General features: G+C 43.5%; 57 protein-coding genes and 1 tRNA gene (1 of these 58 running past the window's edge). 29 read left to right on the top strand and 29 right to left on the bottom strand.

Annotation, left to right across the window (positions count from 1 at the left end; translation table 11 throughout):
- Positions 1-1,078, bottom strand: the 5' portion of a protein-coding gene (locus ACYTPF_RS13565; protein ID WP_461852583.1) for a DUF4124 domain-containing protein. It extends 56 nt beyond the left edge of the window; only the first 1,078 of its 1,134 coding nucleotides appear in the window; it begins with the start codon at positions 1,076-1,078; the stop codon falls past the left edge of the window.
- 238 nt (positions 1,079-1,316) lie between these two features.
- Here ACYTPF_RS13565 and ACYTPF_RS13560 point away from each other — a divergent pair, with 238 nt between their 5' ends.
- Complete coding sequence (locus tag ACYTPF_RS13560) at positions 1,317-1,553, top strand: hypothetical protein (RefSeq protein WP_423078589.1); 237 nt, start codon at positions 1,317-1,319, stop codon at positions 1,551-1,553.
- A 353-nt stretch (positions 1,554-1,906) separates the two neighbouring features.
- Entirely contained in the window at positions 1,907-2,155 is a 249-nt protein-coding gene (locus tag ACYTPF_RS13555; protein WP_024015448.1) for a DUF2960 family protein, read from the top strand.
- A gap of 49 nt (positions 2,156-2,204) precedes the next feature.
- On the opposite strand, the gene ACYTPF_RS13550 is transcribed toward ACYTPF_RS13555, so the two are convergent.
- Positions 2,205-2,846: a hypothetical protein gene (locus ACYTPF_RS13550; protein WP_461852582.1), complete on the bottom strand. Its 642-nt coding sequence runs from the start codon at positions 2,844-2,846 to the stop codon at positions 2,205-2,207.
- A gap of 477 nt (positions 2,847-3,323) precedes the next feature.
- Here ACYTPF_RS13550 and ACYTPF_RS13545 point away from each other — a divergent pair, with 477 nt between their 5' ends.
- Genes ACYTPF_RS13545 through ACYTPF_RS13525 form a run of 5 tightly spaced genes read left to right on the top strand, consistent with a single transcriptional unit; the run spans position 3,324 to position 7,937 of the window.
- Complete coding sequence (locus tag ACYTPF_RS13545) at positions 3,324-3,875, top strand: hypothetical protein (RefSeq protein ID WP_461852581.1); 552 nt, start codon at positions 3,324-3,326, stop codon at positions 3,873-3,875.
- 14 nt (positions 3,876-3,889) lie between these two features.
- Positions 3,890-4,663, top strand: coding sequence for an ETEC_3214 domain-containing protein (locus ACYTPF_RS13540; RefSeq protein WP_461852580.1), 774 nt, complete (start codon positions 3,890-3,892; stop codon positions 4,661-4,663).
- 13 nt (positions 4,664-4,676) lie between these two features.
- Positions 4,677-5,996 carry a transglycosylase SLT domain-containing protein gene (locus ACYTPF_RS13535; protein ID WP_461852579.1) on the top strand — a complete coding sequence of 440 codons (1,320 nt, stop codon included), beginning with the start codon at positions 4,677-4,679 and terminating at the stop codon, positions 5,994-5,996.
- Positions 5,997-6,011: 15 nt separating this feature from the next.
- A complete protein-coding gene (locus ACYTPF_RS13530) occupies positions 6,012-6,917 on the top strand; it encodes an LPP20 family lipoprotein (RefSeq protein ID WP_461852578.1) in 906 nt (301 codons plus the stop codon).
- A 21-nt stretch (positions 6,918-6,938) separates the two neighbouring features.
- The gene (locus ACYTPF_RS13525; RefSeq protein WP_461852577.1) at positions 6,939-7,937 is read left to right on the top strand and encodes a hypothetical protein; all 999 of its coding nucleotides are present in this window, start codon (positions 6,939-6,941) and stop codon (positions 7,935-7,937) included.
- A gap of 229 nt (positions 7,938-8,166) precedes the next feature.
- Here the strand turns inward: ACYTPF_RS13525 and ACYTPF_RS13520 are convergent, their stop codons facing one another.
- Entirely contained in the window at positions 8,167-9,927 is a 1,761-nt protein-coding gene (locus ACYTPF_RS13520) for a BCCT family transporter (RefSeq protein ID WP_461852576.1), read from the bottom strand.
- 307 nt (positions 9,928-10,234) lie between these two features.
- On the opposite strand from ACYTPF_RS13520, the gene ACYTPF_RS13515 reads away from it, so the two are divergent.
- The gene (locus tag ACYTPF_RS13515; RefSeq protein ID WP_461852575.1) at positions 10,235-10,660 is read left to right on the top strand and encodes a YeeE/YedE family protein; all 426 of its coding nucleotides are present in this window, start codon (positions 10,235-10,237) and stop codon (positions 10,658-10,660) included.
- 21 nt (positions 10,661-10,681) lie between these two features.
- Positions 10,682-11,101 carry a DUF6691 family protein gene (locus ACYTPF_RS13510; protein ID WP_461852574.1) on the top strand — a complete coding sequence of 140 codons (420 nt, stop codon included), beginning with the start codon at positions 10,682-10,684 and terminating at the stop codon, positions 11,099-11,101.
- Positions 11,102-11,203: 102 nt separating this feature from the next.
- On the opposite strand, the gene nhaC is transcribed toward ACYTPF_RS13510, so the two are convergent.
- Positions 11,204-12,601, bottom strand: a complete 1,398-nt coding sequence (gene nhaC / locus ACYTPF_RS13505) for a Na+/H+ antiporter NhaC (protein WP_461852573.1) — start codon at positions 12,599-12,601, stop codon at positions 11,204-11,206.
- Between the two features lie 302 nt (positions 12,602-12,903).
- Here nhaC and ACYTPF_RS13500 point away from each other — a divergent pair, with 302 nt between their 5' ends.
- Together ACYTPF_RS13500 and ACYTPF_RS13495 are read left to right on the top strand one after the other, a co-directional pair.
- Positions 12,904-13,194, top strand: coding sequence for a helix-turn-helix domain-containing protein (locus ACYTPF_RS13500; RefSeq protein WP_461852572.1), 291 nt, complete (start codon positions 12,904-12,906; stop codon positions 13,192-13,194).
- Positions 13,184-14,377 (top strand): type II toxin-antitoxin system HipA family toxin, encoded by a 1,194-nt coding sequence (locus tag ACYTPF_RS13495; RefSeq protein ID WP_461852571.1) that lies wholly within the window; start codon positions 13,184-13,186, stop codon positions 14,375-14,377. The genes ACYTPF_RS13500 and ACYTPF_RS13495 overlap by 11 nt, the downstream gene beginning before the upstream one ends.
- 17 nt (positions 14,378-14,394) lie before the next feature.
- Here the strand turns inward: ACYTPF_RS13495 and ACYTPF_RS13490 are convergent.
- Positions 14,395-14,471: transfer RNA gene (locus ACYTPF_RS13490), tRNA-Arg, on the bottom strand.
- A gap of 264 nt (positions 14,472-14,735) precedes the next feature.
- Here ACYTPF_RS13490 and ACYTPF_RS13485 point away from each other — a divergent pair.
- Entirely contained in the window at positions 14,736-15,143 is a 408-nt protein-coding gene (locus ACYTPF_RS13485; protein WP_179981921.1) for a c-type cytochrome, read from the top strand.
- 103 nt (positions 15,144-15,246) lie between these two features.
- Positions 15,247-17,847, top strand: a complete 2,601-nt coding sequence (locus ACYTPF_RS13480) for a sensor domain-containing phosphodiesterase (RefSeq protein WP_461852570.1) — start codon at positions 15,247-15,249, stop codon at positions 17,845-17,847.
- 31 nt (positions 17,848-17,878) lie between these two features.
- On the opposite strand, the gene rep is transcribed toward ACYTPF_RS13480, so the two are convergent.
- Positions 17,879-19,894: a DNA helicase Rep gene (gene rep / locus ACYTPF_RS13475; RefSeq protein WP_461852569.1), complete on the bottom strand. Its 2,016-nt coding sequence runs from the start codon at positions 19,892-19,894 to the stop codon at positions 17,879-17,881.
- A gap of 112 nt (positions 19,895-20,006) precedes the next feature.
- Between rep and ubiK the strand changes: the two genes are divergently transcribed.
- Positions 20,007-20,258 (top strand): ubiquinone biosynthesis accessory factor UbiK, encoded by a 252-nt coding sequence (gene ubiK / locus ACYTPF_RS13470; protein ID WP_014975278.1) that lies wholly within the window; start codon positions 20,007-20,009, stop codon positions 20,256-20,258.
- A gap of 111 nt (positions 20,259-20,369) precedes the next feature.
- Here ubiK and ACYTPF_RS13465 read toward each other — a convergent pair whose 3' ends face one another.
- From ACYTPF_RS13465 to ACYTPF_RS13450, 4 genes are all read right to left on the bottom strand, one after another.
- On the bottom strand, positions 20,370-20,675 hold the full coding sequence (locus tag ACYTPF_RS13465) for a helix-turn-helix domain-containing protein (RefSeq protein ID WP_461852568.1): 306 nt from the start codon (positions 20,673-20,675) through the stop codon (positions 20,370-20,372).
- A 1-nt stretch (position 20,676) separates the two neighbouring features.
- Positions 20,677-20,874 carry a type II toxin-antitoxin system RelE/ParE family toxin gene (locus ACYTPF_RS13460; RefSeq protein WP_461852567.1) on the bottom strand — a complete coding sequence of 66 codons (198 nt, stop codon included), beginning with the start codon at positions 20,872-20,874 and terminating at the stop codon, positions 20,677-20,679.
- Positions 20,875-21,037: 163 nt separating this feature from the next.
- Entirely contained in the window at positions 21,038-21,898 is an 861-nt protein-coding gene (gene ubiA, locus ACYTPF_RS13455; RefSeq protein ID WP_461852566.1) for a 4-hydroxybenzoate octaprenyltransferase, read from the bottom strand.
- Positions 21,895-22,464 carry a chorismate--pyruvate lyase family protein gene (locus ACYTPF_RS13450; RefSeq protein ID WP_461852565.1) on the bottom strand — a complete coding sequence of 190 codons (570 nt, stop codon included), beginning with the start codon at positions 22,462-22,464 and terminating at the stop codon, positions 21,895-21,897. Before ACYTPF_RS13450 ends, ubiA begins: the two co-directional genes overlap by 4 nt.
- Positions 22,465-22,612: 148 nt before the next feature.
- Between ACYTPF_RS13450 and ACYTPF_RS13445 the strand changes: the two genes are divergently transcribed.
- Entirely contained in the window at positions 22,613-23,026 is a 414-nt protein-coding gene (locus ACYTPF_RS13445; RefSeq protein WP_179981914.1) for a flagellar basal body-associated protein FliL, read from the top strand.
- Positions 23,027-23,227: 201 nt separating this feature from the next.
- Here ACYTPF_RS13445 and glpG read toward each other — a convergent pair whose 3' ends face one another.
- The 8 genes from glpG to ACYTPF_RS13405 form a co-directional block, all read right to left on the bottom strand.
- The gene (gene glpG, locus ACYTPF_RS13440) at positions 23,228-24,091 is read right to left on the bottom strand and encodes a rhomboid family intramembrane serine protease GlpG (protein WP_179981913.1); all 864 of its coding nucleotides are present in this window, start codon (positions 24,089-24,091) and stop codon (positions 23,228-23,230) included.
- Between the two features lie 156 nt (positions 24,092-24,247).
- Positions 24,248-24,559 (bottom strand): thiosulfate sulfurtransferase GlpE, encoded by a 312-nt coding sequence (gene glpE, locus ACYTPF_RS13435; protein WP_118490912.1) that lies wholly within the window; start codon positions 24,557-24,559, stop codon positions 24,248-24,250.
- A complete protein-coding gene (tdh, locus tag ACYTPF_RS13430; RefSeq protein ID WP_179981912.1) occupies positions 24,559-25,584 on the bottom strand; it encodes an L-threonine 3-dehydrogenase in 1,026 nt (341 codons plus the stop codon). The genes glpE and tdh overlap by 1 nt, the downstream gene beginning before the upstream one ends.
- Complete coding sequence (locus ACYTPF_RS13425; protein WP_136783231.1) at positions 25,581-26,777, bottom strand: glycine C-acetyltransferase; 1,197 nt, start codon at positions 26,775-26,777, stop codon at positions 25,581-25,583. Before ACYTPF_RS13425 ends, tdh begins: the two co-directional genes overlap by 4 nt.
- 160 nt (positions 26,778-26,937) lie before the next feature.
- Positions 26,938-29,382 carry a bifunctional diguanylate cyclase/phosphodiesterase gene (locus ACYTPF_RS13420; protein WP_179981911.1) on the bottom strand — a complete coding sequence of 815 codons (2,445 nt, stop codon included), beginning with the start codon at positions 29,380-29,382 and terminating at the stop codon, positions 26,938-26,940.
- 9 nt (positions 29,383-29,391) lie between these two features.
- A complete protein-coding gene (locus ACYTPF_RS13415; protein WP_461852564.1) occupies positions 29,392-30,567 on the bottom strand; it encodes a hypothetical protein in 1,176 nt (391 codons plus the stop codon).
- The gene (locus tag ACYTPF_RS13410; protein ID WP_179981909.1) at positions 30,564-31,037 is read right to left on the bottom strand and encodes a hypothetical protein; all 474 of its coding nucleotides are present in this window, start codon (positions 31,035-31,037) and stop codon (positions 30,564-30,566) included. The genes ACYTPF_RS13415 and ACYTPF_RS13410 overlap by 4 nt, the downstream gene beginning before the upstream one ends.
- Positions 31,038-31,124: 87 nt before the next feature.
- Positions 31,125-32,150 (bottom strand): glycosyltransferase family 9 protein, encoded by a 1,026-nt coding sequence (locus tag ACYTPF_RS13405; RefSeq protein WP_461852563.1) that lies wholly within the window; start codon positions 32,148-32,150, stop codon positions 31,125-31,127.
- Between the two features lie 72 nt (positions 32,151-32,222).
- On the opposite strand from ACYTPF_RS13405, the gene ACYTPF_RS13400 reads away from it, so the two are divergent.
- Together ACYTPF_RS13400 and coaD are read left to right on the top strand one after the other, a co-directional pair.
- Complete coding sequence (locus tag ACYTPF_RS13400) at positions 32,223-32,948, top strand: 3-deoxy-D-manno-octulosonic acid kinase (protein ID WP_232091077.1); 726 nt, start codon at positions 32,223-32,225, stop codon at positions 32,946-32,948.
- Between the two features lie 108 nt (positions 32,949-33,056).
- Positions 33,057-33,545, top strand: a complete 489-nt coding sequence (coaD, locus tag ACYTPF_RS13395) for a pantetheine-phosphate adenylyltransferase (RefSeq protein ID WP_179981907.1) — start codon at positions 33,057-33,059, stop codon at positions 33,543-33,545.
- 116 nt (positions 33,546-33,661) lie between these two features.
- Here coaD and mutM read toward each other — a convergent pair whose 3' ends face one another.
- From mutM to radC, 9 genes are all read right to left on the bottom strand, one after another.
- A complete protein-coding gene (mutM, locus tag ACYTPF_RS13390; RefSeq protein ID WP_461852562.1) occupies positions 33,662-34,471 on the bottom strand; it encodes a bifunctional DNA-formamidopyrimidine glycosylase/DNA-(apurinic or apyrimidinic site) lyase in 810 nt (269 codons plus the stop codon).
- Positions 34,472-34,936, bottom strand: coding sequence for a hypothetical protein (locus ACYTPF_RS13385; protein WP_461852561.1), 465 nt, complete (start codon positions 34,934-34,936; stop codon positions 34,472-34,474).
- Between the two features lie 370 nt (positions 34,937-35,306).
- Entirely contained in the window at positions 35,307-35,462 is a 156-nt protein-coding gene (gene rpmG, locus ACYTPF_RS13380; RefSeq protein WP_012516577.1) for a 50S ribosomal protein L33, read from the bottom strand.
- An 11-nt stretch (positions 35,463-35,473) separates the two neighbouring features.
- Complete coding sequence (gene rpmB, locus ACYTPF_RS13375; RefSeq protein ID WP_012516576.1) at positions 35,474-35,710, bottom strand: 50S ribosomal protein L28; 237 nt, start codon at positions 35,708-35,710, stop codon at positions 35,474-35,476.
- Positions 35,711-36,040: 330 nt separating this feature from the next.
- A complete protein-coding gene (locus ACYTPF_RS13370) occupies positions 36,041-38,188 on the bottom strand; it encodes a YjbH domain-containing protein (protein ID WP_461852560.1) in 2,148 nt (715 codons plus the stop codon).
- The gene (locus ACYTPF_RS13365; protein ID WP_179981903.1) at positions 38,185-38,934 is read right to left on the bottom strand and encodes a capsule biosynthesis GfcC family protein; all 750 of its coding nucleotides are present in this window, start codon (positions 38,932-38,934) and stop codon (positions 38,185-38,187) included. The genes ACYTPF_RS13370 and ACYTPF_RS13365 overlap by 4 nt, the downstream gene beginning before the upstream one ends.
- Positions 38,934-39,623 (bottom strand): YjbF family lipoprotein, encoded by a 690-nt coding sequence (locus ACYTPF_RS13360; protein WP_179981902.1) that lies wholly within the window; start codon positions 39,621-39,623, stop codon positions 38,934-38,936. The genes ACYTPF_RS13365 and ACYTPF_RS13360 overlap by 1 nt, the downstream gene beginning before the upstream one ends.
- Before the next feature lie 94 nt (positions 39,624-39,717).
- The gene (locus ACYTPF_RS13355; RefSeq protein ID WP_179981901.1) at positions 39,718-40,065 is read right to left on the bottom strand and encodes a hypothetical protein; all 348 of its coding nucleotides are present in this window, start codon (positions 40,063-40,065) and stop codon (positions 39,718-39,720) included.
- 92 nt (positions 40,066-40,157) lie between these two features.
- Entirely contained in the window at positions 40,158-40,835 is a 678-nt protein-coding gene (gene radC / locus ACYTPF_RS13350) for a RadC family protein (RefSeq protein ID WP_179981900.1), read from the bottom strand.
- 205 nt (positions 40,836-41,040) lie between these two features.
- Between radC and coaBC the strand changes: the two genes are divergently transcribed.
- The gene (gene coaBC / locus ACYTPF_RS13345) at positions 41,041-42,270 is read left to right on the top strand and encodes a bifunctional phosphopantothenoylcysteine decarboxylase/phosphopantothenate--cysteine ligase CoaBC (protein WP_461852559.1); all 1,230 of its coding nucleotides are present in this window, start codon (positions 41,041-41,043) and stop codon (positions 42,268-42,270) included.
- Positions 42,271-42,385: 115 nt separating this feature from the next.
- On the top strand, positions 42,386-42,973 hold the full coding sequence (gene slmA, locus ACYTPF_RS13340; RefSeq protein ID WP_012516568.1) for a nucleoid occlusion factor SlmA: 588 nt from the start codon (positions 42,386-42,388) through the stop codon (positions 42,971-42,973).
- A gap of 88 nt (positions 42,974-43,061) precedes the next feature.
- Here slmA and ACYTPF_RS13335 read toward each other — a convergent pair whose 3' ends face one another.
- Positions 43,062-44,126 carry a CDP-glycerol glycerophosphotransferase family protein gene (locus ACYTPF_RS13335; protein WP_461852558.1) on the bottom strand — a complete coding sequence of 355 codons (1,065 nt, stop codon included), beginning with the start codon at positions 44,124-44,126 and terminating at the stop codon, positions 43,062-43,064.
- 108 nt (positions 44,127-44,234) lie between these two features.
- Here ACYTPF_RS13335 and ACYTPF_RS13330 point away from each other — a divergent pair, with 108 nt between their 5' ends.
- Positions 44,235-45,077, top strand: a complete 843-nt coding sequence (locus tag ACYTPF_RS13330) for an adenylyltransferase/cytidyltransferase family protein (RefSeq protein WP_461852557.1) — start codon at positions 44,235-44,237, stop codon at positions 45,075-45,077.
- Positions 45,078-45,122: 45 nt separating this feature from the next.
- Here ACYTPF_RS13330 and ACYTPF_RS13325 read toward each other — a convergent pair whose 3' ends face one another.
- Positions 45,123-46,760: a M28 family metallopeptidase gene (locus tag ACYTPF_RS13325; protein WP_461852556.1), complete on the bottom strand. Its 1,638-nt coding sequence runs from the start codon at positions 46,758-46,760 to the stop codon at positions 45,123-45,125.
- A gap of 187 nt (positions 46,761-46,947) precedes the next feature.
- On the opposite strand from ACYTPF_RS13325, the gene ACYTPF_RS13320 reads away from it, so the two are divergent.
- The 9 genes from ACYTPF_RS13320 (at position 46,948) to ACYTPF_RS13280 (ending at position 57,611) form a co-directional block, all read left to right on the top strand.
- On the top strand, positions 46,948-47,283 hold the full coding sequence (locus ACYTPF_RS13320; RefSeq protein WP_179981896.1) for a DUF1820 family protein: 336 nt from the start codon (positions 46,948-46,950) through the stop codon (positions 47,281-47,283).
- A gap of 39 nt (positions 47,284-47,322) precedes the next feature.
- On the top strand, positions 47,323-49,074 hold the full coding sequence (locus ACYTPF_RS13315; protein WP_461852555.1) for a DUF885 domain-containing protein: 1,752 nt from the start codon (positions 47,323-47,325) through the stop codon (positions 49,072-49,074).
- A 2-nt stretch (positions 49,075-49,076) separates the two neighbouring features.
- Positions 49,077-49,589: a hypothetical protein gene (locus ACYTPF_RS13310; RefSeq protein ID WP_179981894.1), complete on the top strand. Its 513-nt coding sequence runs from the start codon at positions 49,077-49,079 to the stop codon at positions 49,587-49,589.
- Between the two features lie 249 nt (positions 49,590-49,838).
- On the top strand, positions 49,839-50,591 hold the full coding sequence (locus ACYTPF_RS13305) for a recombinase RecA (protein ID WP_179981893.1): 753 nt from the start codon (positions 49,839-49,841) through the stop codon (positions 50,589-50,591).
- Positions 50,592-50,593: 2 nt separating this feature from the next.
- The gene (locus ACYTPF_RS13300) at positions 50,594-52,078 is read left to right on the top strand and encodes a Y-family DNA polymerase (protein ID WP_461852554.1); all 1,485 of its coding nucleotides are present in this window, start codon (positions 50,594-50,596) and stop codon (positions 52,076-52,078) included.
- 35 nt (positions 52,079-52,113) lie between these two features.
- Entirely contained in the window at positions 52,114-55,203 is a 3,090-nt protein-coding gene (locus ACYTPF_RS13295; protein ID WP_461852553.1) for an error-prone DNA polymerase, read from the top strand.
- A gap of 137 nt (positions 55,204-55,340) precedes the next feature.
- Positions 55,341-56,132, top strand: coding sequence for a hypothetical protein (locus tag ACYTPF_RS13290; RefSeq protein ID WP_461852552.1), 792 nt, complete (start codon positions 55,341-55,343; stop codon positions 56,130-56,132).
- Positions 56,113-56,943, top strand: a complete 831-nt coding sequence (locus tag ACYTPF_RS13285) for a substrate-binding periplasmic protein (protein WP_461852551.1) — start codon at positions 56,113-56,115, stop codon at positions 56,941-56,943. Before ACYTPF_RS13290 ends, ACYTPF_RS13285 begins: the two co-directional genes overlap by 20 nt.
- A 137-nt stretch (positions 56,944-57,080) precedes the next feature.
- On the top strand, positions 57,081-57,611 hold the full coding sequence (locus ACYTPF_RS13280; protein WP_179981889.1) for an acyloxyacyl hydrolase: 531 nt from the start codon (positions 57,081-57,083) through the stop codon (positions 57,609-57,611).
- The last annotated feature ends 60 nt before the right edge of the window (positions 57,612-57,671 follow it).

The following is a 57,671-nucleotide window of genomic DNA, read 5'->3' as shown; positions in this document are numbered from 1 at the left end:
TTCTCCCGTACAATCGCTGAATATCGCTCATGGAAAGCTCTTCACAGCCATTTTCGCTTTCTAACAGCAAAAGTCGGCTCATAAAGTCTTGGTTGTCGCTCATTAGAAAAGCAACGAAAGCCCAACTAGAAGCATAGAATTGATGCGGATCTTGGCGCCAACTACTCTCCGTCCCTTCAAAGAGTGTGGTCAATGCTAGCGGCTGATTACTTTTAAAATGATTAACCCATGCGCTGTTAGTCAAACTTCCCGGGCTTTCTGAATATTCCGCCATTCCTTCATTCAACCATTTCGCCACTTGGCCATACCAATATCGATTAATGGTATGCATTACCTCATGCGTTATAGTTTGGAGTGTTTCCTTATTGCCCCGAATCAAAATGGCAGATTCATTTCTGCCCGAAGAGTAAAAGCCTGTGCTTGTGGGTGTAGAAAGATTAAAACGCTTGCTATATTTTTCATACGCACCTTTATCGCTGAAACTCCTTATATTAGCTACAACAGGAACCATTGATTCGATAGGTGTAACAGGAGCAAAAGCATCTAATGCTTCTTGTACTCTTCCTCGTACCGCGCGCTGAACGTCAAACGGTAAATTATGCGAGAGAAAATTAAGCGAAATAGCCTCTGGGTTAATAATTTTGGCTACTTGTACTGAAGTATTGCTGTTCAGCTTCCTAGGAGAGTCACTTATATGCTTAACGCCTTTCCCATCTGTCCATGTATAAATTGTCTTTCTCTCGGGTGGTTTTATCTTGTCTAAACATTTATATGTGTGAGGGGCTTCATGCTCACCTATTCGAGAAGTGCTTTGTGTATATCTGACTTCGGAATTTACCTTAGGCTTTAAACTATTTTGGCCAATAGAAATTTCTGACTCTGAACGTAAAGCATTAACTGCAGAGCTTTCTTGATTGCTCTTTCCCTGTAGCTTAACTTCTATAAACTCGAAAGCTATATTGAGGAATTGGGGTAGATTGACACTGTCCCGCGCGAAGTATAAAACTCCCACACTATTAACAACTATCACACTAGCGACTATAAAAAACTTTGCGCCAATTCCATTTCTGTTTACCATGCTAGTCCTTCAACACTGTCATATATCTAGACGTGTCATCAGACTACAACATCATTTAAGAAACAAAGTATTAGTTAGATGAATAGGTTTGAATTTCGATACATAGTTATAAGATAAAAACACTGACAACTATTCTCCAATCTGGAAATATCGAGCAATAGGATATCTATATAAACGTAGCTACGATACCGCAGTAGCTCAATAAAATTGCTCCCCATATAGCTTTTCAAGGATGATAATGAAAAAGGCGTATACTTTACTTCCATTACTACTAACAGCCACATATTCATTGGCTGATTCTGACTTTACCCCTTCTAAATATCAATGCGCAGGCATAGAGCAGCGTATCGACAACATTAACTCAAAAATGCGCGCTGGTTACAGTACAAGAGAAGGCGAGCAATTAAAAAGCCAACTTCGAAATCTAAAAAAACAACGTTATGAATGCAAAAAGAAAGGGTTCTCAGTTAACTAGATAATAAAGGGACTTTTACACCGAACCTCTGCCTTTTGCCTCCGGAGTGCATAGTCATCAATCAGCTTTTGATTGATGACCCTTAACCACCCCATAAAAAACCTCAACTAGCCTATCAATGCTTTCGCCATTATCGAAACAGAGCTGGCTCAGCCGCCTTTTATTAATTTTGTATGTAGCGCTAGCAAAGGCCAGCGTTTCTCTAAAGCTATTTAACTCTCCATCGAACATTCTGAACACCTCACGCTACGGTTTTGCCACCAGCTTTTTAAACAAGCTAATCATTAGCACTAATTGAGTTTATAATAGCGGTTAAACCGTTTTTGAATTACATCGACCAACCTGAGTAGAACATGGCCCATAAAGTACGTTATAAATTTAAAGGTGTGGCAAAAGAGATAAATTTTTCTTACAGCCTCCATCAAAATATGCATGAAGCTGTGGCCGATGCTGAGGGTATAGACCTTTCCCAGTTCCTGCAAACTGAACAGCAGCTTGCCGCTATCAGCAAAGACAAAAAAACCGTAAGAAACTTCAGAGATACCGAATTTGCAAAAATGGGCTTTTCTGAATTGTACTTTTTAAAAAACGGTCAGGAATGATGGTTGAGCCCGATAGGGTTCTTACCGCTGATTCCGAAGCGCAATGCTATCAATCAGCTTTTGATTGATGATCTTCAACCAACCCATGAAAAACCTCAATCGCCTTATCAAAGCTTTCATCGTTGTCGAAATAAAGCTGACTTAGCCGGCTTTTCTTTATTTTGTAGGTAGCGCTGGCAAAGGCTAGCGCTTCTCTAAAGCTGCTAAACTCTTCATCGAACACCTTGAACACCTCGCGTTGTGGCTTTGCTACCCGCGTTATGCTGCCGTTTACTTCATAGTCGAACCCAGCAAATTTTAGGCGTGAAAGGGTTTCTTTACCTAATCGCATGCCGCCTTTTAGGCTTATTTGAAATGCGGCGTCCATTTCTTCAATTTCTTCCATGCTCCAGTGGTTATATACCCTAATGGCCTTTTTGTACTTTTCTGCCAATAGCTTTTTTAACACGGTAATTCTAGGTTCTAACGTGGCGTTGTTTTCGTTTTTTAGCAGGTCGAAACATTCGTTGCATGAAGGTACGGAGATAAAGTCGGCCTGTAAGTGCCCGCTTTGCCAGTCGTGAATGAATTTTATAGGCGGAATAAAGTCTTGCCGGGCCGCTTCACAGCCGCAGTAAATACAGCGATTAAAGTCAGCCGAAAGTACTGCATTTAAAGGCTGATAGAATTTTTGATAATTCTTTTCTGACATACTGCTATTTGTTCAAGTGGTTAATGCTATTTGGATGCTTTTAATCTTGGTTACGTTAACACAGCGCACTTTATGTGAAAGTGAAAAGTAGTGTGTTAAAACAAAAAGCGCCGCCAATTGGCAGCGCTTTGTTTTACAATTTAATCAGTCTTTATAACTGAACCACTGAAAACTACAACCGCGACAGGCTGATAGCGCATGTCGTAATTAGCTGCCCGCATTGCAACGTAACAGTATCAAGGCGTTGCGACAGTTGGTGGATTAGCGCTAACTTCGAAAGTTACATTATTAAAAGTTTGTTACGGAGGGAGCAACACTTTTCGAAAAAGTATATTTTTCTATACCTAATTATAAAAAATAACCGTTATGCCCAAATTTTTCTCTGTAATTTAAATTAAATGGCGCTAATATAGCCAATATGCAATCAAATGGATTTGAACGCGGTGTTCCTGTCCGCAAATGTAAATGGAGTTAATAGTGCTTAAACGCAACCTTCAGTTAATCGCTTTATCTACTACGCTTGCTTTAGCAGCAGGTTGTAGCTCAACACCAAAAACAAATGCTACAGATATGGGGATGAACCTGCCCTCTTGGGTAACAAACCCAACAGTAGAGTCCGGTTTAGCAGCCTCATCTTGTGTAGCAGCATCAAACAGCTTTTCTATGGATAAAACTCAGGCTGCTACTATGGCACGTACTGAGTTGGCCGCCCAATTAGATGCTCGCGTATCTTCTCTACAAGAACAATATGCACAAACGTTATCTAGTGCTAGTGCCAGTACCACTAATACTAACTTTTCTACCACCACTACCCAGTTCGTGAATCAAGCGCTTCAGGGCTCGAAAGTAACCAAGGTCGATTACGCTCAAATGGGTCAACAGAAAAATGTGTGTGCATTGGTCACTGTGTCTGAAGACAACGCAAAGAGATTATTTGAACGCGTTATCAATAGTGCTCCTACTAAGTTAAGTCCAGAAGATGAAACATTACTTTATCTGAACTTTTTAAAGTCGGAAAATCAGCTGTAGAACGGGTTTAAGTAATGAGTGAAAATCAGAGAAGTTCGGATGAGACTGCCACAGCGCCTGGTCGCAAAAAATCAATCTATGAATACTTTGTAGCAGGTGCTCTTGGTCTTATGGCTTTAGGTCAGTGGGGAGACACTAAAGACGTTATTGTTGAAGCCTGGCGACTTACTCTTTCTAACTTCACGCATCAATACGAATATCAGGCGTTAGACCGTATAAATGTAGGCAGTAATTTACGCTACATAAAAAACCTTATTGGCGAGCCGCAGTTAATCAAAACCAGTAAATACAATGATGAAATCAGCTTTGCTTATTACCTAAAAGAAAAATACATACTAACGCTGATAGTAGAAGAAAACCGTGTAAGTGCATACACCATCACAAGCCTAATTGATGACTTTGTGCCGCATAGCCTACTCACAAAGACCGCTAGCGACGACAAAACTAGCATTGCCGATAACTACGGCACTATTGAAGATTTCACACTAGATTTCAACAACATTGAATACCTTTTAGTTAAAGAAGAGCTTGGTAAAGAAAAGTTATTCGTTAACAACTACTTTGGTGCTATCAGCTACGGTGTAGAGGTACAACTGCCCAGTGAAGAACTACGAGAGATCTACAACACCTTAAATATGGATGAGACATCACCAGAGGCGTTAACAAAAGTGAGGCAGTTAACTACGAGAGCCATAAATAACTTTTATGGCGCAGGTGAAAATGACCTATCAGTCATTGCCGACTCAGTTTTAACCAACTTTGAATACTCTTTGTATTACAAGAAATAAGGACATACTTGCCATGTTGCGAAACAGAGTGTTAAAGAAGGCAGTTATTGCATCGATGCTGTTAAGCGCACCTTCAGTGGCGCAGCAGTCAAAGTTTGATGCCTATAAGGAAAAGCATAAAGAGAGGTACGAACGCTTTGCTAACGATTACTCTCAGCGGTATGAAGCGTTTAAAGAAAAGTTAATCGAAAAATGGGGCGTAGCTGAGTTGAGTTCATCCACTGAGTACGTGGCATATTCAAACGATAACAATATAAAAGTCATTGCTGATTTCGAAAAAGACACTATTGAGGTGAGTATTCGTGACGACGAATTCGACACACTTGATGAACAGGAAAAGAACGATCAAGTCAAAGCTGCGATTGAAAGTACGCTAAAATTGTCAGCATCTGAAGCAAAAGAAGTAAACCCTGAGTTTGTCATTTTAGACGGTAACTCAGTAAAAAAAGCACACATTCCCACGCTAAAAAACAATAAAAGCGCAGCCCCTACCTTGCTTAACGCATTGGGAATAAAAAGTGATGCTGATTTAGCAAAATCGATAGTTGCTGCAAAAGCGATACCCGTAGAAAAACAGGCTGCATTAGTTACGCAACGAACTAAAGCTCGCTTAGAGAAGCAGATAAAAGAAGTCGAACAGTTTGCTTCAAGAGAAGATGTGCCGAAGCAAACAAAAGAACAAGCCACAAAAACAGTGGCGACGCTCACTACACAACTTAATGAAGTATCAGAAGCAAAAGTTGACGCAACAGCCAAAAACACGCGTTCTTATAAAATACAACTGCAGCGGGCGCGTTACGAAAAAGCAGCTGAATTTTTAAATGCCGTTTCACAACAGGCTTCACGTTGGCAAGTAGCCGAAGATACCCTGCTGGCAGTAATGGAAACCGAAAGCCACTTTAACCCCCTGGCCAAGTCACATATTCCCGCTTACGGGTTAATGCAAATTGTGCCCGCCACCGCAGGCGCAGATGTGAATAAACAAGTATTTTCCAGTGATAAAAAGCCAACGCCTGAAGAGTTGTATGACAGCGAACGCAATATTGAATATGGCAGCGCATATTTCAATATTTTAATGACGCGTTATCTTAAAGAAGTTGAAAACCCTACCAGTCGATTGTACTGCGCTATTGCCGCTTATAATACTGGCATAGGCAACCTCTCAAAAGCATTCAACAATGGTAAGCGCGGCAGAATGGCAGCAATTGAGAAAATTAATCAGATGACGCCAGAACAAGTGATGCAAGTAATAAAAAGTAAAACACACACTGAAACGCAACGCTATTTAGACAAAGTATTAGGCAGTAAAGCGTACTTTTCACAACACATTTAGCGCCGAGGTTAGATAATGCGACAACTACTTTACCTTTTGCTGTTTGCCGTATCTTCCGCAACGGCCGTTGAATTACCGCCAGATTCAGAAAAATACATTTATGGCATAGGTACCGACACCAGCTACGACCTCGCGCAAAAAGCGGCCATGGCAGATATCGTGATGAAACTGGCTACAAGGGTAAACGTAAGCACCAAAATCAACCAAACAAAACAGTCTAATAGGACCCAAGTTGATGCTCAGTCACAAGTAATAGCTGAGAGTCGAGGTATAGAGCTACCCAATGTAGAGGTCATTGATTCTAACCAAAAGAATAATTTTTGGCAGGTCCTTGTACGGGTTGAACGAGAGCAAGTTAAACGCGCTATAAAACATCAACTCGATACCATAAACAGTGACTTACAGTTTATTCTTGAAGAATTTGAGAATTATTACGCGCCTTCGTGTTTTTATACGTTAAGTAATGAAGAAAATAAAAGAACACTGCTTAACGAGTTAATACCAGCATACATAGGCATTGGCAGCGAAGATGGCGCTGAAACCCAGTTTAACAGCACTATTAACACTTTCGACCGCACTTACAAACGCTGCAAAAAGCGCAACCGTTACACCCTAACCTTCTCACAGCCTGTAACTAGCACACTAAAAAATTCAACGAAAGCGCTGTTGAAAAAGCAAGGATTTGACGTGGTTAGTAAAGGTGAGAACACGGGGAGCGTGCAGTTTAATATAAAAGCCAAATCTTCAATGTTTAAAGAGACGCACTTCACTATTTTAACCGTTGAAATCCTTGTTTTTGATGAAAGGGAATCATTGCAATTTAAAGATTCTTTCAAAGTAAAAGGCGCCTCTTTCAAATCTAGCAGTGAGTCTGTTGCTAGAGCAGAGCAAGCGTTACTGCAACGCGTGAAACTAAAATAAAAATCTAAAGGTACTGAGAGAATGAGAAAAGCACACTACTTAACTAGTTTAGCCGCTGCACTTACCATCACAGCGTGCAGCTCTACTACCCCAACGGCGTTGCCAACTTACCCTGATTTTAATATACCAGCATTGCCTGGCACACCAATTGATGCAGGCAACGTTCAAAGCAATAAGCTTTTAGTTGCACCAGGCGTAAAAAGCGATGTACCGTCATTCATTCAAAGTATGTTTGTAGACAATATGACTGCGTTTGTTAACGAAAGTGGTTCCGAAGTTATAGACCGTCAGCTAGCACAACGCTTCATTGATGAAATTCAGTTAAAAGAAAACTTATCAGAAACCTACGAAGCCTACCAAGGACCTGTAGAAGCAAAGTTTTTGATCATTCCGACAGTTACAGACTATTCTTGGAGTAGTGAATACGAAAAAGCAGACTCTCGCAAAAACAAAGACGGAGAAACCATCCGTTACCCAGCCGAGTGCGACTACACAGGCAAAGTGAAAGGAAATGTTCAAATTCGCGCGTTGCCTTCGATGAAACAGATTATTTCAGTAAACCTAACTGGCAGAGAAAGCGGCTCAAAAGAAAACCCGCCAAGCAAAAAATGTGACGAGACAAGCATGATAAATGGCGCAATTAAGGGCGCTATTGCTGACCTATTGGTAAAAGGGGACGATGACTATATCACGCTGAGCAAGTATGTAAGCTCGCAAGGTATGATCACCGGAGCTAAAAAGGCCGAAGGTGAAATATACTTCGAAACAAACTTAGGCCGTTTACATGGTGCGAAAGAAGAAGCTGCCGTTGCTATTTATCAAGAAATTGATGGTGAGTTAGTGAAGATTGCTTCGGGCGAAATGGTAGACAAAGACAATGTTTTTAACAGTAAGTCTTACATTAAAGTAGAAGGTGATAGCGTAGAACGCATTAAACGCGGCATGATTGTAATGCTTTCTGGTGAATGCACTGGCTTTGGCTGTAAATGGAATAGCTCTTTAAAGAATTTAACAAAGTAAATAGTCAAGCAATTCAAACTAAGCCTGCAACTCCTACTGCAGGCTTGGCTCTTTACAGTATTTCTTAAGCGGTCGAAGCGAGAACACAAAAGTCGCGCCGGTACTACCTAGGCTACTGGTCTCGGTTACGTTAACACGCCGCACTTTATGTAAAAGTGAAATGTGGTGCGTTCAAACAAAAAGCGCCGCCAATTGGCAGCGCTTTGTTTTTTAAACGAACCACTGAAAACTACAGCCGCGACGGCCTGCTGTGTGGGTCACCTTCTATGTGATCTTTTGGTTCACGAGGTTTAGGTTTAGCCGCAATAGGCACGTCTTCCTCGCTTTCTTCATCAATATCCCATGTGCCTTCTTCGCTCCAAGGGTCGTCGTCGGGGAACTCGCCAATGTTGATTTCTTTTACCGAATAGTCGGGCTGATAGCGCATGTCGTAATTAGCTGCCCGCACTATGGCGATACACAGCATTAAGGCTACAGCTAATAGCGGCACGCCCCCTATTATTGATGCGGTTTGTAGCGTTTCCAGCCCGCCCACAAACATAAGCACAATAGGCATAAAAGATAGCGCGAAGGCCCAGAATAAGCGGTTCCAGCGCAGTGGTTCTTCGTCTACTTCTTTTTGAACTACGGCTGCCAGAATGTAAGAAATAGAATCGAAAGTAGTGGCGGTGAATATTAGCGCCAATAGGGTAAATACAAAGATAACCACGTAGTCCATAGGCAGTGTGTGCAGCATGGCAAAAATGGCTGCGGTTGGGCTTTCTTGGTTAAGTATGGTGACTACGTCTAGTTCGCCTGAAAGCTGTAAATACAGACCGTAATTCCCCATTACCATGAAGAATAAAAAGCAGCCCATGGTGCCGAAGAACATAGAGCCCGCCACCATGGTTCGAATGGTGCGCCCTCTTGAAATACGCGCTATAAATAAGCCTACGCTTGGTGCAAATACTAGCCACCATGCCCAGTAGAATATGGTCCAGTCTTGCGGGAAGTGGGTGTTTTCAAAACCGTTAAATTCGGCGAAGGGTTCTAGCCATGTGGCCATTTTTATGATGTTGCTAAGTACTCGGCCTAGGGCATCTAAACCTGTGTTCGCCATAAACAACGTTGGGCCTACTATGAAGATAAACAGCAGTAGCCCGACAGCCAGCCAAAAGTTAATGTCTGATAGCAGCTTAATGCCTTTTTTAAGGCCAACATAGGCGCTGTAGCCAAATATTGCGGTGCAGGTGATTAATACAATCACTTGGGTAGTGAGTGATTTAGGCACACCAAAGAGTTCGTGAACCCCTTCGTTTATCATAGGTGCCGCCAAGCCAAGCGTTGTTGCCCCGCCGCCTAACATGCCGAAAATAAAGCTGATATCGATAATTTTACCTAGCCAGCCGTGGGCCATTTTCTCGCCTATTACCGGCATTAGGGCTTCGGATATTTTAAGTACGCTGTGATTACGCACGTAGTAGAAGTAAGCAATGGGTACTGCAGGAATAAGGTAAATAGCCCAAGCTAGCGGGCCCCAGTGAAATATACCGTAGGCCGCGGCCCATTTGGCAGCTTCTGGGGTTTCGCCTTCTATATGAAACGGTGGGGCTTGGTAGTAGTACACCCACTCAATCATAGACCAGTACAAGATAGACGCCCCAATACCCGCACAAAACAGCATGGCAGCCCAGGATACTGGCGAGAACTCAGGCTTTTCTTCAGGTTCGCCCAGTTTTATTTGGCCAATGTCGCTAAACATGATGTACACCATGAAGCCACCAGCCCCCACACCAAGTAGAAGGTACAGCACACCAAGTTTGCTGGTAACGAAGTCTTTGGCGGCTGCCACCCATTGTGCGCCCTGGTCAGGCCAAATGATAAGAGGAAGGGTGACGGCAAGAAGAAGAATAAGAGAGCCAAAAAAGGTTGGCTTATCAATAACGCTAAATGCGCTTTCCTGTTTAATGGTGGCCTTGGGTGAGGCCGCATCTCGGGTATTACTACTCATACACGATCCTTTGTTTTGTTTTTTATCGATGCCTTATGCGTTGAAGCTTTAAACGGGCAATCTTGTTAAACAGTTTATCAGAATTGAGGAATACATGTTTTGATGTGGCGTTGGAGCATGGTTTTACTTATAGCCTATTGCGTTATTGGTAGGTTAAGTTAAGCAAGTGGGTAGCGACGATTTAGCATATTTGTAAGACTGAACTAACAGACATTTGTGTGACTTTAACTTACCATTACAAACATTAGATTTAATTTATATTAACCCGAAGAATTTGCACCCTCGCAAGTTTCAGGAGAAAGAATTAGTGAACTGGACAACAACACCATTTGAGCCGCTAGCCGGTTTGGCAGGTGGGCTGCTTATAGGCTCGTCAGTGGTACTTTTATTGTATACGCTTGGCCGCATTGCAGGTATTTCAGGTATTGCCGCAGGGGCAATGACTCAGCATGGCATTGAACGCTACTGGCGGCTAGCGTTTTTGATAGGGGTTGTTTTGTCTGCCGTACTGTACATGGTGCTTGAAGGCCATTTACAGGTTCAAACTCAAATGAGCTCGGCGTGGTTGGTAGTTGCGGGCTTATTAGTGGGCTTTGGTACGCGCCTTGGTTCTGGGTGTACGTCGGGCCATGGCGTTGCTGGCCTATCTCGGTTATCGCCCCGCTCTATTGTGGCAACCGTTACCTTTATGGCAGCTGCCATTGTGACCACGAATATCATCAGACACCTGTAAATTACCGAGGAGCATATTCTTATGAGAGCAATTATAGCCTCGCTTATTTGTGGGCTTTTATTTGGCTTTGGCCTTATTGTATCGGGTATGAGCAACCCTGCCCGCGTGCTGAACTTTTTAGATTTCAGTGCAAATTGGGATGCTACGTTAGCCTTTGTAATGGGCGGCGCTATTTTAGTGGCTGCACCTGGCATGTATTGGGTGCGCAAGCGCAGCAAACCCTTGTTTGCGAATAAGTTTGATATTCCTACCAGCAAAACTATTGATGCAAAGCTAATTCTGGGCTCTGCAGCTTTTGGCATTGGCTGGGGTATTAGCGGTTTTTGCCCAGGGCCTGCCGTAGTAGCGATTGCTTCGCTTCAAACTGATGTGCTGTTGTTTGTAGGTGCCATGATTGTCGGCATGCTGGCCCAGCATTGGTTGAAGCCAAAAGCGGCTTAAAACATAACTACCCTTGCGGCTTTATCCCCTAGTGAGGATAAAGTCGTAATTATCCCTTTAAGGGGGTAAACGTGACAGCTTACATACGTGAAAATAGCTGACTTATCGTTTTGCGGTTTTCCCTTTCAATAAGCCTACCCCCAATGCGGCCATGATAACGGCAACCATACCATTCAAATAGTTGAAAAAGGCATAGGGCGCATAGTCGAGTACGTCAACGCCCAGGGTGGCAGAGTAGAACGCACCGGCGGTTGTCCATGGAATAAGGCCTGTGGTCATAGTTGCCCCCTCTTCTACCGACCGTGATAACACGGCACGGTCAAGATTCTGCTGTTCATATTTTGGTTTAAACAGTTGGCAGTTTAGAATAATAGAGATATAGGCCTCGCCCATAGCTAGGTTACCTAAAAAACCTGATGCTATAGTCACTGAAATTAAGGTTGCCGTGCGCTTTACCCGAGTGATGATGCCCGCCAGTAGCGCCGCTAAAAAGCGCGCGCCGTGTAATATGCCGCCTAATGCAATTGCCATTAGGGCAAGGAGTAGCGTCCAGCTCATACTGCTGATGCCGCCCCTACCTAAAAGCGCATCTAAGTTCTCGATGCCCGTATTTTGTGGGGTGTTTTCCCAAAGCGCGTTAAGCACGCTAATGGTATTGGTATCTTGGTAGAAAATGGCGATGATAACGGCAAGCAAAATACTGCACGACATGGTCACTTCAGCCGTAACTTTTTTAATACTTAATACCGTAAGCAATACTAGCGGTAACAGTGTTATATAAGGCGCAAGATTATAGTGGCTGGCAAGTGCTGCTTTAATTTCAACTATCTGTTCAACATTTAAATTCTGGTTTGCGTAGCTGAACCCTATCACTAAGAAAATAACGAAGGTGAGAAGAAAGCTAGGCAGCGTAGTAAGCAACATGGCGTACATATGCCGATAAAGGTTGGTGCCCGCACTCATGGCCGCAAGATTAGTGGTATCAGAAACCGGTGACATTTTATCGCCAAAGGTTGCACCGCATACCACCATGGCCGCCACTATAGGTAGTGGTATGTTCATGGCGGAACCAATACCCATTAGCACTACACCCATAGTACCCACGGTTCCCCACGATGTGCCCGTAGCTACCGACATGACCGCACACAAAATTAACCCCACCGCTAGAAATATACTAGGGTTTAACCAGCCTAAACCGTAATAAATTAACGTTGAGATAGTGCCGCTTTGCATAAAGCTGGCGATAACCATACCTATAAGGATAAAGATATAAATTGCCGGCATGGCCCGGGTTAATGCGCTTGTCATTAATTCGCGGATTTGCAGGTATGTGTACCCCAAACTAAACGCATTAACACCGGCCCAAAGTAAACATAAAAATATGAGCGCATGCAGGCTAATACCTAGGCCAAACAACCCACCCGCTATTAGCGCGACAATAACGCTAAAACAAACCAGTGACTGAGCAAAACTAGGGTGACGTAAAGACTGAGGCGACATGAGGGCTCGTTGATACGTTTGAAAAAATGGAAGTAGTGAAAAACAGTATAGCGACTTTGCTATGCGTTGGAATGACTTTAACGTTGGATAGGCTTAGGATGCGCTCAGTGCCTTTGAAAACAATAACTCTTTCAGCCAATAAGCGCTGCCTAAAAGAGCAAAATGAAAGTTCATTTTACCTATAAAACATCACAAATGGTAATTTAAAGCCCTATTAGCTATTTATGATTATTTAATTGACACCTCTTATTAAGTAGCCATACTTAAATAATTACGTCATTAATGGCTATTTTTGGTGTTTTATGGACAAGGTTGGATATACGAAAAAACTACTTGGTAACCTCGTAAAGCAAGCGAGAGCCGCTTCTATGGATCAAGAAGAGTTAGCGCTTAGAACCGGTACTAGTAAAAATACTGTTAGCAGGTTAGAGCGAGGAAAAGGCATAAATTCGGATACGTTGCTTACAATATTAAATCAACTCGAAGTGCTTGACCCACTTATTGAAACCATCGAAAAGGAGTACGAATTAGTAAGCAATAACCCCTTAAGAAAAAGCTCACTCGTAGAAAAGGAGTTACCTAATGACTTCTAGAGCTTATGTTTTTGTTGACGGACTCGAAAATAACCCGGTTATATGTGGCGTTGTTGAGTTAGACCCAAAGACCAATATCGGGAAGTTTCGATATGGACAAAGCTACCTACAAAGGGATGATGCATTCCCACTAGATCCAATTCACCTCCCCCTACTTAGCGATCAGTTTATTACCAGAGTCAATAAAGGGATGTTTGGCGCTATTTTAGATGCTGGAGCAGATAGCTGGGGTAAAAAGCTTATTTTGTCGCTGCACTCAACTAAGCCTAACAATGACCTAGAACTCGTTCTGGCTGGTTCTGGGATGGGTGTTGGCGCACTTACTTTTAGCTTATCTAGAAGTGCAAGTAAGCCAAAGAAGAGTAAGAATACGCTTGGCGATATTCCCATGCTTTTGCAGGGGAAAAGGGCAATTCTTAAAAATGAAGACATTCCTAAGGAAGTCAAAAAAGCATTTGAATACGGGTCCAGTATGGGTGGCGCCCGACCTAAAACACTGATTGAAGACAGTGGTATAAATTACTTAGCGAAATTCAACCGTCCAGATGATTTATACAACGTATGTTTAGTAGAACATGCAACAATGACAATGCTAAAAGAACTGGACGTTAGAGTTGCAGCCACGTCTATAGTGAACAGCCAACAAGAAGACATATTATTAGTAGAGCGCTTCGACTGTAACGCTGATAGACCAACACACCATTTCTTGAGTGCTAATTCTCTAATTAACCAAGAAAAGTTGACGAATCAGGCACTAACTGAGAATTATAGTTATGGTGCTTTGGCAGAGTTTATAATGAAGCATGGAGCAGAGCCGAGAGATGCGCATGAACTGTACACACGCATGGTTTTTAATATCTTAATGGGTAACACTGATGACCATTCCAGAAATCACGCTTTCTTGTATTCCTTCTCAGATAAAAATTGGCGCTTATCTCCAGCCTACGACGTATTGCCGATAAACAACTCCCGCCAACATGGAATTGGAATAGGGGTTCACGGCAGAGAAGGAACGCTCGAAAATGCGCTGTCTCAATCTAAAAGGTTTGGACTTTCTCAAGCAAAAGCCAAAACAATCATTTCTAGTGTGCAAGCGTTAACTAATGAATGGATACCTTATTTTACCAAGGCTGGTGTACCCGATACCGATATAGAAACGCTTAAGGGGATTATTCCTTCATAGGTAATAAGAAAAGGTAATGGCCCGCCCTAGAGGATTCGAACCTCTGACCTCGGCCTCCGGAGGGCCGCGCTCTATCCAGCTGAGCTAAGGGCGGTTTATAGAACCAGTGAGATGATCACCGAACGTTTCCAACAAGGAATACGCGACTACACGTATGCAGCAAACGGGGCGTAATAATACTTACGCCACGGGCTGGCTTCAACTCATTTATTAAAATCTCTTTAGATGGCTTGGCATAAGTGTTAAAAATCCTTACTTTTTATGGGTAATTGGCCTCAAATAGTTGTTCAGCCCCAATTAACCGTTATAATCTGGACAGTTATATTTTAAACAAATTCACCATTGCCTGGAGACAGATGTGAAATTAAAGACTTGGTTAACTGTTGCTGCTACTGCGCTAACTGTTTTTGCAGCACAAGCACAAGAAATGAGTAACGATGAAATTGCCGATCGCATTAAGCCGGTAGGTCAGGTACACGTTGCAGGTGCAGCGGCAGAAGGTAGCGCTGCAGCAGCAGGCGGTGCAAAGTCTGGTGAAGACGTATACAACTCTGCATGTGTAGCTTGTCACTCTGCAGGTGTTCTGGGCGCTCCTAAAGTTCACGTTGCAGCAGACTGGCAGCCTCGTTTGGACGAGCGCGGTCTTGACGGTGTATGGCAAAACGCTCTGAACGGTATCAACGCAATGCCTCCTCGCGGTACCTGTGGCAACTGTTCTGACGACGAAATTAAAGCCGCTATTGAGTACATGATTGAAGGTATCTAATACCTACACAATCACAACAACTTGATGGAAAAAGTAGCGTTTTACCCTCTAATCGGGTAATTTAACCTGTTGGGAAACGTTACTTTTTTTACTGGCGAGCGGAATGTCACAAGATTCGACGCAACACGAGTTGACTGAAGAAGAACTGCGCGAACTTATACCGCAGCTTCAACAACTCACCGACAAATATAAGCGCGCTGAACGTGTTCAGAAGGCGCTTTTTGATATTTCCGAACTTGCCAGCTCTGTAAGTCACCTAAACCGCCTTTACTCCGCTATTCACGAAATCATTGCCGATTTCATGAACGCCGACAATTTCTTTGTTGCCTTTTACGAACCTGAAAGTAACGTTGTCGACTTTGCCTATTTTATAGATGAATTCGACGAACAAACCGTTCCTCAACTTCCTGCTGAGTCTTTGATGGACGGTATGACCGGCTATATTCTTAAAACCGGCAACTATCTATTTTACAAACGCGACGAAGAAGAAACCTTTGCCTCTGAACACGATATTAAGCTGGTAGGCTCTCAACCTTTTGAACTACTAGGCGTTCCCCTAAAACGCGGTAGCCAAGTGATTGGTGCAATGGTTGTGCAAACTTATGATGAGGGTGTGCACTACAGCCAAGAAGATCTAGAGGTTTTGCTTTTTGTTTCCCAGCATATTGTTACCACGGTAGATAGGGTAAAGAACCGAGAGCTTACCGAACGCACCATTCGCGAACGTACCCGCCAACTTCGAAAGATTAACGACGACCTTCAAGAAGAAATTTTAGAACGCCAAAAAGTAGAGTCGTTACAGCAAGCGCTGTTTGAAATCTCTGAGTTGGCGGCAACTCTTGAAGGCGATATGAATGCCTTCTACTCAAGCCTTCACGATATTCTTGCACGGCTTATTAGCGCGCCGAACTGCTACATTGCTATTCTCGACAAAGAGAAAGAAATGCTGGAGTTTCCTTACTTCAGCGACTCCAAAGAAAAAGATATCAGTGCTAGACCGCTTGGCTTAGGGCTTACCGAATATGTATTACGTACAGGCCAAGCCGAGTTGATAAACCCACCCAAGGTGTTGGAACTTGCTGAGTCGGGTGACATAGATGTTTCTGTTGCTCAGACCATGCTGAATAGCGCTAACTCTTGGCTTGGCTCGCCACTTGTTGTTGAGGGCGAAATAGCTGGTGTTATAGCGGTTCAAACTTATGGCAAGCTGGCAAAATATAATGCCCGCGACCAAGAGCTTCTTCGCTTTGTATCGCACCATATTGCGGTAGCCATTGAGCGCAAGCGCAACACCGAGTCGATGCAGCGCTATAACATTGAGCTTGAAGAGCGCGTGAAAGAGCGCACCGCAGAGCTTAACCGCGCGAACAAGTTTTTAAAGCAGCAAATTGAAGAGCGTAAAGAGATTGAGCTTAAGCTAATTCACGACGCCCACCACGACTCGCTAACCGATTTACCCAACCGCGCTATGTTCACAAGCCGGTTAGAGCTAGCTGTAGCTAGCAAGCAACGTTACAGCGATAACTTATTCGCGGTGTTATTTATCGACTTAGACCGCTTTAAAGTGATTAACGACACGCTAGGTCACCACGCGGGCGACGAGTTTTTAATTGAGGTCGCAAGACGTATTGCGCTGTGTATTCGCGGGCACGACTTACTTGCTCGGTTAGGTGGTGATGAGTTTGTTGTTCTACTGGATAACTTTGAAGATGTGGCAGATGTTGAAGAAGTAGCCAGCCGTATTATTTCATCAATTTCAGAGCCGTTCTTACTAGATGGTCGCGAAATGTATTCCGGCGCCAGCGTGGGTATTGCCCATTTAGAAACCTATTATCGCAGCGCCGACGAAGTCTTACGCGATGCAGACGCCGCCATGTACCAGGCTAAAACACTTGGCCGAGGCCGTTACGTGATGTTTGATAAGAGCATGCGCGAAAGACTAATAGAAGAGCTGGAGCTTGAGAATGAATTCAGGCGGGCCCTGCGTGAAGAAGAGTTTGATTACTTTTTGCAGCCTGTGATTGACTTAAATGACAAGAGCACGCTGTATAAAGAAATGTACATTCGCTGGTCTCACCCAGCCTACGGCAAAATAGCCCGCGAGCAATTTAGGCAAGTGGCAGAGCACAGCGGCCTAACGCTAGACCTTGATTTATTTCAGCTAAACAAAGCGTGCGAGTTACTCAACCACTACAAGAATACCGATGAGCCTATTAACAAAATAGCGGTTAATGTGTCGATTAACCATTTATTACAGGCTTCTATGGTTAATCAAATGATAGATGTAATTGCAGCATCTGACATTACGCCAAGCCAGCTTGTGTTTGAATTTGATGAGAATGACTTAAATCGGCGTTCGCAGTTTATCTTACCGGCAATTAAAAAGCTTAAACGCGCTGGCATAACGCTTGTTCTTGATAACTTTGGTAGCGGATTAGCCTCGCTAAGCTATTTGTTTGCTTACCCTTTCGACTTCATAAAAATTGATCACCGATTTGTAAAATCACTGCCCCGTTCTCAACGTAACTTGAAGCTTATTCAATCGGTGATGCTAATTTCTGAACACTTGAAGTTTCAGGTTATAGCCGAGGGGGTGGATTCTCGGGCCCAGCTTGACGCCTTAAATGAAATTGAGTGTTCGTATGGTCAGGGCAAGATATTAAAGCACGCAAAAGTGCTCGATATGGCATTGCTTGCTGGCTAAAAGTAAGTACTTACTTGCACCTCTAACCATACTACTTTTTCCCTAAAATACCTCTTAGGTTAGCAATACCCACCTGAGCTTTTTGCTGGCGCTCTTCTTTCGTTGCCTTTGGCTTTTGGTTTTCCCATTGAACGTCATCGGGTGGCAGCTCGAATAAAAAGCGGCTTGGCTCTGGATTAATCACTTCACCAAACTGACGGCGTTCTTTGGCAAGGCTGAATATAAGCTCTCGCTGAGCTCGGGTAATACCTACGTAGGCTAGTCGGCGCTCTTCTTCTACATTGTCTTCATCGATACTGCTTTGGTGAGGGAGTAACCCCTCTTCCATACCCACTAAGAACACAATGGGAAATTCAAGACCTTTTGAGGCATGCAATGTCATCAACTGAACCTGGTCTCCTTCCCCGTCGTCTTCGCCCCGCTCCATCATATCGCGCAGTATTAGGCGGTTCACTACTTCGGTTAAGGTCATAGGTTGGTCTAGGTCATTGCCTTCTAGCATGTCGTTAACCCAGCCGAACAAGGTACTTACGTTGGCCATAGCCATTTCCGCAGCCTTGGGGCTGGCGCTGGTTTCATAAAGCCATTCTTCATAACCCATGGTGCGGATCATGGTGCGCACTGCATCTGCAGTGTTGCCACGTTCGGCGTTGTCCGACAGCTCAACTACCCAGCGAGCAAAGGTCGAAACCGAATGAAAAGCTTTGTCGGGCAGCACGCTGTTTAAGTTAGGGTGCGTTGCGGCTTCAAACATAGACACGCCCAAACTATTAGCAAAGTTGCCTAACTTTTCTAGCGTAGCGCGGCCTATACCGCGCCCTGGCGTGTTTATTATACGCAGCAAAGCGTTATCGTCGTCCTGATTCACCAATAGCCGTAAATAGGCCATGATGTCTTTCACTTCGGCGCGACCAAAGAACGACATGCCGCCGCTTATTTTGTACGGAATGCGGTTACTCATTAACAGCTTTTCAAAGATACGGCTTTGGTGATTCCCACGATACAAAATGGCGTAGTCTTTAAATTGGGTGCGGTTCATGAACTTATGCGCTAGCAGTTCAGCCACCACCCGCTCACCTTCATGTTCTTCGTTCTTTGCCTCTATCACTTTAAGCGGCTCGCCGTACTGCAACTCTGAGAAGAGGGTTTTATCGAACAAGTGTGGGTTGTTCTGAATAAGAATATTCGCACAATGCAGAATACGACCTGACGAGCGGTAGTTTTGCTGCAGCTTAATCACGTTTAATCGCGGAAAATCTTCTTGTAGCAAATGTAGGTTTTGCGGCTTCGCACCACGCCATGAATAGATAGACTGGTCGTCGTCGCCAACCACGGTAAAGCGTGCACGCTCGCCAACTAATAACTTTACTAACTCGTACTGACTAGTGTTGGTATCTTGGTATTCATCCACCAGCAGATAGCGAATTTTGCTTTGCCATTTTGCTCTTATCGTTTCGCTGCTTTTTAAAAGCAGCGTGGGCAGCAGAATAAGGTCGTCAAAATCTAGTGCGTTATAGGCTTTTAGGTTGTCTTGGTAGCGCTTATAGGCTTCTGCAAATTCTCTTTCACCTGTGCTGGTTGCCGAATTTAATAAGGCATCGGGCAAGATAAGATCGTTTTTCCAGTTCGAAATACAGCTTTGCAATAGCTGAAGCTGATCTTTATCGCCATCTAGGGTGTCGGACGTTAGGTCATTAAGCAGGGCAAAGGAGTCTTTATCGTCGAATAACGAGAAACCTGGCTTTAAGCCAAGATCTTTCACATGCGCCTTAATAATGGTTAAGCCCATGGTGTGGAAGGTCGATACTTTTAGCCCGCGCGCCTCTGGCTTGCCCAAGGTTTGCGCTACACGTTCTTTCATTTCACGTGCTGCTTTGTTGGTAAAAGTAACCGCTGCAATATAGCGTGCCGGCATATCACAGTTTCTAACTAAATGAGCAATCTTGTTGGTAATTACACGGGTTTTACCACTACCCGCCCCTGCCAGCACCAAACATGGGCCAGACACATAGGTTACGGCAGATTCTTGAGCTTCATTTAGTTTCATTTAATACCTAAAACAACGTACATTTTGGGCGCGACACAGTTTTCATTGCATGTCGTGTCGATACCGATAGAATAGCTTTCACATTTTGAGCTGCGCATTATAAGGGAATTCCATGTTGGATCCGAAGAAACTCGAAGATTTAGCGAAACAAATTGCTGATGCCGTACCACCCGGCGTTAAAAACATGGCTGAAGAAGCCGAAGGTCGAGTAAAGGCGGTATTGCAGTCGCAGCTGTCTAAACTAGATTTAGTCACTCGCGAAGAATTCGATATTCAAAGCCAAGTACTTATTCGTACTCGCGAAAAGCTAGACGCAATGGAAAGCCGCATTGCCGAGCTTGAAGCGAAACTAGCAGAAAAGTAGTTGTTCACAGCTTATAGAAAACTCAAAGCGCCTTCATGGCGCTTTTTTGTTGAAGCCGATAAAATAAAGAATGCTCTTCTGTCTTTGCAAAAGCGCAGAATAAAAGAAACGTTACATCAAGATCTCTAAACCTTTCTGCTCAACAAGACTCAGAAGCTTTAAAGAAGTACCTCGAGGTTTTTTGTTCCCCTGCTCCCACTGCTTGATTGTAGATGGCGTGATATTTAAATAGGCAGCAAAAACAGCTTGGCTTACTCTTGCTTTTTCACGGATTGCTTTTATCCGCTGTCCATCATATTGCTTGAGTTTGGGTAAACATAATGCATCAAACTTATGCATAGTCTGCTTATCCATTACTCCGGCTTCGCTCAAATCTTTTGCAGTACTATGTATTACATCTAAAATGCTTTCTTTCATGTTATCTCACCTCTTCAATACTACCTGAATCAATAGCATTCTTAAGCTTTTCCTCGCTGTAGTTCAGTAGCTCTCTAGCTAAGAGTTTTAAAGACTTCACCTCTTTAACACTAATGTTAGAGCGGGTGCTTTTGGAAAAACCTTCCTTACTCGCCCACCTCTTGAACCACTTCAATTTATATATGCGTATAGATTCCATTCAACACCTAAAGTATAACACTTAGTAGCATATTTTGTGCACCGCTTTAAAAACATCTAGTGAGTCAAGCGCGTGCCTATAAAAGCTAGTAAATACTTTAGACTGGCTATAAATAAGTTATAAGGGGACATTGGTACAGGTTGAAGTTTGCTGTTGGTAAGTTTTACCTTACCAAATAAAAATGCAGCGCCGTACCAAGCGTAATAGCTAAGCCAATGTAGTGGTTTTCAATAAACGCGGTGAAACAGCCTTCACGCTGACGGCGTTTAATAAGTTGATATTGGCGCACGCATAGCAAAGCAGAAAACAGCACGGCTGTGTAGTAAGGCCATGTCGCATTGATTGTTAAGCCTATACACCACAGAATAGTTAGCGCGCAGGCCTGCAACATCATCACAATTAATACGTCGTTTTTACCGAACAATATAGCGGTAGATTTAACGCCTATTTGCAAATCGTCGTCGCGGTCTACCATGGCGTACATGGTATCGTACGCTACTGTCCATAGTAAGTTAGCAATAAACAACCACCAAGCGTACGGTGGTACAGTTTCTAGCACGGCCATAAACGCCATAGGAATGGCCCAGCCAAATGCCGCACCTAATACCACCTGCGGCAAGTGGGTATAACGCTTCATGAAGGGATAGCTTGCAGCGAGCAAAAGCGCTACAACAGATAACGCGATAGTTTGCCAGTTAAGAAACAGTACTAATACAAAAGCTATGGCGATAAGCGCACCAAATAACTGCAGCGCTTGTTTTGGTTTAACTTCGCCTGTTGCCAAGGGGCGCTGTGTTGTGCGCTTAACGCGCCCATCTACCTTTCTGTCAGCATAGTCATTGATAACGCATCCTGCTGAACGCATTACGACTACGCCAGCCACAAAGATAAGCGTAATTCCTAAAGGCGGTAAACCTTGCGCCGCCATTAGCAGTGCCCACAATGTAGGCCATAGCAGTAAATAAATACCTACAGGTTTATCTAGGCGCATAAGTCGCGCGTATGCATTCCAATTGTGTTTCATAATTGTTGTTCGCTTTCCTTTTCGCTTGTCGCTGACTGACCGTAAGCCGGAGAATGAGGAAGAAAAACTTCTGCCACTATCATGCTGTAGTTATCTAACGTAAACAACGAGCGTCTTCCCCACAAGGTTTGGTTACTATTGATGCCAAACTGAGAGGCTTGGGCAGTACATAATTGGAACTGTGAACGGGTGAACCGCGTGTCGTTAAACAAACGTTTTCCAAGTGGCTCGCGGCCTAAGTCAGAAAGCTCACTGTCTACAAATGCTTGAGGAATAATAGATCGTGCAAATACCCAAGGTTGATGGTTACCGCACAGTAGGATTTCCCGAGCTTGATAGCTAGTGCTGCCGTTATTGTGTAGTAACGATAACTCATTGTCGTGAGGTATTTGCGTGCGCTGCCCAATAAGCTCCAGCGAAAAATGATCACTTAAGGATTGCACTCGCTCGGTTAATGACCCTGTGTCTAACAACCAGTTTTTCAGTTGTGCATTAGGAATTGTGATGCCAGAAGGTGCTTGCCAGTCAACCGCCAAACCCACTGGAAAAGTGGCATTAAAACTCACACGAAAAGCCCGAATAATGAATCTGTTAGTATGATAACACGTCATGTGAGAATATTTTCACTTGGTTAAACTTTTGCAGTAGTGTGTTTGATCAGAGATTTGCTACACTACCAAGTGAATTTATTACTTTGGTGTTTCGGACTCCACTATGTTTAAGTCACTAGTTTTACGTGTATTTGCGGTTAGTTTTTTTGTTTTAGGGTGCAATTCAGCGCTGGCACAAGATAAAGCCAACTATGCTTATTTGGGCTTAGAGCCAGAGATTGTTACCAACTATATTAGCGACAGCGCACAAAAGCTGGGGTATGTTCGCGTGTCGGTGGAGTTGATGATTCACGATGTGAACCAGCTTGAAATTGCTGAACACCACATGCCGCTACTACGCTCTACCGCCATTGAAATTTTCGGGCAGCAGCCTGCAGAGAAAGTAAAATCGCTCACTGGCCGTGAAGATATTCGTCGCGCTATTTTAAAAGCGCTTCAAGAGCACATGCAGCAAGAGACAGGTGGTGAAGTCATTAAGAACGTGATTTTTACTAAGTATTTGTACCAAGGTGCTTAGGCAGAATAAAAGCTGCCTAAGTCAACAGAAAAGCGAGCTTTTAACCAGCTCGCTTTTTTGTTTCTATAGCGGTTTTACCGTTTTTATTAGCGTGTAATACGCTAATCATCTAGGTAAGCGCGACGTGCTATCCCATACCTATATGCTGCAGTACTCAACACTTTAGTACCTTTTTAAGCTAAGGCCTACGCTGACTAACTGCTAACGCTTTGCAGAACCCAAGCTTAGTATGGCGGCAAGTAAGCAGCCTGAAATAAGCCCCGCGGTATGTGCAGCATTTGCCATGCTCACCCACAGTATGTCGGCATAGCCAATTACCAACCAAACCAGCATAAAGCCTACAATAGAGTTTGGTAACGACAGCCCCCAACTAGGGCGCAACCAGCCAAGCCACCACACGAAGCCCATCACGGCATATACCACGCCAGATAAGCCGCCAAACAAGAATAGATTACCTTGTACAGGGTCGCTAAATAGCGCCTGTGCGGCATTTGAAATTGTGGCTGATACTAAAAATACAATAAGCAGCATGCTGATACCTAAAGTACGTTCAATTTTGGCCCCCAGCATGCCCCACCACAATAAATTGAATATGATGTGAAGTGCAGAGAAATGGATGAACGCTGGGCCAAGCAGCCGCCACCACTCGTGATTTTCTGCCAAGACAGAAAACGGCTGCATCAATAAGTGCTGTGCAATGGGGGCAAATAACCCAAATAAAGACAATAGGTAAACAGCAGCACACAGCACAAACACCACAGAAGTAAACGGCGCTTTAACCGCATCGGACATTATTTTGCTAAACGAAAAGCCGCTACCTAATGGCGCTAGCTGTACGTTCTTACCACTGTCCCATGCCGCTTGCTGATATTTAGGGTTCGTTGGATTTGCTAAAAAGTCTTCTGCGATAACTTTTGCGCGGTCAACATGCTCATTGTTATCCAGCACAACCACAAACTCTTTTTCATGCTGTACTACGTTGGCGTTGATATGCTGACTGGTTAAATAGTTGGCGAGAAGGTGCGCTGGACTTTGCTGATTAAACGCAATTAAAGGATGACCCATAAGCTAGTTGTTACCCCAAAAGCAAAAAGAGTGTGAAGCGATAAAGATGTACAAGAGCGTGGAATTTAGCTCTCGTCATTGACTCTTTATACTGAAATAGTGGAAGACCTGCAAAACATAAAATAAAGGTGCACATTGTGCACCTTTATAAAATCGCTATTCGGTTACTACCGGGTTCGCCTGTCGCCACGCTTCAAAGCCCCCGTCCATACTATAAACGGTCTCAAAGCCTTGCTGCGCAATCACTTGCGCAGCCTGTTGGCTGCTTACGCCGTGGTAACACACTACAACAACTGGAATATCTTTGGGTGTTTGGTCAATAAACGCTCCAAAGTTATCGTTGTTAAGCGGTGCCGCATTAGGCATATGGCCATTAGCAAACGATTGAGGATCGCGAATATCCACAATCGTTACGTCGCCTTGAAAGTTAGCCACGTCGTTTACGCTAATGTGTGAGAATGTTGTCATTATTGCCAATCCAAAATAACTTTACCTGAGTGTCCTGACCCCATGGTATCAAACCCTTTCTGAAAGTCATCAATGGAAAAGGTATGGGTGATGATGGGTGAAAGGTCCAGACCGCTTTGTAGTAAGCTCGCCATTTTGTACCAGGTCTCGAACATTTCTCGGCCATAAATGCCTTTTATCACCAAACCTTTGAAAATAACTTGGTTCCAGTCGACAGCAACGTCTTGCGGAGGAATACCCAGCATAGCCACTTTGCCGCCGTGATTCATCTTGTCGAGCATGTCTCTGAAGGCTACCGGCACACCAGACATCTCAAGGCCCACATCAAAGCCCTCTGACATACCCAGTTCGTCCATAACGTCTTGTAAGTTTTCTTTACTTACATCAACAGCACGCGTAGCCCCCATCTTTTCAGCAAGCTCAAGGCGATACGGGTTGATATCAGTAATCACTACGTGACGGGCACCTACGTGTTTGGCGACCGCAGCCGCCATAATGCCGATAGGCCCTGCACCTGTGATAAGTACATCTTCGCCTACTAGGTCGAAACTTAGCGCGGTATGAACGGCATTACCAAACGGGTCGAAGATAGACGCTAGGTCGTCGCTGATATTGTCTGGAATTTTAAACGCGTTGAAGGCAGGAATAACTAAATATTCGGCAAATGCGCCAGGGCGATTTACACCCACACCTTCGGTGTTGCGACACAAATGTACGCGGCCAGCACGGCAGTTTCGGCAATGACCACAGGTAATATGACCTTCACCGGAGACACGGTCACCTACTTCGAAGCCTTTTACTTCTTGCCCCATACCCACTACTTCGCCCACGTATTCGTGACCGACGACCATAGGCACTGGAATAGTGTTTTGCGACCACTCATCCCAGTTGTAAATATGCATATCAGTACCGCAAATCGCGGTTTTGCGAATTTTAATTAGTAGGTCATTGTGCCCTACTTCAGGCTTTGGCGTGTCTTGTAGCCAAATACCTTTTTCCGCTTTCGCTTTTACTAGCGATTTCATGAAATCACTCCCATTTCACGGCCTACTTCGATAAATGCATCAATGGCTTTATCAACGTGTTCAAGGCTATGACCTGCCGACATTTGCGTACGAATTCGCGCTTGTCCTTTTGGTACAACAGGGTACGAGAAGCCGATAACGTAAATGCCTTTTTCTAACAGTTTGTCGGCCATTTCACTGGCTAAGCGGGCATCGCCCAGCATTACAGGAATAATAGCGTGATCTTTACCTGCAAGGGTAAAGCCCGCGTCTTCCATACGCTTGCGGAAATGGTTGGCATTTCGCCATAGATTAGCGCGTAACTCATCGCCTTCTTTCATCATTTCAAACACTTTTAACGATGCTGAAACGATAGGTGGCGCAACTGAGTTAGAGAATAGGTAAGGACGCGAGCGCTGACGTAGCCATTCAACAACTTCCTTTTTGCCTGACGTGTAACCGCCTGACGCACCACCAAGGGCTTTACCTAATGTACCGGTAATAATATCGACGCGACCCATTACACCGCAGTATTCATGGCTACCTTTACCGTTTTCGCCTAAGAAACCCGTAGCATGGCAGTCATCAACCATTACCATGGCATCGTATTTGTCGGCCAAGTCGCAGATTGAAGCAAGGTCGGCAATAACGCCGTCCATAGAGAATACGCCGTCGGTAGCAATGATTTTAAAGCGAGCGCCGTCAGCATCGGCTTGCTTTAATTGCTCTTCTAACGCTGCCATGTCGTTGTTGGCGTAACGGTAACGCTTGGCTTTACACAAACGTACGCCGTCAATGATACTCGCATGATTTAGCGCATCAGATATGATGGCATCTTCCGGTCCAAGAAGGGTTTCAAACAAACCTCCATTGGCGTCAAAGCAAGACGGATAAAGAATGGTGTCTTCGGTGCCTAGAAAGTCGCTGATAGAGGCTTCTAGTTGCTTGTGAATGTCTTGCGTTCCGCAAATGAATCGCACAGATGCTACGCCGAAGCCATGACTATCTAAGCCTTCTTTCGCCGCTTCGATTAAGCTTTCATTGTTTGCCAGGCCTAGGTAGTTATTGGCACAAAAGTTTATAACGTGCTCGCCACCAGCAACGCCAATATCCGCTTGTTGTTGCGACGTGATTACGCGCTCTTTTTTGTACAAACCATCTTCTTTCGTGGCTTCAATTTGCGATTGCAAATGAGAAATAAATGCCGCAGACATGCCATTCTCCAAGTGTGGGTATATGAAAACCGCTAGTGTAATGAAAGCGCATGGAAGGGTACACACCCTTGCGCTGTATTTAATGGGTTTGTCGACTAAGTTTGTAAATTATTCAGCACACTCACAAAAAAGGTTAAATCACGCTAATTTGTTTTAAGTGCTAGGCAAAGTCTTTCCAAAAGCCGTTTTCTACTTTGTCTTTTAATGTGTCCCAAAGGTTTACTTCAGGTATAGGTCGGCTAATAAGATAGCCTTGGCCCTGATGGCAGTCAAAATGACAAAGCAGCTCGTACTGCTCATTGGTCTCAATACCTTCAGCTACCACCTGCATGCCCATATTACGCACCATGGATATGGTGGAATGCACAATGTTTCTGTCATCTGCACTGCTGGCGATGTTGGCAACGAAAGAGCGATCTATTTTTATAAAGTCGGCGGGCAATGATTTTAGGTAACTTAGGGATGAATAGCCGGTTCCAAAATCATCAATCGCTAACATGCACCCCATATCACGTATGGTTTGCATTATACCCGTAGCCCGTTTGATATCTGAGACCAACACGGTTTCAGTTAGCTCTAGGCAAACTTGGTCTGGAGCGATATCGTTTTTAATAATTTGATGCTGTAAAAACTCGGGCAAGCTGGGGTCGAGGAACTGCCCCGCTGATAAGTTAATCGCCACCTTGATATCGGGGTAGCCGCTGTTTTTTAGCTCGTTAACTAGATGGGTGGAGCGCGTGATCACCCAATAATCTAACTCGAGCATAAATGACGTATTTTCAAGCAGAGGGATAAAGTCGCCTGGCGATATATGCCCTTTTTTAGGATGATACCAGCGTAGTAGTGCTTCAAAGCCCATGAGCTTGCCGCTGTGCATGTCTATTTGCGGTTGCAAGGCAAGGCTAAACTGATTGCCTCTTAGCGCTTCGCGAGCTTCAGATTCTAATTCAACCTTTTGCATTACCTTAAGGTTCATAGTGGCGTCGTATACTCTAAACTCAGCACCTTTCTTCGCTTTGGCTTCGTACATCGCAATATCGGCATGGCGCAGCAGCTCTACCGGTGTAGCGCGGGAGTGATTAGTAATGGCTATACCAATGCTGATTGAAACATAAAAAGTAACGCCGTCGACAATAATGGGCTCTTGAAACTCGTCGATAATTTTTTGCGCGACCGTATCGACATGTTTTTTGCTCTCTATATTCGACAGCAAAATAACAAATTCATCGCCCCCAAACCGCGATGCAATATCAGACTCCCGAATAGGACGGGAAATTCTCATTGCCGCAGCTTTAAGCAGCTTGTCGCCGACATCGTGCCCATGGCTATCGTTAACTTTTTTAAAGTCATCTAAATCCATAAACATGAGCGCTACTAGCCTGTCATCTCGAATTGAGCTGGCCAGTTGTTTTTCAATTTGAAAGGTCAACATGTTGCGGTTGGGTAGACCTGTCAGCACGTCGAACATGGCCATTTTCTCTAGCTTAGCGGTGTTTATTGCCATTTGACCGTCAAAGCTTTCTAGCTGGCGCGCTAAATCGTTCGCCGCTTCTTCAACCACGTCGAGTTCGTCGGTAAGCTTAAATACAGGCAGCTTTTGACGCTTTGCCGCAACCGTATAAAATTCGCTAAATTTATGCTCAGCCAACATAGGCAGGCGTTCGCTTATGTCTAGTAACCTTGTGCGATATTGATTTAAGAAAAGATAGAGCAACGACGAGAAAAGAAGAAATAATGCGATAGCGCTTGAAATAACCACGTACTGATATTGCTCGTTCTGACGTATCATTGCCGATACATTTTGAACGATAAGCAAATAAGGATGATCGCCTGCGGCATGGTCGAAAGGCAAAAGGCTAACCAGAAGCTGCTGGTTTTCTAACTCTACGTTTACTCCTTTTATCACTAGGTCGTCAACACGCCAGTTTTCAGGCAATGCCTTAATAAGCGAATTCAAAAATTGTTTGTTAGCAGCGGAAACCTGACTTGCTACCTTTAACGCAAGTTTTCCAACCTGAGGTTCATCTACCTGAACAACCGCCACTTTATATACATCGGTGGCACGGCTAAACAGATACAGTAATTCTCGCATGGAAGTAGAGACAATAATAACCGGCACTTTATCGCTTGATGCCATTATAGGTATGGAAATGTAGTGAGTGCATACGCTTTCGCAGACCAGTAACGAACGGCTTTCAAATGAGGCCCGAGTAGAATCTACAAGCTGCTTGATGGTGCCATTAACGGGGTAAGCAGGTTTTCCAACAACACCGTTTTCATCGAATAGGTAAAGAGTTTCTACCTGAAAATTGAGCGTTAGGTATTCACTTAGGTCATCTAGCGTACTACGTAAATTATCAAGGTTATTAGAATACGCACCATTTTTACGGCTAATGATATCAATGAGGGTGATCATACGGCTATGAAGTATGTCTTCGAATAGCTGAACCCTGCGCTGGTTGCTAATTTGGCTTTCCCGCTGCTGCATCACAACCTGTGCTTCAGACTCTTGAATTAGCACGGTGGATATGACGATAGTAACGGTTAAAACCATAGCCAGTAAAATAGCAATGGTTTTCGTGGTAAAAGATACCTGAACCTTCATCTTTTACCCTTAAAACCAATACATCAATTGTATTGACCACATTTCCCAATGCTTATCAGAATGGGATGCCACATCTCGGTTTAATAAGCTGACTACACGCGTTGCTCCTTCGACCCAGTGATATTCGCCTTGCAATCGCCATTTAGGTGCAATGTCCCAGCGTAAACCCACCGTGTAAGTATCTTGATACCCGAAGTAGGCAGGGATAAGGCCTCCCGTGCTTGCCTCTAGTTCTTTACCGTCACTGTCGGAGGTATCGTTAATATATTTATCGTAGCCAATAAGACCGCTGATTTCGTTGTTAAACAAATATCTAAACTGAACGAAACCACCTTCACCGGTGCGTTTTTCGGCAAAGTCAGGGGAAAATAGCCCCTGGCTGTTTTGTTTGTCGCGAATTATTTCTGCAGACACTTCCCAGTGTTCAGCAAAGTATTGCGCAGATAACATAAATCGCTCTATGTTCGCGGTACCCGGCAAACCATCTTCATCCTGTGATGGCGTGTACTTAAAATCGGAATTAAGCCAACCAGCACCTATTTTCCATGTCATAGATGAAGGCTGCAAAAACACGCTTGCTTGATGTACGAAGTCTTGTCTGATTTTGCCTTTAACTTCGTTACCTAAGAGAAATTCGCGCTGAGAATCGTTTATATTTGAGCGTCCGTAGCTCCAATTAAGTTCCCAAGTATATTCCTTACCGTAATTAGAAAAACTGGTCAGTATGCCGTTACTACCCAATGCAACATCGCGAAACCCGTCGTTATATACCGATTGAGGCAATATTGAGGTATATCGCGTTTGAGGGACATCTCTGGTCGATGAATAAAGCCAGTGGATGTTTTTAAAGCGTCCAGCGTGAATTTGCCCACGCCACATGCCAGGTAAATTAGGCAGCTTCCAATCAACAAATAAATAATCGAGGCGAGCACCTTGCTCGAAACGATTCCCACCGTCTAAATAGTTAACTTGCCCAGCAATGGATATATTTTCAGCAAGCTGATAATAACCGTTCAAGCCGATCTCAGTGAGTTCACCCGTCACGTTATTATCATCAGTAATAAAACTACTGTCTTTCGACTGAGTTAAGCCCTGTGAAACATAGCCATGCCAGGTAAAATCTGATTGCGCGCTAACGATATGCGAGCTGAAGAGCCCAAGCGCTAAAGCGATGTATATTCTCATTCTAAATCTACCTCAACGCGTCTAAGCTTAACGATTTCCGTTCGTTCAACATAACCAATAGAACCCACCGTATTTTCCAATGCATCAACTAGCGCTTGATAAGAGGTTACTCTGATTGGTGTAATACCTTGACCAGAATAGGTAATTTGGTCCCAAAGACGAGACAGCTGATAAGGGAACATCTGAAGAATATCGCGGCAAAATTGACGGTGTAACTCGTCGCTGTCTTGCAGTACGAAAACGGTAATTTTAGTACCATTTTCCCAATACTGGCGCTGTCCCGTAAAAATCTGACGAAGTTCTGAGCGACTAAGCTCTTCGACCATTACACTTTCGTTCACCATGACGTTAAGTTCCGATGCATTTACTTTAGGCAAGCATATGAATAGCACTGCTAGTGTTAGCAGTACTTTTTTACCTGCAGTAAAAGTATGAATCTCGGACAGCCATCGCAAAGCGGGCTTTTTCATTCAGTAACGACTCCCTGCTTAAAAGAAGTACACAGCTCAACGCTAAGTGTAGATAATAGTTGGTAGTTTTACCTTACGATAAAAAAATTAAACGAGGAACGGCGCAACTTTTTGCTTAACCATGTCTACGGTAATTTTTTCCATTAACTGGCTTCCTTTGGCTCGCGTTCCCCACGGTAAGGCGCTCCAAGGCTTCCCTTTTTGCTCTTCTATGCATTCATCATAAACCGATACCAACCTTTCAAGATTGTTGTAAGGCCCTGTTCTACGTGGATTAGAGTGTGCGTATAGCCCAATAACAGGCGTGCCCACGGTAGTTGCCATGTGAGCTGGCCCAGTATCTGGTGCAATAACTAGGTGAGCATGCTTTAGTAACATAAGCAGCTGATGCAATGTTGTTTGCCCAGTAAAGTCTTTAAGCGGATATTTCACACTCGCTTTAATTGCATCAGCAGTTTTGCGGTCTAAATCTCCTGGACCGCCGCATAATATCACGGTGACACCGGCCTCTTGGATATAGTCAGCAATACTTGCGTATCGTTGCGGCAACCAATTTCTTTCAGCCTTACTTGCCGCTGGTGAAATAACGACATATTTACCCAAGGTTTTAGCTTGTTCTTCTCCCCACTTTGCATCTTCTGATGCAACTGGAATGTTCCAAGAAACTGCTTTTGGCTCAGGTACGCCCAATGCATCGGCGAAATCCATAAAACCTTTAAGCACATGAGCGTGCTTTGTGGCAGCCACCCGTTTATTGGCAAACAACCAGTGCAGCTCCTTACTTCGTGCCCAGTCAAAACCTATGCGCTGCTTTGCTTTAATCACTCGCGAAGCTAAGTTTGCCCGTAGTGCCACCTGCATCATTAATAAAGCATCAAAAGTTTCACCGGCCACTTGTGCTTTGAGCGACTCCACTGCAGCTTTCCCTTTTGACTTATCAAAAATAATAAACCGTACGTTTGGCATCAGCTTCACCAGCTGATACTCCACTTTCCCTATTACCCACGTAATTTCAGCATCGCGCCACTGTGATTGAATTCGAGTAACCATTGCGACGGCATGACACACATCCCCAATGGCCGATAAGCGCATTAAACAAATCTTTTTTCCCACAGAAGCTCTCTCGTTGCTGAAAAACCAAAATAAATCATTAGAATATGAAATTTACCATAAGTTGTGGGCAACATGGCGACAATGCGACGAGACATAGGTGCTGGACACCACTTTATTTTCGATAACACCCTGGTCAGTCAGCCTAATACAGAAATGTTCAGCCCTGAATTTTGGCAGCTACAAAACAAGATAACAGGTCAAGCTAAGGGACGTGGTACAACCATCTTCATTGAGCATGAAGGTCAGCACTGGGTTTTACGACACTTTATGCGTGGCGGTCTGATAGGTAAGCTACTTAGTGACCAGTACTTTTTTAATGGTATCGAACGCTCTAGACCTTTTGAAGAGTTTACATTGCTCGAATACATGCGAGGTGAAGGTCTTTTAGTACCTATACCTGTCGCTGCACGTATCCACCGCAGGGGCTTGATTTATCGGGGCGATATAATCACCCTTAACATTCCTAATAGCCAAGATCTGCACCACGTTTTGTGCCAGCAGCCCTTATCAAAAAACGAATGGCATGAAGTGGGACGAGCGCTGGCTCGAATGCACAATTGCCAGGTTTATCATCACGATGCGAATATTCGAAATATTATGATTGATAGCGATAAGCAAATTTGGCTTATCGACTTTGACCGCTGTTCGATACGCAAAGGGGAAAGCTGGAAACAAAGTAACCTAGATCGTCTATTGCGCTCTTTGCATAAAGAGCAAGCCAAAAACCCGGTATTTCACTGGAAAGAAGACGATTGGACGGCATGCTTAGATGGCTATAACGAATTGGTGAAGCGTTAAAAACCGCGAATAATAAACATAATTGCAGCAGTACTTAGCATTACTCGTTAATGTGGTACAGTAGCCCCGTTGAACCTATAAACCCTATACGACAATAAGATTCAATTTATGCACACTAGAGCACTTTATCCAGGTACTTTCGACCCAATCACTAACGGTCATGCAGACCTTATTGAGCGAGCATCTCAGCTATTCTCTCACGTTATCGTGGCTATCGCTTCTAACCCCAGTAAAAAGCCGCTCTTTACATTAGAGGAACGGGTAGAAATGATAAAGAAAGTTACTGCCGATCTGCCTAATGTTGAAGTAGTAGGGTTTACTGGTTTACTAGCGGACTTTGCGGATGAACAAAACGCGACTATTTTGATTCGTGGTTTACGCGCGGTATCGGATTTCGAATACGAATTCCAGCTGGCCAATATGAATCGACGCCTAAACCCGAAGCTTGAAAGTGTATTTTTGACTCCAGCTGAAGAAAACTCGTTTATTTCTTCTACTCTAGTGAAAGAAGTAGCCTTACATCGTGGGGCTGTAAGTGGTTTTTGCCACCCCGTAGTAGAGCAAGCGTTAAGAGACAGGCTAGGTAAAAAGAGCTAGGTAAATCGGCGTTGTTCAGTACAGCAGGTTTACAGAGTTATGTTGCTTTAAGCTATCCTTCTAGCTGTAAACCTTTCTAACTATGACTTTTTTTAGCTAAGACTCTTTTTTAGCTATTAGCGCTGGCAGCGAGTACAGAAAAAGGTGTTTCGCTGCCCTATTACCTTGCTTTCAATAGCTTTGCCACACACTTCGCAAGGCTCGCCTTTTCTTCCATATACATTTAAATGCTGTGCAAAGTAGCCCGGCTTACCATCGGTTTGTGCAAAGTCTTTAAGCGTAGTGCCGCCCTGCTCGATAGCTTTAGCGAGAACTTGCTTTATTGTTGCTGTAAGTGACTTGTAACGAGCGGCACTGACATTACCCGCGGCTCTTCTTGGGTCAATACCAGCAAGAAACAAGGCTTCGTTCGCATAGATATTGCCCACACCCACAACGATAGCGTTATCCATAATGAAGTTCTTCACCGGACCTTTGCGGTTGCGCGATAAGCTGAACAAACGTTTATCATCAAAGTCGTCTGTAAGGGGTTCAGGGCCTAAGTTGTCAAACATTGCTTGTTGCGTATCGGGCGCCTGAAATAAAACCGCCCCAAAGCGTCTAGGGTCGTTTAAGCGTAAACACTTACCAGTATTTAAAACAATGTCCACGTGGTCGTGTTTCACAATGGGTGTAGTTGCGTCAATGACGCGCAGTTTGCCAGACATACCTAGATGCAAAACCAGTGTACCTGTGGCCGTTTCAATTAGCAGGTATTTCGCTCTACGTTTTACCGCTATTACCTTTTGCCCCTCAACCAGTGAGACTTCTTCTGGTATGGGCCAGCGCATTCTACGTTCTCTTACCACCACCTGAGTAATGGTATTGCCGATTAGATGAGGGGATACGCCCAAACGGCTTACTTCAACTTCTGGTAATTCAGGCATTTATAGTGTCCAAGGTAATAATTTATCAAGGTCGGTATTGGTTAATGTGTACCAGTTATTTTCGAATTTGATCACTACCGGTGATGTATTAGGATAAATAGCGTAAACCTTGCCGTCGCTATTACCCGCCAGCCACACCACTACAATAAAGGGCTGTGTATTCAAGACCGATTCAGGTACTTCAGTTGCTGGATTCAACATAGCCCTTTGCCAATGTGAAAACTGCTCATCAGGTTTTACTGCAAGGCTGGTGTTAAGACTTTTTTGACGCCATTGTTGCCCTACACGCTCCAGGCTGTTGTTATCATGCTCAATTTTTAGCACGTAAGCATCTTCAGGCAATAAGCTGCGCGTTTGTACAGGCTCTTTCTTTGGCACCAAACTGTCTAAGTTAAACAGTGCAATCATAATGAGCATTGCAATGATAACGACGTTGTTCATTGCCTGCTGAGAAATTCTTGCCACGCGTTGTTCCTGTAAAATGGTCGACTATCAATACCGGAATATAGTAATACCTCACTCTCTTATAAGCTAACTCAATATTTTTAGTTGGCTTTGGAAATGTATGGGCGTTTGTTTACATAAACCATGGGCCGCTTAGCGTCTGACGCTGAGTTTTATGTGTCTTTTTATTTTAGAAGCAGGCTTTTTCAGGCTGATGGTAGCGTCTGATCTGATATAGACAAGGCCATTATTGGCCTATGATTTATTTGGGATCATTTGTGCGCTACGTTGCGATCTGGCAGAGATCTGAGAGGTATACGAGCAATTGCAAAGGACATAAAGCAAAAAACCCAGCAAAGGCTGGGTTTTCGTGGAGACAAAAGCAAGCTAATTACTTGATTTTGGCCTCTTTGAACATAACGTGCTTACGCACAACGGGATCATACTTTTTGATCTCCATTTTGCCAGGCATGTTACGCTTGTTTTTATCAGTGGTGTAGAAGAAACCTGTACCTGCTGAAGAAACTAGTTTAATTTTATCACGCATTGTCGGCTTCCTTAGATTTTCTCACCACGGGCACGGATATCAGTTAGTACTGAATCAATACCTTTCTTATCGATGATACGCATGCCTTTAGCAGACAAACGTAGTTTTACAAAACGGCTTTCGCTCTCAACCCAAAAACGGTGTGTTTGAAGGTTTGGTAAAAAGCGACGACGAGTCGCATTTCGTGCGTGTGAACGGTTATTACCAACCGTTGGACGCTTACCTGTTACTTGGCATACTCTTGACATTGTATTTGTCTCCAGAACAACGATAACTGTCGCGTCAGTTAATCCCAAGCGCTCAAACAGTGGTTGGGTCAAATGACGTATTACTATAAATTAGAGGGCGCATTTTATACAGCAAAGGCAGGATCATTTCAATAAGAAAGTACAAAAAGGTTACTTTTACGTACTATTTTTGCACAAAATACCACCAGCACTCATTTTTCACGGCCTGTATTGTACTTTTCTCTTCGCAGTTAAGCTACGAATAAATACCCAATCTACACTTTAATTTCGTAGCTGAATTAAAATATCTACGGGCAAAAAAAACGCCACATTCACGTGGCGTTTTTCTATTTAGTCAAAAAAAGGCGACCTTGTCTCGGTTAAATCTATCAACCTTGAAGGTCTGCGTAATAGCTGACCACCGTCGCGAGAGATTGGTACCCAAGGGAACAATCCACGTCCTTTCGATGGTTCTAGTAAGAACAAATCGGTAGGAATGGAAATATAGAAGCCTTTAGTAAAACTCCCCTCCCCATATTCTTCTGACGAAACATCAGTGAAGGCAGCGTAAGCTCCTACTATAATGCCGCTATCAAAGCGCTTGGCGTAATCAATATTCACGCCTTTATCTTTCGCCAAGAATTGACCTGCACTAACCGTAATTTGCGTATCATCTAGGAATTCAGGCTGCCAATAGACACTTGCATGACCCGTTATTGTGTCGTAATCCTCTAAGCCTGTTTGGCTGTAAGGGTCACGCTGCTTAACGTAGTTGATATCGATGCCGTAGGCGACATTACTATCGACAGGGCGATAAAGAATTTCACCGCCTACACCAGCAAACATGGTTTCGAGATAACCTGCGTATGCTTGAGCATAAAGATCTTCAGCAATATTGTCTTTGTAATTTAAAAACGCGGTATCTAACCATACATCATTTTCAGACACATACTCACGAACCCGAGTACGCACACGAGGTAAAGACACGTCTTCACCATCCACTAAATAATTAAACTTATCGAAGTTATCAAGAAGCGTCACTCGTGCGCTACTTACCACCGAGAAATTTTCATTAAACGCATAGCCACCGTTGAGTAATAGCCCAGTTTGATAAAGATAGAAATCTTCTGGGTTACCAAATGACTGAGTGAAAAAGAAATCGGCGCTATAGAAAAAGCCCGACGTATTTTCAGGGTCGTAAGCTTCCATCACTTCTTTAGAAGGTGACGTTCTTATGTAAGTCTCAGCTATTTCTGCATCCACTGACTCATAGCGGGCAGCAGAGATAAAGGCTTCAGCATCTATTTGTGTATCGACCATAGGAATGCCGCCACGACTATCTACCATATGATAAGTTTTAACACTATCAGGCAGCTCAGAAGCCGCTACGCGTCCCACGCGCTCGATAGCTTCACCTTGATCGCGATACTTAACCTGCGTTCCATAGAAAGTCGCACTGTCCTCTTTAATTTCAGCATCAGATAAGATGAAACCACCCGATCTGAAAAGATCATTATAAAGACGCGATTTGTTCACATCTTTAACATTGGACGGGGCATTTCTTCCCATCAAGCTTCTAGGCGCATCATCGAATTTAATCTGAGAGGCGGTATTCATATTGAATCGATATGTAACACCAAAACCAATGGTATTTCCACGTTGGTAATTTAACGAGAAATCAAAGTCTTTGTAGCGATATACCGCGCCCACATTCCAGCGAGAGTCTTGCTCTAACTGGCCTGCTCTGTCACGTGAGTAATCGTTCCCTTCAAACTCTAGCTTTAGCGTTAACGGCTCCCAAGGTGTTTGATACTCTACGCCACCAAAGAAGGCTGTGGTACCTTTGAAAAATTGGTCGTAATCTACCTTGCCACCGCGGCCTGAGAACCCGCCAGGACGCTCACAAAAGCTGTCTCTAACCTCACAAAATGGGTTAGTAATATCGTCTGCTGTACCTAAGTACCCCCAGCCTAAGCCTAAGTGGAAATCGAATGGCCCCACCGATTTACTGGCGTTCACGTACTCACTTTCAAAGAAGCCTGTGCCACCAAAGTCTCTAAAGCCAACGCTGATATCAGGTAGGTAATAACTTTCTTTCCAAAGCCTGAATTTAACGTCTAGACCTTTATCTTTTAGGGTTTGGTCGCCACTGAATGATTCAACTTGGCTATATAAACGTGTACGTACGTCGGTATAGCGAGCGGTCGCTTCCATCCAATCATAAAGCTGGATATTAACTGACCAGAAGCGGTATTCACCGTTATCGGTATAGTTGATGGCCATTCCGCCTTCATCTCGCATACGTGCGGTTGGCGTTTGGATTAAGCCATTTCCGCCTTGCACCATCTGCGAAGGCGTTACGCGAAGTTGAGTATCAGCAAGCGTGGCAGAAGATAATGCGCTGCCAATTACCAGCGCGAGTGTTTTTTTCTTAGATATTTTTTTCTTAGATATTTTTTTCTTAGATAATTTTTTCTTAGTTAATATTGGCGCACTCATTGAGGTAAAACCCTGTGTACTGCTAACGCGGCAACCCGCTCATTTAATTGCTTAAGTTTATTGCTGAAAAGCTCTGAAGAAATAGGTACATAAACCTGGCTACCCGGCATAAGCTGAGCAAAATCTAAATTCCAGTAAGCAATACCCTTCTCTTCTATATTACCCATGGGGTCAATGACATAAACAACGCTTCTGTCGGCGTCTACCGCCTTTTTAACCGTATGAGCCGCCGTATAAATTGAGGTATCGCTTTGGTGTTGATAAGCACCTGGCTTTATTACCGCGCCCGAGAAATGCACTACGTTTGGGCGCCCATTCAAACGGATCCAATATTTACCCGGTTGGAACATAGGGTTGTCTTCGAAGAACAACCTAGCTCGGTTGTAAGAAATAGGCATATTGATGCGCGTTGACACTGTCCATGACGACACTTGTTCAAACAAATTTTGCAGTGCTTTGTGAGTGTCTGAGTCTTTATCAAAGCTGGCCAGCAGTTCTCTTATTTGCGACAGCGCTATTTCTTTTTCTCTTTCAGCTGTTGGATTGGTCAAATCAAATGCAGAAGCTGTAGGCCAATACCAATCGCCATTATCAGCCACTATAGACAACACACTTGATAACCTGATTGGTCGGTCGAACTGATAAGTTTGCTTGTTCACCATCACGCTTACAAGACCGTCATTGGCGTACAAACTAGTGGATATAATAAGACCTAAGGCAATAAAAAGCGTAGAAATAAACTTCATTATTGCGTTACTCCTTGTTTGTTCATCTCACGCACTACACGGCTTAAATAAACCATGTCGTATACGTCTCCCTCAGGGCTGAACTTTTGTTTTGTGGCCATCAGCTCTTTCGTATGTTTGTGCAAGAAGTAGGTATTTTCCCACGATAGCCCAACATCTATAAAGGGGGTGTATTCTGAAAAGTCTACGGTTTCTACGACTTTAATAAGGGGCACAGAGAAACCTAGGTATTCGTGATTTTCCTCTCCCACAATACGCCATGAAGAGTCTACTGGAACACCATAGCCAATTGCGTCGATATCCACTTTGCGCTTCCAGCTAAAAGGCAAAACATCATTGGTGGCTAACGGATTATGCTGCAAATTACCCGTATAAAAGAGGTCGTTATCTAAACCTTCCGTTTTAACAATTATGCCGTGGTGCATGGTGAAGATAACTCTATCACCCGATACCCATTTATACTTATCACCATCAATATAGGCTAAGGCAAGAGAGGCTACGTCTCGCTCCCCTGCTTTAATCTGCATAATATCTGCCTTACTCGCCGCGACTTCTTCAACGGTGTAAGTTACTGTGCGGTCTTTTAAAGCAAGTTTAAGCGTATTGTAATAAGCGAGTGTTGTTGTGGAACAACCCGAAAGAGAAAGGCAAAGAAAACCAATAAAGGCCGATAGAATATGTAGTTTCATTAAAGTACGCCGACAAACACTAAGAATGTTGAAATTTTGCTGTAAAAATAAAAAAAGCCGCTAAAAGAAGCGGCTTTTTCGAATACTCTTAAATTTACTGTACGGTCGGCGCGTAAGTAAATGTAACAGGCACAGTAATTGTTTTAGTTACAGTGCTTGTACCAGAAGTAGTAACAGTAACAGTGTTAGTTGTACCAACACATACGCCGTCTACTAGTGGATCATCACCTTCACAAGTTGGTGTAGTTGTGATTGGGCCAGTCGGTGCATCGGCAGAGTTGTTGTTTGCAATACCAGCGACAATACCAGCAGCAACAACACCAGTAGCAATCATGCCACCACTTACACCACCAATACCTGAAGTTCCACCTTCGTTATCTTGTGCGTTAACACCAGCTACCATAGTAGCAGCTGCAAACAATGCAATAATTGACTTCTTCATAACAGTCCTTTAATAAAATTACCCACTAGGTCCTATGCTAAATCATTTTCAACCATTTGACTAGATTATAATCGACAAATGACTTAGAAATCTTATGTTAGCAAGCCACGCTGCGCAAATGAAATAGTTTCTTTATCTCCAACCACAAAATGATCAAGCACGGGCACATCGATCGATGCCATGGCATTTTTGATCTCGGCTGTTAGCCGAATGTCTGCATGGCTAGGTTCTGCTACGCCTGAAGGGTGGTTATGGACCAAAATGATCGCCGCCGCGTTGTCGATCATAACCTGCTTGATCAATTCTCTCGGATACACTGCAGCGCTATTGATCGTTCCGTTAAACATGGTACGAAAAGCTATAAGTTGATGCTGGCTATCAAGCATCAAAAGCGCAAACTTTTCCCTTTCGCAGTCTCTTAATTTTGCCTGCAAGTAACGCTTAGTGTCATCTACGTTGTTAAATACATCTTGGCGTTTGAGTTTTATTTCCAAATTGCGCTTAAAAATTTCAAACCCTGCTTGGAACTGAGCATACTTACACGGCCCAATACCTGACACTTTTGAATAGCTTTCTTTCGTTGCGGTTACCACTCCTCGTAAACATCCGAGTTCGTTTAACAATTCATGCGCTACAGATAAGGCGCTTTTTCCTTTAACCCCTTTGCCCAGCAACACGGCGAGCAACTCAGCATCACTTAAGCTTTCTGCACCGTGCTGTAGTAGCTTTTCTCTTGGCCTTTCGCTTATCGGCCATACTTTTATCGACATGTACTTGGTCCGTTAACTCAATAAAACAGTGGTTATAGATGAATTGAAAGAGATTAACGACTGTATAAAAGGCGGGTTTCTTCTTTTGAAGTTGAGCAGATAAAAGACAAACAGTACCCAAACGCCAAGATCGACTTTTGTTCAGCTATCCGATTTTTTGTCACCATGGTAGGCTAATATTAATATTTAGATTTCGTGTTCTTTTATGTCTATTGCTAATAAAAACATTTTGCTGGGCGTGACGGGTGGTATTGCCGCATATAAAGCTCCAGATTTAGTGCGAAAACTCACCGCATTAGGTGCAAACGTACGTGTTGTTGTCACCGACTCTGCCGCAGAGTTTGTGAGCACTTTATCGCTTCAAGCTGTGTCGGGAAACCCGGTGCATCAGCATCTTCTAGACCCGGCTGCTGAAGCCGCGATGGGACATATCGAATTAGCAAAATGGGCCGACATCCTACTTATCGCGCCAGCCACAGCAAACACTGTCGCTAAACTTGCTCACGGCATGGCAGACGATTTACTAACCACGCTTTACTTGGCTACAACCGCTACGCTTTTTGTTGCCCCAGCCATGAACCAGCAAATGTGGAAAGCATCGGCGACACAGCGCAATATTGCTACACTTCAAAAAGACGGTGTAACCTTTATTGGCCCAGCAAGTGGTGAGCAAGCTTGTGGAGATGTAGGCTCAGGCCGCATGGTTGAACCTGTAGATATCGCCAATGCATTAAATGACAATGAAGATAAGTCTTCAGAGTTGGCATTAGCGTTAAAAAATTTAGCGGGAAAACAAATTACCATTACTGCAGGGCCAACCAGAGAGCCGTTAGACCCGGTACGCTATATCTCTAATCACAGCTCTGGAAAGATGGGGTTTGCCATTGCGCAAGCTGCGGCTCAAGCGGGCGCGAACGTAACGCTAGTTGCTGGCCCTGTAACGCTTTCTACGCCAGCCCTTTGTAACCGTATTGATGTTACTACTGCAGATGAAATGCTTAAGGCTTGTGAAAAACTTGTACCTTCTACAGATATTTTTATCAGCACCGCAGCGGTTGCCGACTATAGGGTATGCACAGTGGCGGACAATAAAATAAAGAAAACAGGTGATGAGTTAACACTTACTTTTGTTAAAAACCCTGATATTCTAGCAACTGTATCTAACAGACAAGACCGTCCATTTTGCGTAGGCTTTGCAGCTGAAAGCCAAAATGTGGAAGATTATGCCCGCGGCAAGCTTGCTAAAAAGAAGCTAGATATGATTGCGGCAAATGATATAACGGCTGAAGGTCTAGGGTTTAATAGCGATAAAAACGCGCTGCATGTAATATGGCAAGACGGCGATAAAAAACTGCCTGCCACCAGCAAAAATGCGTTAGCCGAGCAGCTGCTAGCGCTCATTGCAGAACGTTTCGCTTTCAACAATAAAAACTAACAGATACTTATTAAGTGTCGATAATAAAAACGATAAATATAAACGCTTTGGCGTAAGCCAACTTAACATGGAGCCCGGGTTGCTATAACTCGGTAGCGGAGGAACCACTTTCGTCATGCCTGCTGTCAAAAAAACAAATCGCAGAGCCCAAATTCTGCAAGCACTTGCTGGAATGTTAGAAACCAGCCCAGGTCAACGTATCACTACTGCTAAGTTAGCGGAAAAAGTCGGCGTGTCTGAAGCGGCGCTGTATCGTCATTTTCCCAGTAAAGCGCGAATGTTTGAAGGGCTTATTGAATTTATTGAAGAAACGCTTTTTACGCGTATCAACAAAATTGTTAACGAAGAAAAAGACTCGCTCACGCGCTGTCAGCTAATTCTTCACCTTATTTTAGGCTTTGCCGAGAAGAACCCAGGCATTACCCGTATTTTGAACGGCGATGCGTTAATGGGTGAGCAAGACCGACTACGTGCGCGTATCGCTAAGCTTTTTGAGCGTTTAGAAACCCAGCTTAAACAAGTGCTAAGAGAGCGCAAGCTGCGTGAAGGGAAAACCCTTTCCGCCGATGAAGCGATTATCGCCAACATGATGATTTGCTATACCGATGGACGTATCAACGGCTTTATTCGCAGTGGCTTTACCCGCAAACCCACTGAGCAATTCAATGAACAATGGGCCGCGTTTAAACAAATGTTTGTGTAAGGCGGAAAATTTAAACTAAGCATCAGTTTTTTGTTTTTGCATATTACTGATGCTTTATTCTGGTCCATTACAACACAACTATTCGCAGTTAGTTTTTCTCAATATAATCAGCTATGCGTAGCGAGCTTTTACCATCAGTAGGACCTACGTGATCTTCGGTATATGCCTCACGCTCTTCTTTATATAAATCTCTATTTTCTAATTGTTTTTCTATCGCGCCTCGTAGTTCTTTATAGCTGTTTATATGAAGCCCAATATTTTGATAAATCACGTTATCTTTACCAAAGCGCTTCTTGAAGCGGTACTTGAAAATCCCCCGATATGACCACTTCAACTTAAAGAAATTACATACGATCACAGGTTTAGTTAACGCGACAAACTCAAAGAGTGTGCTCGATGCTTCACTGACCAAAATATCTGCTTCTTTCATAAATGGAAGTAACGATATGTCTGTTTCGGTTGCTACATAGGTGTTACTAAACTCTTCCCACTTTTTCAGTTTTTTCCGCTGATTTTTATAAGCTTCACGGGAGTAGGTAAAGGTGTGAGGCTTGATAAGAATATTGAAATCAGGAAAGTGGCTGGGCCAATTGTCAGGAAAACACTCAAGTGAACTTGGGTTAAACGTGGGAGCAAACAATAGGGTCGGCTTATTCTCATCTAAACCCAGTTCATTGTACTTTAAACCTGTTTCTGTATTGTTGAATAAGGGGTCGAGCTTGGAAAAGCCAACCTGAACAAACTCGTCATTCGGGTATAGCTCTCTAATCTTAGCTAAACGTAATTTACCCTCTATAAACCTAACAGTCATAGGCGTAGCTGATTTGTGGTAGTAGCTAGGTTTAGGCCCAATACCATGACCGAGTTGGGCGGTTTTACTGGCTTTGTGAATATCATCTAAGTAAGGAAAGCCATTGCCAAAGAAAATCCAGTCAGGGGTCTCTTTCAAATAAAAATCTCTGGCTGCTTTATCGTCATCTACCCAGCAAAACTCATAGCCTAGCGACAATAAAACTTGTTCGAATTTCTGAACGTTGTTTTTATTGCTATAGCAAACGAGTTGAACTTTATGACCGCGTTTAGCAAGTTCTTCACATATAGGAATAAATTGAGGTAAGTAATATACATTAACGGTGTCAAAAGCTATTTTCATAAATTTTCGTATTATTATTTATTGTAAGTATCAAAAAGAAATAAGCGACTGTGCGTAATACGTTATTTGTATTACAGTGTGCAAAATGCCATTCATAAAAAATGATCTATGCTTAACACTACCTTATCTAAATTTGGTTATCCCGATAATCTTCTTAAAACATACGACTACTGGCATGTTTTACTCAGACCTGGGCAGGTAACCCTTGGTTCATTAGTTCTTATTTGTAAAGAAAATGTCTTTAACTATTCTGATATTTCAGAAGAGGCGGCTAAAGAACAAAAGATCGTTGTTGCGGATATAGAAAAAGTGCTCAAAAAGCGCTTCAACTTCTGCAAAATAAACTATTTAATGTTAATGATGGTAGATCCTGCTGTCCATTTTCACGTTATCCCCCGTTATGAACATCCAGTAATTTTTTGCGAAGAATCTTTTGAAGACAAACACTGGCCCAAGCCACCTGTCTTAAGCGAAAAGCTTGAATTAGATGATGATTATTTTGCTGAATTAAGAGCAACGTTACGCGCTGACTTTGCATTACTTTCATCTACGAACACATCCGAGACGGGCAAAAAATATCAAAGAATGTATACGTCAGGCTGCTTTGACATTTTTCACCAAGGGCATCTAAATATACTGAAGAAGACAAAAGCGCTTTGTGATTATTTGATTGTAGGTGTCTCTACCGACGAGCTTATCGAGAAGTCTAAAGGACGGCCACCACTTATTCCGTTTGAAGAACGAATTTCCATCCTCGAGTCTAACCGATATGTGGATGAAGTTATCCCTCAGGTGGATAAAAACAAACAAAGAGTGGTAGATGAATATAACATTGATGCGATTTCAGTGGGTTCTGATTGGAAAGGAAAATACCCTAGCGTAACCTGCGACATGGTCTATTTCGATTATACCCCCAACGTTAGCTCTACCGTGCTTAAAAGAAAGCTATAACAAATGTATGAGCTAGCAGTGATCTGCTAGCTCATACATAGGCGTTTACTTACTAAACGTGTTACCGAAGAAGTCGCCCTCGTTCCATTTCGGCTTATCTTTTTGGTTTGCTAACGTCCAACCGATTTGTGCGTTAACTTTGGTGAACGTCTCCGCTGCATTCCAATTAAATGGCTGGTTAATATCATCGCTCGGCTTGTGATAGTGCGTAGATAAGAACTTACCAAATACCTTGCTGCCATCTACGTTAGGATCTTTTGATTTAAGACCAGGCACCATAAATACTGAAGGTACGCCTTGTTTTACAAACGCATAGTGGTCTGAGCGAGTGAAAAGTGCCTGCTCTGGCCACGGGTCCGGGCTTAGCTCGATATCTGCGTTAGCAGCAGCTTTTTCCACTGATTCTTGCAAATCACTATGGTTAGCACCAAAGGCTATAACATCAGCAAACTCGTAGGTCAGAATTGGCATATCTAGGTTTACGTTTGCCACCATTGATGTAACAGGTACGGTCGGGTTACGGGCAAAATAGTCTGCACCTAACAGGCCTTTCTCTTCACCGGTTACCGACACGAACAGAATTGAGCGCTTTGGCTTTTCTTTCATTTCGCTAAACAAGCGTGCAGTTTCTAACATCACTGACGTGCCCGACGCATTGTCCATGGCACCATTGTTGATGTTGTCTTTCTTCACTGTTTTAGCAAAACCAATGTGATCTGAGTGAGCAGAGAAAACTACGTATTCGTTTTTAAGCTCAGGGTCTGAACCTTCTAATATACCCACAACATTTGGGCTTGTAATGGTGTCGTGAACACTCTTCTTGCTAATATCTACTACACCGTTTAGCGCAAAACCTTGCGGCACTTTGTCCGCTTCAAGAACTGCATAAACATCATCAAGACTCTTTTCTGCGCCTTCAAATAACTTACGCGCAGCCCCTTCACTCATGTAAGCGCCGCCTTTAAGCTGAGAAAAGCTGTTAGCAGGCTCGCCGCTATCATCTAACCAGGCCATACGCGGCGTATGAATATAGTTTAAGCGGCTTTGATAAGGGCGTACTTTTTCATTTTTAGGTGTTGTGATAGTGATCATGCCAATAGCACCATTGTCTACCGCATACTTTTGCTTTTGATAGCCAGACGCAAAGTGAGCGCCCTCTTCTGATGGAAAGTCACTTGGCTTGCCCGCAAGCGCTACTACGATTTTACCTTCTACATCTAGATCTTTGTAATCGTTGTGAGATAGCTCATCAGCCACGATACCGTAGCCTACGAATACCATTTCGCCTTTTACATTGACCTCAGTGCTGAGCAAACTCGGGCTAGCTAAGTACTCTTTTGGATAATCAAAATCGATGGTCTCGCCGTTTTGGGTGAAGGTAAACTTAGGAGACTCTTGAACTAGGTTGGCTTTACGAAACGATACGTTTTGTACGTAACCATCTGTACCTGCTGGCTTTAAGCCATATTTGGCAAATTCGGTAGCAATATAAAGTGCCGCAATTTCATGACCGCGAGAGCCAGTATCACGGCCTTCAAGCAAATCATCTGCTAAGAAAAACAGATGTGATTTAATTCGCTGTGTATCAGGGTTAAAAGCATTATCTGTCGATGCGTGGTTGTGAGCAGTAGCAGCAAAGGTCATTGCTGTCATTGCACTACCTATCAGTAGTTTTTTTATCATTGTAATTTCACCGTATAACTAAGTGTGCGTCATGGTAACGCAGTTAATAGGCGAAATACCATTAAACTGCATACGTTTACCATGTGTTTCCTACCGTTGCTCGCATTTTAGTAGCAAGGTAAAATTGTTAGCCACATTCCGGCTCAGTTTCCGGAGATTCTTATGTTTTTAGTGAAGAGCAGCATTCATGTCGAAAGACGATATTCTTTACCGCGTTCAATTTATCAGTAATGGTGAACGCTATGAGTTATATGTGAAAAACCTTATACAAGGTGCTTTATTTGGCTTTATTGAGATAGGTGACTTTGTGTGGGATACCCACACGAGCGTTGTTGTAGATCCTAGCCATGAAAGGTTAAAAGCTGAATTTTCAGAAGTAACAAAAACTTATATTCCTATGCACAACGTTTTACGCATTGACGCCGTAAATAAAAAAGGAACAGCCAAAATTACTAAATTAGAAAATAAATCTGATAAAGTAACTGCTTTCCCTAGCCCAATATATACACCAACGAAAGAGTAGCCACCGGCGTCAAACCGGTGAAGGTTACCGGAGACCCTTATGTATCGCTATCTGTTAGCAGCATTACTATTTATTTGCAGCGTTAGTTCACCTGCAAAAAGCCTTGATGATGAAAGCTTATACCAACTACTTGATGACATTTGGCAGTATGAGCTTTCGGTTTCCCCTCTTTTAGCCTCTCGCCAAGGCGATAGTTCTTTGGCCCATGTGCTACCTGATATTTCGCCCGAAGCACTTAAAACACAAAATGAACAATGGCGTGCGTTTCAAAAGGCCTTAAGTCAGTACGAAAAAGACTCTATTTCTACTGACGCTTATATTGCTTTGCTAATGCAGCAATACCGTTTAGCCAACTATGTGGATGAGTATACCTATCGCGCGCACTTGGTGCCCATCAATTCAGAATATGGCTTTCATGGTGCCATGGCTTCACTCCCAAATTTATCAATCTTTAAACGCGTAGAAGATTATCAAGCCTATATTAGCCGCCTAAACGCGCTGAAATCTTATTTTGACCAACAAATTGCGTATATGAAACAAGCGCTAAAAGAAGGCTACACACAGCCTAAAGTCGTGCTTAAAGGATTTGAAGATTCGGTGGCGTCATACATTGTTGAAAATGCAGTGGACAGTGGTTTTTATTCTCCATTTACCCGCTTTCCTGAGTACTTTACTGCCGAGCAAAAGGCTGCGTTATCAGAGCAAGGCAAAGCTGCAATAAACAGCAGCGTACTGCCTGCGTATCAAATGTTTTACGACTTCATGGTAGAGGAATACATTCCTAATGCCCGTGAAGATATTGCCGCAAACAACTGGCCTGATGGCGTGGCGTATTACGCCAATAGAGCCAAGCATTACACCACCACAGATATGACGCCTCAGGAAATCCATGATTTAGGTCTGTCTGAAGTAAAACGCATTCGCGCACAAATGCAGCAAATTGTGGATGAGCTTGGCTTTGATGGCGACATTAACGAATTCATTGCGTTTTTACGCGAAGATCCTCAATTCTATGCCACCAGCGCTGAAGATTTACTAAAAGAAGCGTCGTTTATTGCAAAGAAAATGGACGCAAAGCTTCCTTCGCTTTTTGAGTATCTGCCAAGAACGCCTTATGGCGTAGCGCCTGTACCAGACGCTATCGCGCCCAAATACACAACAGGCCGTTACATTCACCCTAGCCGCGATGACCAGCCAGGATATTACTGGGTAAACACTTATGCCCTTGATAAGCGCCCTTTGTATGCATTGCCTGCACTGACCTTGCACGAAGCAGTACCTGGCCACCACCTACAAATTTCGTTGGCCGCAGAGCTTGAAGACTTGCCCATGGTACGCCGTAACACCTATATTTCAGCGTTTGGTGAAGGCTGGGGTCTGTACTCTGAGTTTTTAGGTATTGAAGCAGGTATTTATGAAACGCCGTACGACAACTTCGGTCGCTTAAGCTACGAAATGTGGCGTGCGTGTCGCTTAGTGGTCGATACCGGTATGCATACAATGGGTTGGAGCCGTCAGCAAGCGGTGAGCTATATGATGGAAAACACCGCGCTTTCAGAACACAACGTTAATACGGAAATAGACCGCTATATCTCTTGGCCAGCGCAAGCGCTGTCATACAAAATTGGTGAAATCAAAATAAAAGGCCTTCGCGAAAAAGCAGAGACTGCTTTAGGTGAGCGTTTTGACGTGCGCAAATTCCACCGCGCGGTGTTAGAAAATGGCTCAGTTCCACTTTTCATATTGGAACAAAATATCAACACGTTTATAGAAGAACAAAAGGCAAAATAAACATGATCGTTGCATTTGGAGTTATAGGATTACTTATCCTGTTTTTAATTTACTTTGTGCTGCGAGCGCAGAATTTGCAAAAAGAGCTGGCGCTGTTGCGCCACTCGAATAAACAGACCAGTAACAAGGTTACGTATGCTTATCGCAATCTTGTTCTTGTTACAGATGCGTTGGAAAAAAACCTTACCGCGCGTATTGAAAGTGCCTATAAAAGCCGTCTTATTGACCAAACTCAATACAATGCGCTGCACCCGCTTATGCGCAACTTTTCAACCATTATTATGGCTTGTTGTGAAAAAGGTATGTCCCTTGAAGAATCTTTAAATAAGGCATTACAGAATGAAGAAGTGACGCTTGAGGAGATTCGTGAAGTGGTGAAGGCTCTACCTAGCAACGTTCGCATGGTATGGGCAAAAAATACCGCAGACGGATTTATTGCTTTTTGCCAAACCGTTACAGCAACCGTAAACGGTACTGCAGCAAAATCACAAAAAGAACCGTCATCACAAGAGTAGCCTCTTACTCTTATCCCCATGTTAGCGCCGATAAAGTGCTGATTACGCGTTAGGGTCGCCCGCTTTACTGTGTTGTTAGGATTGGCGACCCTCGTCTATATCACTACTCTTTTAAAAGTTTAATCTTTTTACCTTTCCAAACTAATCAGTAAGTTAGCAGTTAAAACAACAAGACAAAAACCTTTTATCTTGAAAAGGGTTATTGCTGGCCTATAATACTGTATAAAAATACAGTTTATTTTGAGTGCCATGAAAAAGTCGTTATCCGTACTTAACAAGCATCCCCATATTTGGCGGGCCAGAGATCAAAAGCAAAGTGAAGCTAAGTTTTCGCTGGGTTTTCCGTGTCTGGATAATGCGCTTAACGGGGGCGTGGCTTCTACAGGGCTTGTACGTATTTCCTCACTAACCGGCGTGGGTGAGCTTTCACTCTTTAAACGGGTTATTTGTCAGCATCGCATGCACAAACTGGTGGTGTTTATTAACCCTCCTGGGCTACTACAGTCCCCGTGGTTAGAAAATTTGGGGCTTAAAGCGCAACAGGTACTGGTAGTAAAAACAAGTGAAGAACAAGAGTCATTGTGGGCAGCAGAGCAGTGCTTAAAAAGTACGGCTTGCCATTGCGTGGTGCTGTGGAGTAATGCTGTAAATCAAAAAGAAGCACGCCGCCTACAAGTTGCAGCAACGCATAACGATGCGCTGTGCTTGCTGTATACGCCCCCGCAACAACAGGCACCATCATTAAATTATCCAAAAACAAGCTTACAGGGTGGTTTACAAACCAGTACACCAAGCCAAAACGACAACTCATTGCCCATTACTTTAGATATTGCGCTATTTGGCAAACCCCACGCCTTGTCGGTGAATATACGCAAACAACGTCATGGATGGCCAAAAGATAACATTGTTATTTCTCATCGGTGGACCCCTGACAATCACGCCATTAAATGGGCCATGGCACATAACACGCTTTCCGATCAGGCTTTACATTCTGTGAGCTAATAATGCTGTGGGCCTATATTTACTGCTATCAACTTACTTTAGACAGCCACTTCAAAGCGGCTACAAGTACACGTGCGCACAGGAAAGGGTCTAGAAACGAACCTGGAGACGAATCTAACGGAAATTCTTCGTCATTACCGTCGAATACACCTATTGCTGTGTATTGCAGCAAAACGAACAAAATTACGCAATGTAATGATATTGCGAAAAAAGAGGGCATTGAAATTGGTCATGGACTTGCCCAAGCCGCGGCGCTGTGCCCCTACGTGCATATTCTGCCTTTCAGTGAAGAAGCCGAAAAGCATATGCTGACGCAGCTAGCCCATAGGCTGTATCCTCTGGCTTCTGACATCGTACTAGACTGCCACATTCATTCGAATAGCGTAAATGGTCTGGCAGTAAGGCTAGATAACCTAACCCATTACTATGGCGGGCATAAACCACTGTGGAAAACCCTAACTCAAGCACTTGCAGAGGCAGACATTCGTTATCATTTTGCTAGCGCATGGACAATTGAGGCTGCAAAGGTATTAGCCCTTCATAAACATAACACCTATTTACATACGCAAAATGACATAAAGAAAGCACTAAGTACGTGCCCGCTTTCTATTACTGCTCTGTCACCTAAAGTCATTGACGCCTTGGCAAGGGTGGGTGTTACCCGTGTACAACAGCTATTGGCCATGCCGGTACAAGAGCTGGGGCGGCGCTTCGACAATAACACCATTATGTATCTTACTGCGCTCAGAGGAGAAACCTTCCCTCGCATTACGCTATTTAGGCCTTTAGAGCACTTTGATAACTTTACTTTATTGCCTTTTGATATTGAAAACACACAGCACCTAACGCCTTTTGTCACGCAGCAGTTTGAGCATTTGTCTCACTATTTACGGGCCAGGAACTTGTATACATCGAGCATTAGCGTGCACATTCATTTCAGAGAAGCCCCTGTAATGGAGATTAATATTCAATCGGCACTTCCACAGTCCTCAGTACAAAGTTGGCTACCGCTGTTTAGCCTTAAAACTGAGAACCTGGAGCTACCCGAGCCAGCCACAGCCATTGCGCTTACCTGTCAGCAGTTTGAAGAAATAGATTCGCAGAATGGCGACTTTTTTAGCGATAGGTTTAATGACGTTGCACAAAAACAATTGATTGGCCGCTTAAATGCCAAGCTAGGCGATAACAGTACGTTCCAACCTCGCGCTGCCGACAGCCATCAGTTTGAATATATGACGGTGACAGAGCCGAGCACCGGTAATTACGGTTATAGTAGTGACATTACGCCAACTTTTACCTTTGATACACCTAAGCCGCTTATTCAGGCGACTCAAATTTGCTTTGGCCCCGTGCGCTTACACAGCGAGTGGTGGCATGACAGCCCAACAAAGCGAGATTATTTCATCGCCCAGACTGAGCAATGTGTAAGGCTTTTAGTATTTAAAGACGAAGAGAGCCGCTGGTGGGTACAGGGCCTTTTTTGTTAGCCGCATGCGGTTAAAGAAAAGGTAAAAGCTAAATCATGAAATACAGCGAACTCTTTTGCCAAAGTAACTATAGCTTTCTTTGCGGCGCCTCTTCTCCCGCAGAGCTTGTGACCACGGCTTCTTTTCTTGGCTATGACGCGCTTGCCATTACAGATGAGTGCTCAGTAGCGGGAGTAGTACGGGCTTTCGATGAAATAACCCACCAAGGCCTGCCTATTAAGCTTATTGTTGGCAGTTACTTTGTATTTGATGACACTTTATCTTTTGTGCTGTTGTGCCCGAACAAAGCAGCCTACAGCGAACTGTGCCGAATTATAACTAACGCCAGGCGTCGCTCCGCAAAAGGAGAATACCAACTGGCCGAGTGGGATTTGCGTACCATTCGCCACTGCAAATTTATTTGGCTACCAAGCGGAAAAGAAGCCCACGACAAGCATTGGGCTGAGTGGCTGCAAAAGCATCCCGGCATCGATGCCTATATTGGTGCTCAGCGTCTATTAGACGGACGAGATCATCAGAGGTTTGCGCACTACAATCATTTACAGTCTACCTATCCCTTTCCGGTTATTGCCTGTACAGGTGTACTCATGCATCACGCTGACAGGCTACCACTTCAACATGTTTTACATGCCACACAACAGCATACCAGTGTAGATAAAATAGGTCGGGAAGCGTTGAGTAACGCAGAGCGTAGTCTGCGCACCATACAAAAAATAAAAAAGCTCTATCCTGAGAAATGGATAGCCAATACCAATGCCCTAGCCCAGGTATTCACGTTTTCTTTAGAAGAATTGCGCTATCACTATCCTTCGGAACTTGTACCAGAAGGGTATACGCCTACATCGTATTTACGGGAGCGCGTAGAAGCCGGTATTAAAGTGCGCTTTCCAGAAGGTATAACCTCTGAAATCCGCAAAATTATAGAAAAAGAACTGACACTTATTGCCGAGCAAGAATATGAGTATTTCTTTCTAACCATTTACGATATTGTTCAGTTTGCCAAGCGGCAGCGCATTTTATATCAAGGGCGCGGCTCTGCGGCCAACTCGGTAGTGTGCTATTGCTTGGAAATAACCGCGGTAGATCCTAGGCAAATAAGCGTACTGTTCGAACGCTTTATTTCCAAAGAACGTAATGAACCGCCCGATATTGATGTGGATTTCGAGCATCAGCGCCGTGAAGAGATCATTCAATACATTTATCAAAAATACGGCAGAGAAAGGACCGCTATCGCGGCTACCGTTATTTGCTACCGCTTTAAATCAGCGTTTAAAGATGTAGGTAAAGCGCTTGGTTTTAGCGAGTCACAACTTGATTTTGTAGTTAAACAAATCAATCGCCGAGACAGTGTTATTCCGTGGAAGTCTCAGCTAGCAGGGCTTGGACTAAACCCTGAAGAGCCTAGAGTACAGCAGTTAATTACCCTTACCGAAGCTTTACTAGGCACGCCCCGACATTTGTCGCAGCATGTGGGTGGTTTTGTTATTAGCGCAGGTCCGCTTTACGATCTTGTCCCCGTTGAAAATGCCGCAATGGAAGACCGCACCATCATTCAATGGGATAAGGATGACATTGAAACCTTGGGCCTGCTAAAAGTGGATGTACTAGCGCTTGGGATGCTAAGCGCTATACGCCGTGCATTTTCTCTTATCAATAAACAGTATTCTATTGAAACCAGTATCCCATTTATCACCAAGCTCGGGGATGACAAACAGGTTTTCGATATGATTTGTCGGGCAGATACCGTCGGCGTTTTTCAAATAGAATCACGGGCTCAAATGTCTATGCTGCCAAGGCTAAAACCTCGTCGCTATTACGATTTGGTCGTACAAATAGCCATTGTACGTCCTGGCCCTATTCAAGGCGATATGGTCCACCCTTATCTGATACGTCGCCACGGCAATGAAACCATTAGCTACCCCTCTAAAGATGTGGAGAAAGTTCTGTCTCGCACCATGGGCGTGCCTATCTTTCAAGAGCAAGTGATTCAGCTTGCCATGGTTGCAGCTGGCTTCAGTGGCGGAGAAGCCGATCAACTGCGGCGTGCAATGGCGAGCTGGAAAAAAGACGGTAGAATTTTTGAGTTCAGAGACAAGCTTATTGAGGGGATGACGGATAAAGGCTATGACAGTACGTTCGCCCACAACTTATTTGAACAAATAAAAGGCTTTGCAGGGTACGGTTTTCCCGAGTCTCACTCAGCGTCTTTTGCCGTATTAGCTTATGTGTCTTGCTGGTTGAAGTTTTACTTTCCCGTTGAGTTTTACGTAGCGCTGTTAAATAGTTGGCCTATGGGGTTTTATTCGCCGTCTCAGTTAGTTCAGGATGCTAAGCGTCATCATATACGGGTAGAAGCTCCCTGTGTGAACCAGTCAAGCTCAGAACACACTTTGGTTGTAAAGGGCCAGGAAAAGTACATACAGCTTGGCCTTAAGCTTATAAAAGGTTTAAGTGAAGCGTCGTCTCAGATTATTGTGGAAAACCGTTCAGATAAAGGCTACACAAATGTTGAACAGTTACAGCAGCTATCTTTAAAAAGCAATGAATTAGAGGCACTTGCCAGTGCAGATGCACTTCGTACTATATCAGGAAATCGGTACGAAACTCGTTGGCGAATTATGGATACCCAAACGCGTTTACCGCTATTTGATACCGATGATTTTTATGCAGATAAAAGTGCCACAACGTTTGACGCTAAACCCTCTGAAGCAGAAAACTTGCTTGAAGATTATGCCTCGACAGGCTTGTCTGTAAATAACCATCCTATTTCTCTGCTTAAGCGGCAACATGAGCTTAAAGACATAAGCTGGTCAAATTCACTTAAAGATAAAAAAAATAAGTCTGTTGTTAAAGTACTGGGGGCAGTAACAGGTCGACAGGCCCCAGGTACTGCCGCAGGTGTTACCTTTCTAACTTTAGAAGATGATATAGGCAATATGAATGTTGTGGTATGGCAAGCTACGGCGCGAGCTCAGCAACAAACATTTTTGAAAGCAAAGCTTCTTCAGGTTAACGGTATTATTGAACGTTCAAAAGAGGGGGTTATTCACATTATCGCGGGTAGGCTTATCGACCGTACACCTTGGCTCGAAAAGCTAACTTTAAACTCTAGAGATTTTCACTGAACCTTTTACAGAGGCAAAGCAATAGATTATGGTGTGCGAAACGGTTATTTTTTGAATGATAATGCCTTTTTTGTTAAGTAACATATAGATGAATCCGCTATACCTGTAGAGAACAGTTGTCATTTTTGGAGTATAAAATGAAGGGATGGATTGCGCTTTGTATTATCTGCTTATTCAGTCTTAGTAGTTACGCAGATAAATATATAGTTGGCGCACAAAATTTAGCGTACTTCCCTCACTACGATTTTTCTTCTCCAGTAGATAAAGGCGTCGCCTGGTCAGTTCTAGAAGCCTTTTCTGAAGCTTCTGGGCACGAATTTATTTATTTGAGTTTGCCCATTAGACGGCTTCAACTCGAGCTAGTTAAAGGTAATGTTGATTTTGTATACCCTGATAACAGAGGCTGGTATAACAGCATCACCACTTCCAGCGATAAGCATTTTTCACTCCCCTTAACCAATGCAGTAACAGGTACTATCGTTAAACAAGAAAATGCTGGGCTAGGTATTGATAAGATAAAGCATCTAGCCATGCCGCTAGGGTTCACACCGGTAAACTGGCAAAAAAGAATAGACGATAAACATACACAAATTACTTGGGTTACGAATATACAACAGGGCTTAGCCCTTTTATATCAAGAACGCGTCGACGGGTTAGATTTGGAATACTTTGTCAGTCAAAGTTCTGCACCGCTAGCGTTTGAGAAAGACGCGTTTACTTTAGATTTGACGCTTCCACATAACGAAATCCCTTTTTCTTTGTCTACCCTTTATCATAAACACATTATTAGTGAACTGAATGATTTCATATCCTCAAACCCCGAATTAATTGATAGTATAAAAGCGAAATACGGGATAACCCCGTTTGAGCAATTATCTCAGCAGCTTCTTAACGAACAAGGATTGGAAATTGAAGAGGTTTGGAAATAATGTCTGCCGCTTTGTAGGTGTCGTCACTTTATTACTGACGCTCACTATTTCAAGCCCATTTGTTTGTGCCGAAACCTATATCGTTGGTGCACAAGATATAGAATATTATCCGTATTACAACTTTGCATCAGAGCACGATAAAGGGTTAGGTAGAGCTATACTTGATGCCTTTTCCAAGAAAACTGGACATAACTTCATTTACTTAAGTATGCCGGTGAAGCGCCTTCAAATAGAGTTAACAAAAGGCAATGTGGATTTCGTCTTTCCTGACAACCCTGAATGGTATAACCAAATCACACATAAGCTCGGTAAAGTTTATTCTAAGCCACTTACCGACACATTTGCAGTGACTCTGGTTAGAAAAGAAAAACAAGGCGCAGAGCTTAGCCACATTTCAAAGCTTGCAACGCCCGAAGGGTTCTCGCCTGTTAAATGGAAGCAACAGATTAAAAACGGGTCAGTTGAAGTAATAGGCGTTAGCAGTATTTATGAAGGCCTTAGGCTTTTACAAAGCAATAAAGTGGATGCTTTTGATGTGGAATACCATGCCTCATTATATTTTATACAACGCTTTCCTCAGTCAGCTTCTTTTGTTGCCGACTTAACGCTACCTAACAACGTTGTCTCATTTTCCTTATCGACATTAAATCATCCAGAGATTATTAATGAATTAAATACCTTTTTGCTGACTAATTCTGGCGAAATAAATGATATAAAAGAAAGATATGGTATTGAAGATATAGCGCAATTGAAAAAACAGTTGATGGATGAGCAAGATATTAATAAAAACGCGCTATGGACCCCCTTGTAAAAACTTCAATAATGTCAGTAATGTAGACTTTCCAAAACTAAAGCTTTTCTTATTTTATAGCCCTATCCAACTGAAATTAATAATTTTTTTCGGTTGGATAATTTTTTGCTTGTTGATTACCAGATCAAGGAGCAATTATGAAACAGTTATCACTACTTTTATTTTCTTTTCTAATCATTTTTACCACCAATAGCGCACAGGCAAGGCAAACTGTCAGTGTCGACTATATGCACGGATTTGACGATATAGACGGTATGCGCTTCGCATACAGACCACTTGAACAAACATTAGCGACAGATTGGTTTGGCGACATAAAGCTTTACTGGGAAGTGAGTGCGGTTGTTTGGGAATATGGCGAAAACGATACACACAGTACTAGTTATGGCGCGTCACTGACTCCTGTTTTTATGAAACAGGTATCCACGCTATATGACAAGTATCCTGTATATATAGAAGCAGGTATTGGCGCAAGCTACATTGGCGATCAAAAAGTAGCTGGTAAAGATATTGGGTCTAACTACCAATTTGAAGACAGGTTAGGTGTGTTTGTAGAGATTGATAAGAAGCAACATGTTGCCCTGCGTTATATGCACTTTTCAAACGGTGGCTTTAATAACGACAACCCAGGACTAGACTTCCTAAACCTATCCTACGCCTACCATTTCTAAACGCAAAAACCCGCCGTTAGGCGGGTTCTTTTAATGAGACCTGGCAGTGTCCTACTCTCA

The organism is Alteromonas sp. HB246098 (assembly GCF_054890645.1).
Note: the sequence above shows the minus strand (reverse complement) of the source record. Positions and strands in the feature narration are given on the sequence as shown.

What these genes read in the sequence shown, in the direction of transcription:
- ACYTPF_RS13560 (WP_423078589.1), top strand. Translation starts at nt 1,317, where the DNA reads ATGAAAAAGGCGTATACTTTACTTCCATTACTACTAACAGCCACATAT.
- ACYTPF_RS13555 (WP_024015448.1), top strand. Translation starts at nt 1,907, where the DNA reads ATGGCCCATAAAGTACGTTATAAATTTAAAGGTGTGGCAAAAGAGATA.
- ACYTPF_RS13550 (WP_461852582.1), bottom strand. Translation starts at nt 2,846, where the DNA reads ATGTCAGAAAAGAATTATCAAAAATTCTATCAGCCTTTAAATGCAGTA.
- ACYTPF_RS13540 (WP_461852580.1), top strand. Translation starts at nt 3,890, where the DNA reads ATGAGTGAAAATCAGAGAAGTTCGGATGAGACTGCCACAGCGCCTGGT.
- ACYTPF_RS13535 (WP_461852579.1), top strand. Translation starts at nt 4,677, where the DNA reads ATGTTGCGAAACAGAGTGTTAAAGAAGGCAGTTATTGCATCGATGCTG.
- ACYTPF_RS13530 (WP_461852578.1), top strand. Translation starts at nt 6,012, where the DNA reads ATGCGACAACTACTTTACCTTTTGCTGTTTGCCGTATCTTCCGCAACG.
- ACYTPF_RS13525 (WP_461852577.1), top strand. Translation starts at nt 6,939, where the DNA reads ATGAGAAAAGCACACTACTTAACTAGTTTAGCCGCTGCACTTACCATC.
- ACYTPF_RS13520 (WP_461852576.1), bottom strand. Translation starts at nt 9,927, where the DNA reads ATGAGTAGTAATACCCGAGATGCGGCCTCACCCAAGGCCACCATTAAA.
- ACYTPF_RS13510 (WP_461852574.1), top strand. Translation starts at nt 10,682, where the DNA reads ATGAGAGCAATTATAGCCTCGCTTATTTGTGGGCTTTTATTTGGCTTT.
- nhaC (WP_461852573.1), bottom strand. Translation starts at nt 12,601, where the DNA reads ATGTCGCCTCAGTCTTTACGTCACCCTAGTTTTGCTCAGTCACTGGTT.
- ACYTPF_RS13500 (WP_461852572.1), top strand. Translation starts at nt 12,904, where the DNA reads ATGGACAAGGTTGGATATACGAAAAAACTACTTGGTAACCTCGTAAAG.
- ACYTPF_RS13495 (WP_461852571.1), top strand. Translation starts at nt 13,184, where the DNA reads ATGACTTCTAGAGCTTATGTTTTTGTTGACGGACTCGAAAATAACCCG.
- ACYTPF_RS13480 (WP_461852570.1), top strand. Translation starts at nt 15,247, where the DNA reads ATGTCACAAGATTCGACGCAACACGAGTTGACTGAAGAAGAACTGCGC.
- rep (WP_461852569.1), bottom strand. Translation starts at nt 19,894, where the DNA reads ATGAAACTAAATGAAGCTCAAGAATCTGCCGTAACCTATGTGTCTGGC.
- ubiK (WP_014975278.1), top strand. Translation starts at nt 20,007, where the DNA reads ATGTTGGATCCGAAGAAACTCGAAGATTTAGCGAAACAAATTGCTGAT.
- ACYTPF_RS13465 (WP_461852568.1), bottom strand. Translation starts at nt 20,675, where the DNA reads ATGAAAGAAAGCATTTTAGATGTAATACATAGTACTGCAAAAGATTTG.
- ACYTPF_RS13460 (WP_461852567.1), bottom strand. Translation starts at nt 20,874, where the DNA reads ATGGAATCTATACGCATATATAAATTGAAGTGGTTCAAGAGGTGGGCG.
- ubiA (WP_461852566.1), bottom strand. Translation starts at nt 21,898, where the DNA reads ATGAAACACAATTGGAATGCATACGCGCGACTTATGCGCCTAGATAAA.
- ACYTPF_RS13445 (WP_179981914.1), top strand. Translation starts at nt 22,613, where the DNA reads ATGTTTAAGTCACTAGTTTTACGTGTATTTGCGGTTAGTTTTTTTGTT.
- glpG (WP_179981913.1), bottom strand. Translation starts at nt 24,091, where the DNA reads ATGGGTCATCCTTTAATTGCGTTTAATCAGCAAAGTCCAGCGCACCTT.
- glpE (WP_118490912.1), bottom strand. Translation starts at nt 24,559, where the DNA reads ATGACAACATTCTCACACATTAGCGTAAACGACGTGGCTAACTTTCAA.
- tdh (WP_179981912.1), bottom strand. Translation starts at nt 25,584, where the DNA reads ATGAAATCGCTAGTAAAAGCGAAAGCGGAAAAAGGTATTTGGCTACAA.
- ACYTPF_RS13425 (WP_136783231.1), bottom strand. Translation starts at nt 26,777, where the DNA reads ATGTCTGCGGCATTTATTTCTCATTTGCAATCGCAAATTGAAGCCACG.
- ACYTPF_RS13420 (WP_179981911.1), bottom strand. Translation starts at nt 29,382, where the DNA reads ATGAAGGTTCAGGTATCTTTTACCACGAAAACCATTGCTATTTTACTG.
- ACYTPF_RS13415 (WP_461852564.1), bottom strand. Translation starts at nt 30,567, where the DNA reads ATGAGAATATACATCGCTTTAGCGCTTGGGCTCTTCAGCTCGCATATC.
- ACYTPF_RS13410 (WP_179981909.1), bottom strand. Translation starts at nt 31,037, where the DNA reads ATGAAAAAGCCCGCTTTGCGATGGCTGTCCGAGATTCATACTTTTACT.
- ACYTPF_RS13400 (WP_232091077.1), top strand. Translation starts at nt 32,223, where the DNA reads ATGGCGACAATGCGACGAGACATAGGTGCTGGACACCACTTTATTTTC.
- coaD (WP_179981907.1), top strand. Translation starts at nt 33,057, where the DNA reads ATGCACACTAGAGCACTTTATCCAGGTACTTTCGACCCAATCACTAAC.
- mutM (WP_461852562.1), bottom strand. Translation starts at nt 34,471, where the DNA reads ATGCCTGAATTACCAGAAGTTGAAGTAAGCCGTTTGGGCGTATCCCCT.
- rpmG (WP_012516577.1), bottom strand. Translation starts at nt 35,462, where the DNA reads ATGCGTGATAAAATTAAACTAGTTTCTTCAGCAGGTACAGGTTTCTTC.
- rpmB (WP_012516576.1), bottom strand. Translation starts at nt 35,710, where the DNA reads ATGTCAAGAGTATGCCAAGTAACAGGTAAGCGTCCAACGGTTGGTAAT.
- ACYTPF_RS13370 (WP_461852560.1), bottom strand. Translation starts at nt 38,188, where the DNA reads ATGAGTGCGCCAATATTAACTAAGAAAAAATTATCTAAGAAAAAAATA.
- ACYTPF_RS13365 (WP_179981903.1), bottom strand. Translation starts at nt 38,934, where the DNA reads ATGAAGTTTATTTCTACGCTTTTTATTGCCTTAGGTCTTATTATATCC.
- ACYTPF_RS13360 (WP_179981902.1), bottom strand. Translation starts at nt 39,623, where the DNA reads ATGAAACTACATATTCTATCGGCCTTTATTGGTTTTCTTTGCCTTTCT.
- ACYTPF_RS13355 (WP_179981901.1), bottom strand. Translation starts at nt 40,065, where the DNA reads ATGAAGAAGTCAATTATTGCATTGTTTGCAGCTGCTACTATGGTAGCT.
- radC (WP_179981900.1), bottom strand. Translation starts at nt 40,835, where the DNA reads ATGTCGATAAAAGTATGGCCGATAAGCGAAAGGCCAAGAGAAAAGCTA.
- coaBC (WP_461852559.1), top strand. Translation starts at nt 41,041, where the DNA reads ATGTCTATTGCTAATAAAAACATTTTGCTGGGCGTGACGGGTGGTATT.
- slmA (WP_012516568.1), top strand. Translation starts at nt 42,386, where the DNA reads ATGCCTGCTGTCAAAAAAACAAATCGCAGAGCCCAAATTCTGCAAGCA.
- ACYTPF_RS13335 (WP_461852558.1), bottom strand. Translation starts at nt 44,126, where the DNA reads ATGAAAATAGCTTTTGACACCGTTAATGTATATTACTTACCTCAATTT.
- ACYTPF_RS13330 (WP_461852557.1), top strand. Translation starts at nt 44,235, where the DNA reads ATGCTTAACACTACCTTATCTAAATTTGGTTATCCCGATAATCTTCTT.
- ACYTPF_RS13325 (WP_461852556.1), bottom strand. Translation starts at nt 46,760, where the DNA reads ATGATAAAAAAACTACTGATAGGTAGTGCAATGACAGCAATGACCTTT.
- ACYTPF_RS13320 (WP_179981896.1), top strand. Translation starts at nt 46,948, where the DNA reads ATGTCGAAAGACGATATTCTTTACCGCGTTCAATTTATCAGTAATGGT.
- ACYTPF_RS13315 (WP_461852555.1), top strand. Translation starts at nt 47,323, where the DNA reads ATGTATCGCTATCTGTTAGCAGCATTACTATTTATTTGCAGCGTTAGT.
- ACYTPF_RS13310 (WP_179981894.1), top strand. Translation starts at nt 49,077, where the DNA reads ATGATCGTTGCATTTGGAGTTATAGGATTACTTATCCTGTTTTTAATT.
- ACYTPF_RS13305 (WP_179981893.1), top strand. Translation starts at nt 49,839, where the DNA reads ATGAAAAAGTCGTTATCCGTACTTAACAAGCATCCCCATATTTGGCGG.
- ACYTPF_RS13300 (WP_461852554.1), top strand. Translation starts at nt 50,594, where the DNA reads ATGCTGTGGGCCTATATTTACTGCTATCAACTTACTTTAGACAGCCAC.
- ACYTPF_RS13295 (WP_461852553.1), top strand. Translation starts at nt 52,114, where the DNA reads ATGAAATACAGCGAACTCTTTTGCCAAAGTAACTATAGCTTTCTTTGC.
- ACYTPF_RS13290 (WP_461852552.1), top strand. Translation starts at nt 55,341, where the DNA reads ATGAAGGGATGGATTGCGCTTTGTATTATCTGCTTATTCAGTCTTAGT.
- ACYTPF_RS13280 (WP_179981889.1), top strand. Translation starts at nt 57,081, where the DNA reads ATGAAACAGTTATCACTACTTTTATTTTCTTTTCTAATCATTTTTACC.